The following is a 57,345-nucleotide window of genomic DNA, read 5'->3' as shown; positions in this document are numbered from 1 at the left end:
GCCGTCTCGTTCGCGAAGGCGACGGTGGCCAGCTGCCGGCCGTCGACGCTCCAGAGCGTGCCGGTGTGCGCGCCGGTGTTGGCCGCGCTCTTGAAGAAGCGCACGCCCTGGATGAAGCCGTCGGCGCTGGGGGTGAAGCGCAGGCCGAGGGTGGCCGGATCGACGTCGCCGGAGTCGGCGGTCTTCGGCACCTCGGCGCCGAACACGGTGGCGGTGCCGGTGATGGTGACGGCGCGGCTGGTGACGGCGCCGATGTTGGCGCTGTCGTCGACGGCGCGCACCCGGATCGAGCCGGTGCCCGCGCCGTGCTGCACGTAGCTGTACGACCAGGACGTCGTGCCGGTCGCCGGGTGCCAGGTGCTGCCGTCGGTCGAGACCTCGACGCCGGCGACCTTGCCCGCGGCGTCGGACGCGGTGCCCGAGACCGAGACCGTGCTGCCGTTGGCCTTGCTGGTGGCGCCGGAGGGGTTCGAGACCGCGACGGTCGGGCCCGCGGTGTCGGTGCTCTTCGTCGCGGCCACCAGGCCGCTCATCAGCGTGGTGGGCTGCACGCCCATGTCGGCGAAGAGGTTCACCTGCGCCTGCTGCATCCGCACGTCCGCGGCGGCACCGTTGCCGTCGTGCTGCTGGTCGAGGCCCCAGGTCCACTGCACGGAGCCGGCCGAGAAGACGAGCGCGCCGCTCGCCGCCTTGTACAGGGTGAGGTTGTGCCGGGTGGTGCCGGCCGCGACGGTGGTGCCGAAGTCCTGCAGGTACTCGGGGACGGCGCCGGTCGTCGTCGAGAGGCGGATCAGGCCGGGCGGCCGGGCGCCGTTGTCGACGTCCTCGTTGGACTCGTAGCCGATGGTGTGCGGGGCCAGCGCGGCGCTGCTCCCGGCGGCGAGGCCGGTCAGCGAGGTGTTGCGCCAGAGCCGCAGCTTCCCCTCCGCGGCACTGACCGTCACCGGCAGATCGGAGTAGTTCACCATGTAGAGCGTGCCCGCGAGGCTGTTCTCGGGCCGGCCGCCGCCGTTCGCCACCGAGGCGAAGCGCGGGTCGCGCCAGGTGCCGGTGGACTCGGGCGACGGGTCGGTCTTGGCGTTCGCCCAGGTCTCCTTGTAGGTGACGACGGTGCGGTAGTCCTGGCCGCCCGCGGTCGGCGAGGGCTCGTAGCGGGTGCGCCAGTAGTTCTCGTTGCCGGAGAGGAACTGCAGGTTCACGCCGGCGTCGCGCGCGGCGGTGACGTTCGCGCGCTGGGCGCCGGACCAGTACTCGTCGTGGCCGACGGAGAGGAAGCTGCGGTGCTGCTTCAGCGCCGAGCCGAAGCGGTCGGTGTCGACGCCGCTGAAGTAGCTGACGTCGTAGCCGTTGCGCTCGAGGAAGCGCACCAGCGGGAACTCGTTGGCGAAGTAGAAGTCGCGGCCCTGGTTGTCGCCGCGGGTGGTGACGGGGCGGTTGTAGCTGAGCTTGTAGGCGCGGCCGTTGGCGCCGCCGCTGTAGAAGTTCGAGCCGCCGTAGGTGTTGTAGGCCTGCCAGGTCGGGTCGGAGGTCTGGAAGAGCACGGCCGAGGTGCTGGCGGTGTCGCGCACGACGAAGGTGATCTGGCTCCGGCCGCCCGTGTCGGCGCGGGTGAGCAGGGCGACGTAGACGCCGGAGACGGCGGTGCTCGGCACGTCCCAGCCCGCCGAGACGGCCCAGGTGCCGCAGTCGTAGAGCTCGGTGGTGACGTCGGAGAGGCACTCGGGCTGCACCTGCGGGAGGGCCGCGCTCGGGGTGACCGAGGTGATCAGACGCGCGCCCTTCCCGGCGTACCAGCCGGTGCGGTAGACGTCGATGGAGTACGCCGCGGCGTCGGTGTCGATCTTGAAGTCGATCCGCTGGCCGACGTTCACGCTGATGTCGGTGGAGTAGCCCTGGATCGACGGGTCGCCGGCTCCGGTGATGTCCCAGACCGAGGGGTCTGTGCCGGGCTTGGCGTTCTCGCAGACGATCGCGTTCTGCCCGGGCGCGCACGCGGTGTCGGCGCTCGCGGTGGGCACGACGAGGCCGACCACGACGAGGGCTGCGGCGGCGGCGATCGCGAGGAGCGACGCGCGGAGGCGGCCCCGGCGGGTCGGCGGGAGGAGCCGCGGCGTCAGCGCGGTGCGCGGCGTCAGCGAGGTCCGCGGCGTCAGGGGGGTGCGCGGAGCGGGGGCGGGGTCCATCGGGGACGCCTTTCGGGGGTCGTTCCCGCGTCGGGTACGCGGGAGCCGGCGACGGGGCGCGTCCGGGGACGCGCCGAGCCCGGGTCCGCGAGGGTCCTGCAGCTCCCCCGCCAGGATCGGGGAAGAGGGGGACGCCGGGCGGGTGGACCGGGAATGCCGAGCAGAACGACGGTACCGGAAGCAGAACGCGCCAGGGGGTCGATTCGGCAACGATTCGTGGTAATGCGCTGTGCGGCCCCGGACTTCCGATGCCGACGTGACCGGGGCGGGGACGTTCCAGGCCGCTCGTCGCTGATCCGACGCCGGATCGTTACCGAGAGAGCGCTCTCTCACGACGTACTCTGGGCAGACGCAGCTGGGGGGCTACTCCCCCTCGTCGCTCCATCACTCAACGAGGAGGAACCATGCGGTCATCCCTGCACCGTCGTCTCACCCTTCCGGTCGCCGTACTCGCGGCCGCCGGGATCGCCCTCGCGGGCTGCTCCAGCAGCAGCGACCCCAACGACCCGAACGCCGGCGGCGGCGCGAGCTCCGGCGGCGCCGCGGGCGACGGCTCCGTCACCGTCTACGGCACGATCAACGGCGACGAGGCCACCCTGCTCGAGCAGTCCTGGGCGGACTGGGAGAAGGAGTCGGGGATCGACATCGAGTACACCGGCGACAAGGGCTTCGAGCAGCAGATCGGCATCAAGGTGCAGGGCGGTGACGTCCCGGATCTCGCGATCTTCCCGCAGCCGGGACTGCTCGCCGACACCGTCGCCTCGGGCAAGGTGAAGGAGCTGCCCGAGGGCGCCCTCGCCAACGTGAAGCAGAACTGGTCGGAGGACTGGCAGAAGTACGGCCAGGTCGACGGCACCCAGTACGGCGCGCCGCTGATGGCGAGCGTGAAGGGCTACGTCTGGTACTCGCCGGCGAAGTTCGCCGAGTGGGGCGTCTCGGTCCCGACGACCTGGGACGAGATGGAGGCGCTGGGGAAGACCATCGCCGAGAAGTCCGGCGGACCGTCCTGGTGCGCCGGCTTCGCCTCCGACGCCGCGTCGGGCTGGCCGGGCACCGACTGGATCGAGGACGCGGTGCTCCGCGAGTCCGGTCCGGACGTCTACGACTCGTGGGTCGCGGGCGACACCCCGTTCACCGATCCGCAGATCAAGTCGGCCTTCGACAAGGTCGGCTCGATCCTGCTCGACCCGACGCTCGTGAACGCGGGCTACGGCGACGTGTCGTCCATCAACTCGACGGCCTTCGGTGACGTGGCGCAGAACATGGCCAACGGCACCTGCGCGCTGACCCACCAGGCGTCCTTCTTCGAGGGCTTCCTCACCGGAGCCGACGCGACCGTGGCCGAGGACGGCGACGTCTGGGCGTTCCTCACCCCGCCGATCGACGCGGACGACGACCAGGCCGTCACCGGTGGCGGCGAGTTCGTCGCCGCATTCGCGGACGACGCGGACACCGCGAAGGTGCAGGAGTACCTGGCGAGCGCCGACTGGGCCAACAGCCGCGTGAAGCTCGGCGGCGTCATCTCGGCGAACACCGGCCTCGACCCGGCGAACGCGAGCAGCGACCTGCTGCGCAGCTCCATCTCGATCCTGCAGGACCCGGGCACCACGTTCCGCTTCGACGCCTCCGACCTGATGCCCAAGGCCGTCGGCTCCGACAGCTTCTTCAAGGGCATGGTCGACTGGATCGACGGCTCGAGCACCGACCAGGTCCTCGACACCATCCAGGCGGGTTACACCTCGTAGCGCGCGCGCCGATCGCGGGCGCGGAGAACATGCTGATCGAGTAGCCCGCGCAGCGGGCGTATCGAGATCCACCGTCTCCAGCAGGGCGGGTCTCGATACGCCGCCTCCGGCGGCTGCTCGACCAGCATGAACGGCGGCACAGCCCGCGGAGCGGTCCTCCGCATGCTGATCGGACGACCGTCAGCGGTCGGCGCCTCAGCGGCAGGTCAGCGCGGGGTGCGGCACGGTCTGCGTGTGCGCTCCTGCTCCGCCACCGGAGCGGCTGACCGCCACCGACACCTCGCCGGCGGGCAGCACCGCCAGGCGGGTGCTGAAGGCGTGGGTCGCCGCCTTGGTGGGCGCGACCGAGGCGAACGACTTCACGGTCGTCGCCCGGGTCATCGTCACGTCGACCGGCACGGTGTCCCGGTTGACCGACGTGACCGTCACGACGGCCTTGCCGGCGATGCAGCGCACCGCGGCCGTGCTGACGACGTCCAGCTTCGTCTCCTGCGCCGGCAGGACGAACGGAGCGAAGTCGATCCAGTCGACGTCCGGCGCGACGGCGTAGCCGGGCAGGACCCGGTCGTCGTTCGTGCTCGTCGTCGGGCCCTCGTCGATGAACAGCGTCGCGCGGGTGTTGCCGAAGGTCACCGGACCGGAGTCGGTCGCGAGGTCCAGCGGCAGGACCGCCTCCCAGAAGTTGCTCGAGGAGTAGGTGTACCGGAACGTGGTGCGGCCCACGAGGCCGGTGGTCCCGGCCTCCTCGGCCTGCAGCCCGAGGTCGACGACCTGCGGGTTGTAGTCGTGCGTCCCCTCGATGTCGTCGTTCGAGTAGTGCACGACGGCGTCGTAGGACCCGGCCCTGTCGAAGCCCGGGAGGCGGGGCACGGTGAGAGTGCCCTCGTTCGCGGGGCTCGCATCGGTGATGCCGAGGCCGGTCACGTAGCCGGTCCCGGATCCGTTCGTGAGCGCTCCGCCGAAGCCGGCGACCGCGGCCGTGCCGCCGAGGTCGACCGTGGAGAGATCCTCGGCCTGGACGCGGACGATGGACGCGTCACCGTCGACCGCGCGGGTGGTCGTGACCGAGCCGACCCGGACGCTGCCGGCGCTCGCGAGCTCGACCTCGCTGATGCCCTCGGGCAGGTGGACGCGGACCGTCGTCGTGCCCGGCGCGAAGGTCGCCGCTCGGCGGCCGTTCACGTCGACCGTCAGCGAGGTGCCGGCGGCACCCTCCCACGCCACGGCGAGGTCGTAGTAGCCGGACTCGAACGTCGACGGGTAGAGGTCGGCGCGCTCGCCGGCCTCGAGTGAGAGACGTCCGCCCGAGAGCGTCGCACCGTCGATCAGACGGAATCCGGTCGCCGGGTACTCGACGGACTCGGCGTTCACCGTGCTGCCGACCCGGACGAGCTCGAAGCGGTCGAGCGTCACTCCGCCGTCGGCTCCGGCGCCGGGCAGGAGGGTGGTCCCGTCCTTGCTGGTGCGCACGCCGACGGTGTGGCTGCCGGCGCTCAGGGCGACGTACACCTCGGCGCTGCCGCGGGCGACGGTGCGGACGTTGCTCGGCTTGATCGCGTTCGCGCCGTACTGCGCGAGCGTCGAGAACGCGCCGTCGACGAAGACCGCGTGCTGCGCGGCCCTGCCGGGAGTTGCTCCGAGGATCTGCAGGCGGTAGAGACCCGCCTGCGCCACCGTCACCGACCAGTCGGCGCGCGAGCCCACGGCGGCGAAGCCGGAGACGTCGCGGTCGCGGGAGGCGCGGTAGCCGTCGGGCGTGCGGGTGGCCGCGGGGGTGAGGCGGGTGGCCTCGGCCTCGATCACGTGGCGCTCGCCCTGGGCGGCGGCGGCCGCCTCCACGTCGCGGGTCGCGGCGGGAGTGACGACGATCTGGTAGGCGCTCGACGAGTTCGCGGAGGGGATCCGCAGCTCGACGCGGCCGTTCACGACGGACACCGCGTCATCGGCCAGGACGACCCGGGGGGTTCCCGCGATGCCGTCGGTGCCGCTGACGACAGCCTCGCGGACCTCGACGTCCACGGAGGAGCCGAACGTCGCGCTGTCGAGGCCGTTCAGCGTGAGAGCGCCGTCACGGCCGTCGGGGATCCCCGCGACGATCACCTGGGCGCGGTCCGCGTCCCGGTCGATCGCGGCGATCGCCTTCTCGCGGTTCGTGGTGACCGCGACCGTGCGCGAGCCGGTCAGGTCGCCGTACCACTTGAAGAGCCACCAGCCGCCGTTCGCGGCGTTGACCTTCGCCTGGTTGTCCGAGAGCGTGCCGGAGGCGGTCCAGTAGGCCGTCTGCGCGTCGATCTTGGCGGCCTCGAAGCCGGCGAACCAGCGCAGGAGGTTGGCGGGCGAGCTCATGTCGGTGCTCGCTCCCCACTCGGTGATGTTGATCGAGGGGATGTCGGCGGCGGCGATGCCCACCTCCGCGGCGTAGCGGCGGAAGTCGGACGCGCGGTCCGGCAGCCACTGGTAGCCGCGGAGCTCGTGCCAGACGTAGATGTCGGGCACCGTGCTCGTCGCCCGGGCCATGTTCAGGAACGACTTGATGTTGCCCTCACCGCGCCAGGCCGCGTCTCCGGGGCCCGCGATCTGCGGACGCTCGAGGCCGTGCTTCGCGTAGGTGTCGGTGATGACCTTCCAGGCGGCCGCCCAGTCGGTCGCTCCGCCGGGGGTGAAGCTGCCGGGCTGGTTGCCGACGTGCATGTAGCGGTTGTAGAGGTCGTCCGAGTTCAGCCACTGCAGGTCGACCTCGTTGAACGGGATGAAGACGTACTTCTCGGGGTTCTCGGCCTCACGGGCGACCTCGTCGACGACGATCTCGAGCACCTCGAGGTAGTCCCAGACGCCGTTGGGCGCGGCGGTGTACTCGTCGGTCAGGCGGCCGCTCGCGTCACGGACGTAGCTGCGGTCGTCGCCGGGGCGCTTGCCGCCGTTGTAGGGCCAGTCGGGGTAGTAGTCCTGCGTGTAGAGGTAGAGGTCCTCGCCGTACTTGTCGAAGAAGGTCTTCTCGACGGTGAAGGCGTCGCCGCCCGGGTGCTGCGTGCCGAACGGGGGCTTCTGCGACACGTTGGTCATCGCCGCGCCGTTGACGAGCGCCTGCGTGGGTGAGCCCTCGTCGCCGAGGCCGTAGAGGGTGCCGGAGGCTCCTCCGCGGAACTCGCCCGTGTCCTGCCCGAAGTCGACGGCGACGGGCTCGGTCGGCCGGGCCGTGACCGTGACGGTCGTGGTGAACGGGGTCGACCATCCGGCGACGGTGCCGTTCACGGTGAACGTCGCTCCGGCCGTGGCGTAGGCGGAGGCGGGGACGGCGTCCCAGGTGATCGCCGCGGTGGCGGGACCCGATTCACGGGTGACGTTCACGGTCGCGGGGAGGGTCGGCGCGACCTGCGCGGCGGTGGACGCGGTGAAGCTCTGGCGCTCGACCGAGACGATCGCGCCGGCGTCCTCGAGGTAGGCGTTCGAGACCTGCTCCGCCGTGAGCGCGCTGCGGTAGATCGCGAAGTCGTCGAACTCGCCGCCGAAGAACGCGGCGTACGGCCCCGCCCACGGCACGCGGCCGATCAGGCCCGAGCGAGTGCTGGAGGGCGAGGCGAGCTTCGCGAAGTCGAGCGCGACCGCCTCCGTCCGCACGAGCGAGCCGTTGATGTAGTACGAGACGGAGTCGGTCGTGGCGACCGTGGTGATCTGCGCCCACGTGTTCGTGGGCAGCGGGGTGGAGGACACCGCCTTGACCTCGGTGCCGGTGTTGGCGGCCGCCTTGGACTGACCGCCCTCGTTCGGCACGTGGTACAGCCCCCGGTTGTCGGCGGGGAGCGCGTCGCTGCCGATGATGTACGACCACGGCAGCTGGCCGGCGTTCTTCCCGTCCCACTTCACCCAGGTCGAGACCGTCATGGCGGAGGTGTCGGCGAAGAGCCCGGCAGGGATGTCGAGGTACGGCGCGGCGGCCTGCGACGAGCCCTGCGAGCCTCCGGGGAAGAGGCCGGAGGCACCGGAGCCGGCGACCGGGCCCGTCCCGCGGGGCAGCGACGTCGCGTTGCGGACGCGGGCGTCGAAGGCGGAGCCGAGGGAGCCCTGGTTGGCGACGGTGGTCGCCGAGGGGTTCTGGTCGAACGTGTAGAGGACGGCGGGGGCCGGCGGAGTGTCGACCGCTGCAGCGGGACCGGCGCCGACGAGTGTCGAGGTCGCCAGCACGGGAAGTGCGACGAGGGCGGCGATCGAGGCGGTGATCCGCCTCGAGAAGGAGTGGGGAGTGTGCATGGGTTCCTCAACGCTGAGAAGGGATCCGACATCGCCGTCGAGACGAGCGCGGAAGGAGTCGATCGCTGCACGATATCGATTTCACGCGGCGATCTCCAGACATTCCTGAAATCGATACCAAGTCCGGCGGCGTGAAGGCGGGCCCGGACAGATAACGCTTTCATCTCAGGCTTGCGCTTTCGTGAAATCGGTATCAGTATCTGTCCAGTCCCGAATCCGGGGCGACGCCCTTCCCACTCCACGACGACGAGGAGCCCCTGTGCCGAACGACCTGACCTGGGGAGACCCCGAGGCCCTGCAGCTGACGTTCGCCTGCGACGCCGATGCTCCGTTCCGGCTGGTGGCGCTGACGGCCCGCGGTGTCGCGCTCCGGGCGACGCACGCCGCTCCGTTCTTCGAGATCACCACCGTCGCCGCCGGTCACGCCCCGGCGAGCAGCCGGCTGACCCACTCGCAGCTCGGCACCGCACTGCGCTACGTCTCGCACCGCGCGAGCGTCGTCGACGGCCTCGACGTGCTGGAGGTCCTGGCCGAGGCGCCGGGACTGGTCGCGACCGCCGTGCTCCGGAGGGTGCCCGGCGTCGCCGCCGTCACCTCCGAGGTCGTCGTCCGGGCGGTCGAGCGGCAGGTGCTGCGCTCGGTCGCGTCGTGGAGCTGCGACCCGGGCGCCACCGCCGGCACCGGCACCGCGGGGCCGACCGGCAAGGAGTCCTTCGCCCGCTGGTCGCTGCTGCGCGGCCGCAACGACTGGCTCGGTGAGGGCCGCTGGAGCAGCACGCCGCTGCGCGAGGCCGGCCTGGTCACCCTCCGCGAGGACATCACCGGGCACGACCCGCGCGGCGCGGTCGGCGCGGTCTCGACCGGCAGCTGGTCGACGGGCGAGCAGCTCCCGGTCGCCGGCCTCCACGCCCCCGACGCCGCCCTCCTCTGGCAGATCGAGCACAACGGCGCCTGGCGATGGGAGGTCGGCGAGGACATCGACGGCGGCTCGATCGCCCTCTCCGGCCCGACCGACCTCGACCACGGCTGGCTCTGCGTGCTCGAGCCCGGCGAGGAGTTCCGCTCCGTCCCCGTCGCGGTCGCCGTCGGCGCCGACATGACAGCCGCCGCGGACGCGCTCACCCTCAGCCGCCGGGCCCGGCGCCGCGCGCACCCGGACAACGCGGCGATGCCCGTCGTCTTCAACGACTACATGAACACCCTCGACGGCGACCCGACCACCGAGAAGCTGCTGCCGCTCATCGACGCGGCGGCCGCGAGCGGGGCCGAGATCTTCTGCATCGACGCCGGCTGGTACGACGACAGCGGGGTCGCCGGCGGCTGGTGGAGCAGCGTCGGCGCCTGGCAGCCGTCCACGGTCCGCTTCCCGGACGGCCTCTGCGAGGTGATCGAGCGGATCCGCGCCCGCGGCCTGGTCCCGGGGCTGTGGCTCGAGCCCGAGGTCATCGGCGTGGACAGCCCCCTGGCCGGCGAGCTGCCGGACGACGCGTTCCTGCAGCGGGCCGGCGCGCGGATCGAGGAGCACGAGCGGTTCCACCTCGACCTGCGCCACCCCGCGGCGCGCGCGCACCTCGACGCGACGGTCGACCGGCTGATCGCCGACTTCGGCATCGGCTTCTTCAAGCTCGACTACAACATCGACGCCGGCCCCGGCACCGACCGCGACGCCGACTCGATCGGCGCGGGCCTGCTCGGCCACAACCGCGCCTACCTCGCCTGGCTCGACGGCGTGCTCGAGCGGCACCCGACCCTGGTGATCGAGAGCTGCTCTTCCGGCGCGATGCGGCAGGACTGGGCCGTGATGTCCCGCCTGCAGATGCAGTCGACCTCCGACCAGCAGGACTTCCGCCGCTACCCGCCGATCGCGGCCGCCGCGCCGATGATGCTCCTCCCGGAGCAGGCCGCCAGCTGGGCGTACCCGCAGGCCGACATGGACGACGAGGAGATCGCGTTCTGCCTGGTCACCGGGCTCCTCGGCCGGTTCTACCTGTCGGGCTACCTCAACCGGATGTCCGAGCCGCAGCTCGCCCTGGTCCACGAGGCCGTCGCCGCGGCGAAGCGGCTCCGCGGGCCGATCGCCTCCTCCTCGCCGCGCTGGCCGCTCGGGCTGCCGGGCTGGACGGACGACGCGGTCGCCCTGGCGCTGCGGACCGAGGACGAGCACCTGGTCTCGGTCTGGCGCCGCAGCGGCAGCAGCGACGTCGTGCTGCACGTTCCGGAGCTGCGCGGGCAGGACGTCGACGTCTCGGTCGTGTTCCCGGTCGCGCTGACGGCCTGGCCCGTCGAGTGGGAGCCCGGCACCGCCCGCCTCACCGTCCGGCCCACCGGCTCCGGTCCCTCCGCCCGCACCTTCCGCCTGTCCCTCCGCACCACCTGACCCCTGCCGGATCCACCCGTCCCGGCACACCCTCTCCCCTCACAGAAAGCTCGAGTATTTCGATGAAGAAGTCACTCCTCAGCGCAGCCGTCCTCACTGCCGCCTCCGCCCTGCTCCTCGCCGGCTGCAGCGACCCCGGGGCCGGCGGCGGCACCGCGGGCGGCGACGCCGCGCCCGCCTCCTGGCCCGCCCAGGACGCCGACCTGTCCGGCACCGACCTCACCATCTGGGCCGCGCAGAACTCCAACACCGTCCCGGAGTCGGTCATCGAGGGCTTCGAGGAGCTCACCGGCGCCAGCGTCGACGTCGAGACCATCCCGGACCCCTACGAGCAGGGCGTGCAGACCAAGGTCGCCACCGGCGACAAGCCCGACCTCGCCTTCTGGCAGCCCACCGCCTCGCAGCTCACCGCGCTGAACGCGTCGACCAACCTGCAGAGCCTCGACGGAGCGCCCTGGCTCGAGGACGTCGACCCCTCGCTGAAGGACATCACCGGCCTGCTCGACGACACCCGCTACGCCGCGCTGGTGACCACGCCCGCGGTCGAGGGCGTCTACTACAACAAGAAGGTCTTCGAGGCGAACGGCATCACGGAGACGCCGACCGACTGGGACTCGTTCGTCGAGCTCGGCCGGCAGCTGAAGGACAAGGGCGTCACCCCGTTCTTCGAGATGGGCGCCGACCGCTGGGCCACCCAGTGGTGGGTGCAGGTGCAGCTCGCCGACGCCGCGAAGGACGGCCTCTGGGACCGCGTGAACTCGGGCGAGGAGAAGTTCACCGACCCGACGATCCAGGGCACGATCGACACCTACAAGGGTCTGATCGACGAGGGCCTGTTCAACGAGGACATCAAGACCGCCACCTTCGAGGACCAGGGCGCGGCCCTGCTCGCCGGCGACGCCGCGATGGTCGTCCAGGTCAACTCCTTCTTCGGCCAGCTGCAGTCGCTGTCCGACACCGCGACGCTCAACGACACCATCGGCTTCTTCCCGATCTCGCCCTCGGGCAACGTCGGCACCTTCATCCCGGACCAGTCGAACGCGCTCGTCGCCTTCGCGACCGGAGACGAGAAGAAGGAGGCGGCCTCGCGCCAGCTCCTCTCCTACTGGCTCGGCGACGGCTACTCGGACTTCGTCACCGCGCAGGACACCATCTCGCTCCAGCCCTCGGTCACCACGCCCGACACCGTGCCCACCGCGCTCGTCTCGGTCAGCGACTCCGTCGGCGACTCGGTCGGCTCGATGCAGGCCCAGGCGATCGCGAACCCCGACCTGTACATCTACCTCGCCGACATGATCCAGGGCACCAAGACCCCGGAGCAGGTCGCGCAGGCCACGCAGGACCAGTTCGCGCAGCTCGCGAAGGCGCAGGGCGCCACCGGCTTCTAGCCGCTCGACACCGGGGCCCGGCCACGACGGCGGGCCCCGGACCCTCCCGCGCACGACCCCCTCTCTCGAAAGGCAGTGCCCCGCGTGTCCACCACCCGAGCCGCCGCGCCACCCCGGGTCCTCGCCCGCGCCGTGAAGACCGGCGGCATGCCGAGCGGGCGCCGCTCCGACCACCCGCTGGTCTTCCTCGTGCCGGCCCTGCTGGTCCTGATCGTCTTCTTCTTCGTGCCGACGGTGTTCAACTTCGTCTACGCCTTCACCGACTGGTCCAGCTTCAAGGCCGCCATCGGCTTCGTCGGCGTCGCGAACTTCGTCGACCTCTTCCAGAGCGGCACGCTGATCCAGGCGCTGCGGGTGACGCTGGTCTACGCGGTGCTCGTCGCGGTCTTCCAGAACGTCTTCGGCCTGATCCTCGCGCTGCTGCTGGAGAAGGACACCCGGGTCAACCGCTTCGCCCGGGTGATGTTCTTCATCCCGGTGATCATGTCCGCCCTCGCGGTCGGCTACGTGTTCCAGGCACTGCTGAAGCCCGACGGTGCGCTGAACGGGATCCTCTCCTTCGTCTCCGGGCAGCCGGTCTCGATCGCCTGGCTCGGGGACACCACCTGGACGATCGTCGTCGTCGCGCTGATCCACTCCTGGAAGTGGATGGGCCTGTCGATGCTGATCTACCTGGCCGGGCTCAAGACGATCTCCGGCGACGTGCTCGAGGCCGCGCGCCTGGACGGCTCCTCCTGGTGGCAGACCTTCCGCGACATCCGCTTCCCGCTGATCGCGCCGGCGCTGACCTTCAACGTCGCCACCGCGCTGCTCGGCTCGATGAACGGCTTCGACATCGTCCAGGCCACCACCGAGGGCGGCCCCGGCGGCACGACCGAGCTGCTCAACATCTTCATCTTCCGCACCTTCGGCCAGGGCCTGTTCGCCCAGGCGACCACGATGAGCCTGATCCTCTTCGTCACCGTCGCCGTCCTCGCCTTCCCCGTCATCCGCACCCTGCGCCGTCGAGAGGACGTCCTGTGAGCACCGTCATCGAGCGACCGGTCACCTCCACTCCCGCGGCACCGGAGTCGCGGGTCCGCCGCTCCCGCCGCCCGCTGCTGCAGCCGATCGCCGCCCTCGCGAGCGTCGCCCTGCTGCTCGGCGTGCCGTTCTGGCTGATCATCAGCACCGCGGGCAAGACCCAGGCGGAGGCGCTGAACCCGAACCTCGCCGCCCCCTCGCAATGGCAGCTCTTCGAGAACTTCGCGACGGTCTTCACCGACGGCCGCATGGTCCCCGCGTTCCTCGGCAGCGTCCTCGTGATGGTGCCCTCGGTGCTCGGCGTCCTCGTGCTGGGCTCGATGGCCGCCTGGATCCTCGGCCGCCGCACCGGTCGCGGGATGGCCGTCGTCTACGCGCTCGCCATCAGCGGCATCGTCCTGCCGCCGGCGGTGGTCACCGTGGTGCTGCTGCTGCGCCAGCTCGGGCTCGCCGGCACCGCCGTCGGCATGGTCGGCGTGTACATGGGGATGTACCTCTCGACCGTGATCTTCTTCGTCACCGGCTTCGTCCGCACCATCCCCGCGGAGCTGGAGGAGGCGGCCCGCGTCGACGGCGCGCGGCCGATCCGGGTGTTCTTCACGATCATCCTGCCGCTGCTGATGCCGGTGCTCGCGACCGCGACGATCCTGATCTGCCTCTACATCTGGAACGACGTCTTCTACGCGCTCTTCGTGGTCGGCGGCCGGCTCGACACCCTGCCGCTGAACCTCTACCAGGTCGCCAGCGCCGGGCTCTACCTGCAGAACTGGCACCTGATCTTCTCCTATATCATCCTCATGAGCCTGCCCCTGCTCCTGGTGTTCGTCTTCGCGCAGCGCAAGATCATCTCCGGCATCACGAGCGGCGCGGTGAAGTGACCACCGCCGGAGCCCGCGGCACCGAGCCGGTCGCCCTCGCTCCGTCGTGGCTCGCCGGGCACTTGCAGGACGGTCGAGGACGGAAGCGGGACGGCGTGACGCGCGACAAGTCGACGAGGGCCCCGGTCATCGCCGACGTCGCCCGCCTCGCCGGCGTCTCGGTGCCGACCGTGTCGCGGGTGCTGACCGGCGCCGCGCGGGTCGCTCCCGACAAGCGTGAGCGGGTGCTCGCGGCCATCGCCGAGCTCAACTACCGGCCCAGCGCCGTCGCCCGGAACCTCGTCACCCGGCGCTCGCGCACCATCGCCGTCGTCGCCGGCAACACCTCGCAGTACGGCTACGCCGAGGCGATCCGCGGCATCGAGGAGGAGGCGCGCGCCGGCGGCTGGACCGTCACCATCACCGTCGTCGAGTCGGCGGACCCGGAGCACGTCGAGCGGGCGCTCTCCTCGGTGCTCGACCAGAGCCCCGACGGCATCGTCGTCCTCAAATTCGATCCGCCCGGCGTGGCCGTGCTCGCGGCGATCCCGGAGACCGTGCCGGTCGTCGCGCTCTCGGGGGTCCGCGGGCGGCGGCCGCAGGCGGTGCTCGACGAGCTCCGCGCGGCCCAGGCGCTGACCGAGCACCTGCTCGAGCTGGGCCACGCGACGGTGCACCACATCCGCATCCCGCCGTCGCGGCGCGAGGACGGCCGCACGACCGGCTGGCGCCGCGCGCTGAAGGCCGCGGGAGTAGCCACGGCGCCGACCCCGCTCGAGGCGACCTGGGAGCCCGAGTCCGGGCGACTGCTCGCCGCTCGGCTGGTCGAGGACCCCAGCGTCACCGCCGTCTTCTGCGGCAACGACGAGATCGCGATGGGAGTGATCAAGGGCATCACCGAGGCCGGGCTGCGCGTCCCCGAGGACATCAGCGTCGTCGGCTTCGACGACCACCCGCTCGCCCGGATGTGGACGCCGGCCCTGACGACCGTCCGCCAGGACTTCGCCGGCCTCGGCCGCCGCGGCTTCGGCCTGCTCCTGCCCGCGATGGAGGGCCGCACGGGCGCCGCCTTCTCCTCCGAGCTCCCGGAGCTCGTCCTCCGCGAGAGCGCCGCGGCCCCGCGCCCGCGCGCCTGACCGCTGCCTGCTCAAGGAGAGGCACGCCTCTCGGAGGGGTGGGTCTCGATACGCCGCCTCCGGCGGCTACTCGACCAGCACGCATGGCGGCGCAGACCGTCCCCTCCCCCGTGATAGGGCCGCCCGAGTCCATGCTGATCGAGCAGCCCGCGCAGCGGGCCCCCGCATGCTGATCGAGTAGCCCGCCCCGCGGGCGTATCGAGATCCACCGTCCCCGGAGACGTCGCACGCCTTGCTCCTGCCGCAGCGTCATGTGGTCTGCTCGAAGCACGTCCCGACCCGACCCGGAAGGCCCGCCATGCTCTCGTTCCCGACCCCGCTCCGTGAGGTCCTGATCGGCGACGCCGCGGCGTTCGTCGGCATCACGCCCCGGACGATCCGGCACTACCACCAGATCGGCCTGCTCCCCGAGCGCGAGCGGGGCGGCGACGGGCGTCGCCGGTACGGGCACGCGGAGATCGTCCGGCTGCTCTGGATCCGCCGGACGGCCGACGCCGGGATCGCCCTCGACGACATCCGCGACGCCTTCGCCGGCGCCGAGCCGGTGGTCGCGGACGGCGCGGACGAGGTCGCGGACGTCCTCGCGCGGCTGGAGGACACCCTCGCCGCGCAGGAGGCCGAGCTGCAGCGGCAGCGGGCCTCGGTGCAGCGCATGCGCACGCTCGGCAGCCGGCTGGGCCTGCTCGACGACCTCGTGTCCGGCCGCCTCGAGGGCGCGCCCGAGGGCTCGCTGCGCCAGGACGACCTGGACACCCTGCTGGTGACCGAGCGGGTCTTCGGTCCCCTCGGTGCCGCGGTCCAGGCGGGCCGCTTCGCCGCCCTCGCCGCGCATCCCGACCTGCGCGCCGCGTCCGACCGCGTCGACGCCGCCGAGGAGGCCCTGGACGATTCGGTCGCCGTCGACGACCCCCGGGTGGCGCAGGTGGCGGCCGAGCGGCACGCCTTCGAGACCGAGCTGCTGCGCGTCTGCGTGGAGTCCGGTCAGCTGGAGGAGGACGACGCCCTCTTCGACGCCTGGGACCAGCGGCACCCGCCCGAGGACACCGAGACGCCCGCCCCCGCGGCCGATCCGCGCGCCCGAAGCGCGGCGGACGTCATCCGGAGCCTGCCCTACGACTTCTCCCCCGCCCGCGTGCGCTGCATGGAGCTGGCGGTGCAGCTCGGCGTGGAGGAGCCGCCGGCGTCCTGACCGCTCGGGTCAGCCCGCGCGGATGCGATCGGCGAGCTCCTGCGCGTCCTCGTCGCCCGGGAGGATCTGCACCGAGTCGCCCTCGATCGCCTGCATCACCGCCGCGGCCGAGACGACCACGTCGCCGGCGCGCAGCAGCAGGCGCGCGTCCGGGCCGGCGCCGGCCGCCTCCGCCGTCGCGTCCTGGAAGAGCGCGGCGCCGTCCTCGTCGAAGCGCACGTCGACGGTCCGGGCGTCGCCGGTGCCGGACACCTCGACCGAGGCGACTCCCGCCCGGGTGAACGCCGCCGGGTCGACGAGCACGTCCTGACCGCCGACCGCGACGCACTGCGGATCGACGCCGGCCTCGCAGACCGCGGACACGGCGAGGTCGAGCCCGCCGCCGGACCCCTCCGGCGCGGGCGGCGTGCAGCCGGCGAGCGCGAGCAGGAGGACCCCGGCGGCTCCTGCGGTGACGTGCGGACGGTTCACGATGCCCCCTTGGGTCTCGGAGCGCGCCACGATACCGAACGCTCGCGGGCACCGCACCCGCCGGCCCCATCGACCCCCTGCCGATCGAGCTGCCCCTTCATGCTGATCGAGTAGCCCGCGCAGCGGGCGTATCGAGATCCACCGTGCCCAGCACGCCGGGTCTCGATACGCCGCCGCCGGCGGCTACTCGACCAGCATGCGGCGGGCGCGCGAGTGGACCCGGAACGGGCTCCGGCCCAGCCGCAGGGCCCGACGCGCGTCCACCCGCGCGAGCCGGCCCCGCCGAGTGGACGCGGACAGGGGCCTGCTCGGGACTCGAGGCCCGTCGCGGATCCAGTCGAGGATTCGTGCTGATCGAGGAGGCCGCGGATCGGGCGCATCGGGTTCAGGAGGGTGGGTCTCGATACGCCGCCTGCGGGCGGCTACTCGACCAGCATGAGCGCGCCGCCGGCGGCAGTGGTCGGAACCCGCTCCACGAGCCCCCGCCGCCGGCGCACTCCGCTGATCGCGCACCCCGCGCACCCATGCTGATCGAGTAGCCCGCAGCGCGGGCGTATCGAGATCCCCGTGATCGGACAACGGATCTGCAGACCTGCCTGCTGATGACGCCGGGTCTCGATACGCCCCTGCGGGGCTACTCGACCAGCAGGGGTCCTCCCGCGAGTGGACCCGGAACGGCTCCCGGCTGAGGGCCGGACCCCGATACGCGTCCTCTCGCGCGCCTCAGCGCCTCCGACTGGACGCCTACCGGGGCCTGCTCGAGACTCGGCGCCCCACACGGGTCCGTTCGAGGAACCCTGCTGATCGAGCAGCCCGCGCAGCGGAAGCATCGAGGTTCCCGCAGCCGGCACGGCCGCGCCGCTCAGGGGATCAGGCGCCGGTCGCGGAGGTCCTGGAAGAGGCGCAGGAACATCGCCTCGGTGTCGACGTACTCGTAGAAGCCCGCGCGCCGCGACTTCGAGCTGTCGGCGATGACGTCGTAGTCCCAGCCGAAGACGAAGTCGCCGAACCGCCAGGACGACACGTCCTCGTAGGGCGTGGGGACGAGCCCGTGGCGCTCGATCATCGCCTGCCAGAGCTCGCCCTTGTCGGCCATCACCTCGTCGAGGCTCATCGGCAGTGGCGGAGCGACCTCGAGGTCGAAGAACGCGGCGATCCTCGGCCACATCGACGACCAGCGGAACAGATCGCCGTTGGTGATGTTGTAGGCCTGATCGCGGCTGCCCGGGTCGGTCGCCGCCCAGACCGTGGCCTTCGCGAGGAGGTCCGCGTCGGTCATCTCGATCAGGCTCGTGTAGGCGCCGGGCGCCCCGGGGAAGCGGAGCGGGATCCCGAGCTCCCGGCTCATCGACGCGTACACGGCGATCACCATCGCGAGGTTCATCGGGTTGCCGAGGCCGACGCCGGCGACCACCGACGGACGCAGCGCGGACCAGGACCACCGGGCGCCCACCCGCCGGAGCTCGAGGAAGCGCTGCTGATCGACGTTGAACTCCGGCGGCATGTGCGGCGGGTCGTCCTCCCGCGCGGGCGTGGCGAACGGCCCGAGGTGCGCGCCGTAGACCTTGTAGCCCTGCATGAGCGAGATGTGCTCGAGACCCGGGGCGATGGGCTCGACGGCGTCGACGACGTGGGTGAGCATCGCCAGGTTCGGTGCGACCAGCTCCGCCCAGGTCGGCCGGTCCTGGTAGGCCGCGTAGAAGACGTGGGTGACCGCCGCCTCCCCCGCCAGGGCCGCCGCCGTCGCCTCCCGGTCGAGCAGGTCGACCGCGATCTGCCGCACCCGGGCGGTGTCCGCACCGCCGCGCCGCGAGACGCCGACGACGTCCCAGCCGCCGACCTGCTCGAGGTGCCGGATCAGATTCCCCCCGATCACTCCTCGCGCTCCGATCACCAGTGCTGTCCTCGTCATGCGGTTCTCTCCTCACATCGCGTTTTCACGATGCCCTGTCTAGCAGACATCGGCAGATCGCGATATCGCGATAGACTGGCGGCATGACGGAGCTGAGCGACGAGGAACTGGTGACGGCCTTCAAGGCGCTCGGGCACCCGACCCGGCTGGCGATCCTCGGCTGGCTGAAGGAGCCCGCGTCCTTCCCCCCGCAGGACCGACCGGCCGAGGAGGTCGGCGTGTGCCTCAAGCACATCCAGGCCCGCGCCGAGGTGTCGCAGTCCACGGCGTCGCAGTTCATGGCGACCCTGCAGCGCGCCGGCCTGGTCACCTGCACCCGAATCGGCCCGTGGTCGCACTACCGGCGCAACGAGGAGACCCTCGCCGCCCTCGGCCTGGCCGTGCTCGACGGCGTTCAGACCCCCTGAGGACGCTCCGGCCGCGTCGCCAGGGCGGCGGCGGCCGCCACGCCGACGGTGTCGACCGGCTCCCGGCCGAGGAGTGCGGCCAGGTCGCCGCTCGGCTCCCCGAGGAAGCCGTGGCGCACCGCCGAGTGGATCGACATCAGCATCGCGGGCTGGAACGGCTTCAGTTCCGCTGCCCCGTACGACGCCCGGCGCTCCGCGAGATCGAGGTCGTCGAGCGGGACGCCCAGCCGGCCTGCGACGTCGGCCGCGGTGGTGCCCGGCCCCACCAGGTCGTAGCACCGACCCTCGTGCTCCCCCGGCGCCGCGGCCACTGTCGCGGCGACGTCCGCCAGGTCCTCGCGGGCGACGGCGGCCAGCGCTCCCTCGCCGAACGCCGAGACGAGCCGCGGCCCGGACCAGGTGAGCAGCGAGCCGAAGAGGTCGGCGTAGAGGCCGTTGCGGAGGACCGTCCAGCGGACGGCTCCGCGGGCGAGACGGCGCTCGGTCCAGCGGTGCGCGAGGGCGAAGGCGAGGTGGTCGCCGGCCGCGGTGACGCTCGTTTACACGACGTGCCCGACGCCGTCGCGCTCCGCCGCGGCGAGCGCCGCCTCGTGCCGCGCGACGACGACGTCGTCCTCCGCCTCCCCCGCCGACACGAGGACGAGGGTGTCCACGCCGGCGAAGGAGACGGTCGACAGATCGTCGAGGTCGATCCTCCGCAGGCCCGGCCGCTCCCGGCGGCTGCTGCCGATCGCGGGGACGCCGCGCCGGAGGAGGGTCTCGAGGACCGCGGAGCCGAGCTGCCCGGTCGCGCCGGTGACGAGGATCACGGTCTCACCTTTCGTGGTTCTTCGGGATGACTACGCTCTGATCGTGCTGCGCCCCGTCAGCCCCGACAAGGAGGCACTCTCGTGTCACTCACGCACACCGGAGTAACCGCGGACCTCGAGCCCTGCGGCCGGGAGGACCATCCCGACTGCGGCATCCGCGACGTCCTGACGCGGGTCGGCGACACCTGGTCGGTGCTCGTGATCGTCGAGCTCGCGAGCGGCGACCGGCGCTTCCGCGAGCTCCAGCGCGCGATCGACGGGATCTCGCAGCGCATGCTGACGCTGACCCTCCGCCGCCTCGAGCGCGACGGCCTGGTCGTGCGGACCGTCTTCCCGACGGTGCCGGCGCAGGTGTCCTACGCCCTCACCGCGTCCGGCAGCAGCCTCACCCATCTCGTGAAGGCCCTCGCCGACTGGTCGCTCGAGCAGCGGCCGGCGATCGCCGCGGCCCGCGACCGCTACGACGAGCGGAACCCGGGCCACGCCATCCGCTGACGCCCGGCCCGGGGAGGAGAATGGCCCGGTGGACATGCGGACCGTCGAGGTGCTGAAGGCGCTGGGCAACCCCACCCGCCTGCAGATCATGGAGTGGCTGCGGACGCCCGAGGCCTCCTTCAGCGAGTACGAGCCCATCGCCGACCGCGCGGAGTTCGGCGTGTGCGTCACCCATCTCGCCGCGAAGACCGGCCTCGCGCAGTCCACCATCTCCTCCTACATGGGGTCGCTGGAGCGCGCCGGCCTCGTGCGCTCGACGCGGGTGGGGAAGTACACGCACTACCGCCGGAACGCCGCGGACGTCGACGACCTCCTGCACCGCCTCGGGGACACTCTCTAGTGCTCGGAACGTAGCGACGTTTCGAGGATCGTCGATACGATGGCGGCATGAGCACCTCGTCGACGGCTGCCCCGGTGCGCCGCGCCCTCCTCGTCCACGCCCACCCGGAACCGGGCTCGTTCTCCTCCGCCCAGGCCGACGCGGTGGCCGAGCAGCTGCGCGCGGACGGGATCGAGGTGCGACGGATCGACCTCTACGCGGACGGCTGGGACCCCGTCCTGCACCGCGACCAGTTCGCGAGCGCGGCCGGACACTTCAAGCCGCAGGCCGAGCAGAGCGCCGCCGTCGCCGCGGGCACGCTCGGAGACCCGGTGCAGTCGCACCTCGACGCACTGCGGGAGGCTGACCTCCTGGTGCTCTCGTTCCCGCTCTGGTGGTTCTCGATGCCGGCGATCCTCAAGGGCTGGGTGGACCGGGTCTTCGTGATGGGCGCCGCGTTCGGCGGCGAGCACGGCGTCTTCGCCGAGGGCGGGCTGCGCGGACGGCGGGCCGTCCTGCTCCTGACCACCGGCGGCGGGGAGCCGGCGTTCGCGCCCGGCGCCGCCGACGGCTACGGCGAGCTGGACGTCTTCCTCTCGCACATCCACCGCGGCATGCTCGAGTTCGTCGGCTACGAGGTCCTGCCGCCCGTCGTCACCTACGCACCCGCCCGCCTCGACGCCGCCGAGCGCGCGGAGGCACTGCGGAGCGCCCGCGCCCGGATCGCGGACCCCTCCATGCTGATCGAGTAGCCCGCGCAGCGGGCGTATCGAGATCCACCGTCTCCAGCACGCCGGGTCTCGATACGCCGCCTCCGGCGCCTACTCGACCAGCAGGTGTCGACCCGCGAGTGGACTCGAATCGGGGCCCGACACAGAACCAGACCCCGATACGCGTCCCCTCGCGTGCCTCACCGCCTCCGACTGGACGCGCACCGGGGCCTGCTCGGGGCGCGAGGCCCCTCGCGGGTCCGTTCGAGGATTCATGCTGATCGCGCAGCCCGCCGCGCAGGCCCCACCCATGCTGATCGAGTAGCCCGCAGAGCGGGCGTATCGAGATCCACCAGCGTCAGAGGACGAGTCTGCAGACCGCCCTACTGACGACGGCGGGTCTCGATACGCCCCTGCGGGGCTACTCGACCAGCATGAGGCGGCGCAGCCGCGTCCTCTCCCTCACCACCGAGACGCGAAGCGGCTTCACCGCTCGATACGCGGCCGGAGGCGCCTACTCGACCACCATGCGGGGCCCGCTACTCGGCCGGCAGCAGCTCCGCCACCAGCGCCTGCACGCGGGCGCGGATGTCGTCGCGGATCGGGCGGACCTCCTCGAGGGGGCGGCCCTTGGGGTCGGCGAGGTCCCAGTCCTCGTAGCGCTTGCCGGGGAAGACCGGGCAGACGTCGCCGCAGCCCATCGTGATCACGACGTCCGAGGCCTGCACCTGCTCGGTCGTCATCAGCTGCGGTACGGCCTGCGAGATGTCGATGCCCTCCTCCGCCATCGCCGCGACCGCGACCGGGTTGATGCTCTCGCCCGGCTCGGAGCCGCCGGAGCGCACCTGCACGGCTCCGCCCGAGAGCTCGCGCAGGTAGCCGGCGGCCATCTGCGAGCGACCGGCGTTGTGGATGCAGACGAAGAGGACGGTGGGGGCGGTCATCCCGGGCTCCTGAGGGTGAGGGGCTGCCCGCGTCGATCGACACCGGCGCGACCGAATCTACCGACAGCGCCCGCAGCCTCCGCGTTCAACAGACCCCCGGCGGTGCGGCGCCGGCGGGTGACGGCGGACTCCGCCTGCTCGCCTTCGCAGAGCCGACGGCTCACGAAGGCAGGTCCGGCGCCGGGTAGGCGTCCCAGCCGCCATCACCTGCGTCATCGCTGGCCTCGGCGGCGAGTCTGCGGCGGATGTAGGCGCCGAGATAGGGAAGAGAGAACTGCACGTGTCCCCGACCCGCGGCATGGACGTAGCCGCTGTCGATGAGGCGCTTCTTGTAGACCTGGACGTACGCGTCGGAGACGTCCATGCGCTTCGCGATGTCGGCGATCTTCGTGCGGTCGTCGTCCTCGGCCATCGCGTCGAGGAACTTCTGGTCGACGTCGGAGAGGTCGCCGTAGACGCGGCTGATGACTCGACTCTCGACCGCCTTGATGGCCCTGTCGTGCGCGACGGTGGCGTCGGCGAGGCTGATCGTGGGTGCAGTGGAGCGGTTCCGCCAGGCGTAGTCGCCGGCCAGCTGCACCAGGTACGGATAGCCCTGCGAGAGGGAGACGAGCACGGCGAGCGCCTCCTCGTCGATCCTCCGTCCGCCGAGGCCAGCGGTCTCCGTGAAGACTCGGCTGGTCTCCGGCGCGGACAGCCGCTCGAATTCGACCTCCCGAGAACGCCGGAGGAAGGTGGTGTGCTCCTCGGCGAGGAGTGCGTCGAGGCCGACCTTCACCCCGGCGAAGACGACCATGATCTGCGCACCGTCCTGAAGCGCGTGCGAGACCTGCAGCGCGAATCGGCTCAGCTCCCGCAGGCGGACCTTGCCGGAGGAGACCTCGTCGATGGTGATGAGGATGCCGCCCTCCCCGCCCAGCGCGGAGGACAGAGCGACGAGGTCGTACCGCAGCTGCGGTTTCACGCTGCGGTGCCGTTCGACGTACTCGATCTCGGCGCTGAACTCCCATAGCCCGAGCGAGGTCAGTCGTGCGCGGCTGCCCGGGGTCATGTCGTTGATCAGGGCGGGGATCGTGGAGTCCATCACCCGGTCGAGGAGACCGGCACTGGCGTCCTCGCTGATCACCAGCCACCCGGCGGCGCGAGCGTCGTCCTGAAGGGTGGTCAGGAAGGAGGTCTTGCCGGCGCCGCGCAGCCCGGAGACCAGGACGGAGTGGTTCTCGCCGAAGTCCAGGGTGTCGAAGACGGCTCGGAGCTCCGTGAGCGCTTCCCCGTGGCCGCCGAAGACGGCAGGCTTCTTCCCGTAGCCCGGGGTGAACGGGCTGGGCGTTGTCTCCGCCATCGCGATCTCCGAATCTTATTTATTTTATTCTATTCGGCCTCGACGGTGAGAGTGAGGTGCTGGCGCGGCAGTCCGCGCAGACCAGCAGGAGACGGAGACGAAGCCTGCTCACGATGCGAGGCCTCTCACGATGCGCATCGAGCGGGCCGTTCATGCTGATCGAGCAGCCCGCGCAGGGGGCGTATCGAGATCCACCACCGCCCAGCACGCCGGGTCTCGATACGCCGCCCCGGGCGGCTACTCGACCAGCATGGGGCGGCGCACGCGCGGCCGGGGCCGCCCCTCGGGCGCCGCCGTGGACCAGCGCCTGCCCGCGCTTCTGGAGTCGCGGGCGCCCGCCCGCTCGACGCACACTGGGCGGGCCCCCTCCCGCGACGACCCCTCGGACGGATCACCGTGCTCACCGGACTCAGCGCCTTCCCGCTCACCCCGCTCCGCGACGACGCCGTCGACGGGCCGGCGTTCGCCGCCCTCGTCGAGCGCCTCGCGGCGGCCGGTGTCGACTCGATCGGGGCGCTCGGCTCGACCGGCTCCGCCGCCTACCTCGACCGCGAGGAGCGCCGCCGGGTGGCCGCGCTCGCGGTGCGGCATGCGGGCCAGGTGCCGCTCGTCCGGATCAGCGCGCTGCGGACCTCGCAGGTGCTCGCCCTCGCGGAGGACGCGCAGGAGGCGGGCGCCGCGGCGGTGCTCCTCGCCCCGGTCAGCTACCAGCCGCTGACCGACGACGACGTCCTCGGCCTCTACGAGGACGTCACCGCGCAGCTCTCCGTGCCGCTGGTCGTCTACGACAACCCCGGCACCACGCACGTCACGATGACCGACGAGCTGTACGGCGCGATCGCCCGGCTGCCCCGCGTCGCCTCGATCAAGATCCCCGGCGTCCCCGCCGATCCGGCCGCCGCGGCCGAGCGGGTGACCGCGATCCGTGCGCAGGTCCCCGCGGGCGTCACGATCGGCGTCTCCGGCGACGCGTCCGCCGCCCGCGGCCTGCTCGCCGGCTGCGACGCCTGGTACTCGGTGATCGGCGGCACGCTCCCCGGCCCCGCGCTGACGATCGCGCGCGCCGCGCAGTCCGGCGACCGCGCCGCCGCCGAGGCCGAGTCCGCCCGGCTGCAGCCGCTCTGGGACCTCTTCGCCGAGCACGGCGGCAGCTACCGGGTGATCGCCGCGATCGCCGAGCAGCTCGGCCTCGCCGCCCCGGACTGCCTGCCCCGCCCGATCCGCGGCCTCGACGCACCGGCGCGCGCCCGAGTCGCCGAGGTCGTCGCGGCCCTCGACCTCGGCACCCCCACCGGCTGAGCTCACGGCGCGTCCGCCGTCCCCGGCGCGTCCAGCACCAGCCGCCCGTCCAGCTCCAGCCGGTCGAGGAACGCGTCGTCGTGGCTGACGACGAGCAGTCCGCCGCGCCAGGCGCGCAGCACCTCGACCAGATGGTCGGCCGTCGCCAGGTCGAGGTCGTTCGTCGGCTCGTCGAGCACGAGCAGCTGCGGCACCGGTCGCGCGAGGACCACGCCGGCGAGCGCCACCCGGAAGCGCTCCCCGCCCGAGAGCGTCGACGCCGGCCGGTCGACGATCGCGCCGCGCAGCAGCAGCCGCGCGAGCGCGTCGCGCAGGGCCGGGATCGGCAGGTCCGGCGCGGCCCGGGCGACGTGCTCGAGCACGGTGCGGTCGTCGTCGAGCATGTCCTCGCGGTGCTGGGCGAGGTAGCCGATGCGGTCGGTGAGCGCCCGCGCGTCCGTGCCGGGCACCGGATGCGGGCGGTCCGGCTCCGCGCCGACGAGCCGCTCGAGCAGCAGCGTCTTCCCGGTGCCGTTGGCGCCGATCAGGCCGAGGCGCTCCGGCCCCTGGAGCACCGTGGTCCGGCCGCGGACGGTCAGCTCGGCGAGCCGCCGCGTCGCGGGCACGCCCGGGTCGGGCAGGTCGAGCCGCACCGCGTCGTCGTCGCGGCGTCGCCCGGACGCCTCGTCGACCCGGTCCTTCGCGCGCGCCTCGGCCTCGGCGTGACCCGAGCGGAGCCGGCCCGCGGTCCCCTCCGCGCGGCCGCGCCGGAAGTCGGCGGCGCCCTTCGGCATCGACCGCCCCGACTTCTCCCCCGCCTTCGCGCGCCGGGCGATCGTCGTCTGCGCCTCGATCCGCTGCCGCTTCTCGGCGCGCAGCACCTGCTCGGCGACGCGGACGTCGCGCTCGACGGCCGCGCGCTCGACGGCGAGCCGCTCCTCGAAGTCGGAGAACGTGCCCGCCGAGGTGCGCAGCTCGGCGTCGCGCAGCTCCGCGATCTCGTCGACGTGCTCGAGCAGCTCCCGGTCGTGGCTGACGACGACGAGGGTGCCGCGCCAGCCGTCGACGAGCGCGAGCAGCAGCTGCCGGGAGCGGCGGTCGAGGTCGTTCGTCGGCTCGTCGAGCACCGCGATCGGCCGGCCGCGCAGCGCCACCCCCGTCACGGCCGCGAGGACCGCCTGCCCGCCGGAGAGCATCGAGACGGGCCGGAGCAGATCGGCGGCGTCGAGGTCGAGTCCGGCAGTGCCCAGCGCGGCGACGGCCCGGGCCTCGACGTCCCAGTCGTCGGCGAGCGCCTCGAAGCGGTCCGCCCCGGCGTCGCCGGCCAGGATCGCGTGCAGCGCGTCGAGCCGGCCGCGGATTCCGAGCAGATCGGCGACGGTGTCGTCGGCGCCGCGCGGCAGGCGCTGCGGCAGCAGGTCGACCGCGCCGGTCGCGGTGACGGTCCCTCCCGTCGGCACGAGGTCGCCGGAGACGAGCCGCACGAGCGTGGACTTGCCGGCGCCGTTGGCTCCGACGAGGGCGGTGCGGCCGCGGCCGAAGGCGGCGGTCACGTGGTCGAGGACGATCGAGCCGTCCGGCCAGGCGAACGAGCAGTCGGTGAGGACGAGGGACGGAGGGGTCGGTGAAGAGAAGGGCACGGTGCTCCCGGTGGTCGCGTCGGCGCACGACGACCATCGCTCTCCGCCGGGGCGGGAGCGCGCGTCCGCCCGGTCAGCGGGCGGGAGCAGGGGTCGTCAGTGCGAGGGCAGCTGCTGCGTCGTGGACGCAGTACCGGTGCTGGTGCGCACGAGACCGTCTTTCCTGCGGGGAGCCCCCGTGTCCGCGAGCCGATCGGCCGGCCGGTGAGGTGGCCGCCCCGACGTCGCGGCTCGCGACGAGGTACGCGTCGACGGTACGCGCGGAGCGGGGGCGGCCGCAAGGGAGGGGCGTCTCTTCGCTACTGCACCAGTGCCAGCAGCGCGCGGATGTCCGCGGCGAGCAGGTCCGGCTCCTCGTGCGGCGCGAAGTGGCCACCGCGGGGCATCGGCGTGTACCGGACGACGTCGTAGCTGCGCTCCGCCCAGCTGCGCGGCGGGTGCGTGAGGTCGAAGGGGAAGACGGCGAGCGCGGTCGGCACCTCGACCCGGCCCACCCGCGCCGTCCGCCCGGTCGCGTACTCCCAGTAGGGCCGGAGCGACGTGGCGATCGAGTCGGTGAACCAGTAGAGCGAGGCGAGGGTGAGCAGGTAGTCGTCGTCGAAGCGGGTCGCGACGTCGCCGCCGCAGTCGCTCCAGGCCCGGTGCTTCTCGAGGATCCAGGCGAGCAGCCCGACCGGCGAGTCCGACAGCGCAGGCGCCAGGGTGAGCGGCCGGGTCTGCTGCTGGTGCTCGTAGGCGCCCTCGTCCGCGAACCAGGTGCGCTGCTCCGCGAGGTGCTCGCGCTCCTCGGCGGTGAGGGAGTCGTCCTCAACGTGCTGCGGCGAGGCGACGGCGAGCAGATGGATACCCGCCACCGCCTCCGGGTGGCTCTCGGCCAGCCGCGAGGTGATGCCCGTCCCCAGGTCGCCCCCGTGCGCGGCGTAGCGGGCGAAGCCGAGCTCCTCGGTCATCAGCCGGTGCCAGAGCTCGTGCGTCTGCTCGTCCAGCCCCGGCCGCTGCGGCGAGAAGGGGAAGCCCGGCAGCGCGGGGACGACGACGGTGACCGCGTCGGCCGGGTCGCCGCCGAACCGCGACGGCGAGGCGAGCCGCTCGGCGAGCGCCACCAGCTCGAGCGCGGAGCTGGGCCAGCCGTTGGTCAGGACGATCGGCAGGCGGCCGGGCGTCTCCGCCTCGAACGTCTCCGCCTCGAACGTCTCCGCCTCGAAGCGGAGGTAGGCCACGGGCGTCCCGTCGAGGTCGGCCTGCGCCCAGGGCAGCGCGCGCATCCGCCGCTCCTGCGCCGGCCAGTCGAACTCCTCCGCCCAGCGCCGGGCCAGCCGCCGCAGCTCGGCCTGGTCGGTCCCGGCCGACCAGCCCTCGACCGGCCACTCCGGCGACCAGCGGGTCCGGCGGACGCGCTCGCGGAGCTCGGCCCACTCCTCGGCGGTGACGGCGGGGACCGGGGATGCGGGGTGGGACGGGGTCATCGCTCGACCGTAGCGGCGGGGGCCGACATCAGAACAGGTCGGGACTCTCCTGCTCCCGCGCCGTCGCCGACTCGACGTCGGCGACCTCGTGGCGCAGCGACGCGGTGACGTCGCGGGCGCCGGCGACGGACTCGACCCGCACCGTCACGCGCTCGACGGGGACGACGGTCCGGGTGAGGGCGATGCGCTCCTCGTGCAGGATCACGACGATCGGCTCCTGCGGGGCCGCCGCGATCGCGTCGGGCAGCGCCGGCCCGTCGGCGATCGGCTCGCGGGTGACGCGCAGCTCCTCGCGGCGGAGCTCGACCGTGATCGTGCGCTGCTCGGTCACGACGACCCGGCTGACCCGGACGCGCTCGGTGGCGTGCCTGCGCGTGCCGACGAGGAGGCGCTCCTCGTGCAGGACCACCTCGGCGGTCGGCGCCGGCTCGGACGCGGTCGGCTCGGTCGGTGTCGGCTCGGTCGGTGTCGCGCTCATGCGGTCCCCTCGATCTGCTGCGGACGCGGCCGGCCCTGCTCGGAGCGAGCGGAGCCGGCCGCGGGTGATGCGGGTGGTGCGGTCGTGCGCCTAGCGGGGGCGGCGCGCGGTGGTCGCCGGGGCGGCCTGCTTCGCCTGGTCGGCGGCGCGCTTGGCCTGCTCGGTGACGGACGGAGCGTTCTGCGCCTCCTGCTGGATCTTCGGCGCCTCCTCCTCGGCCTTCGTGAGGATCGCCTCCCAGCGCTGCTGCATCGGCTTGATGAGGCCGCCGCCCGCGCCGACGATGATGACGCCCGCGATGATCGCGAGGACTGCGATGAGGATCGGCGTGGTGACCGTCGTCGCGACCTCGATCTGGTTCAGGGCCGCGGTGACCCCGAGGAAGAGGATGAACACCGCGACGATGTTGCCGAGGGCCTTGCCGTAGGAGAGACCGCCCAGGGTGTTCTGGATCAGGCCCTTGGCGCCCGCGGCGATCGCGGCGGCGAGGACGACGATGATGATCGCCACGATGATCTTCGGCAGGAAGCCGATGATGCCCTGCAGCAGGTCGCTGACCGGGTTGGGGCCGAAGACCCCGAAGGCGAACTGCAGGACGAAGAGCACGAGCGTGTAGTAGATGATCTTCGACACGATGTCGGAGGCGTCCAGCGTCGAGTTCGCGAGCGCCTTCTTGATGCCGCCGCGCTCGACGGCGCGGTCGAAGCCGACCTTGGTGAGCAGGCGCGAGAGGCCCTTCTCGATGAGCTTGGCGACGATCAGGCCGACGATGAGGATGAGCAGGAACAGCAGCGCGAGCGGGACGAACGCGATGACCGCGGCCAGTCCGTTCTGCAGAGCGGCGGGGAGATCCATGGGGGAGCCTTTCGGGCACGGTCCGGAGCAGGACGGGTGAGGGTGGTGCAGGGGGTCGTGCGGAGTGGAGCGGGTGCGGCGGCCGGTGGGCGGTGCTGCTCACCGGCCGCCGCGGGGATCGCTAGGAGCGCGCGTCGCGGTCGGCGACGGTCTCCTCGGCGGAGGTGCGGGTGCCGGTGCCGGTGGCCTCGGGCTCGACGAGCTCGATCTCCTCGTGCGAGACGTCGGCGTCGACGGTGCGCTGCTCGGTGACGGTCTCGGTGCCGAGCGACACGCGCTCGACGGGGACCGTCTCCTTCGCGGTGACCACGCGCTCCTCGGTGAGGATCACCTCGTGCTCCTCCTCGCTGAGGTCGGGACCGGCGAGCGCGTCGCCGGCGTTCGCGTCGGTGATCGGCTCGCGGGTGAGGGTGACCTCGTCGTGGCTGACCGGGACCGTCTTCGAGACCTGCTCGGTGACGATGTGCTTGCGCAGGCGGGCGCGGCCGGCCTCGACCCGCTCGGTGCCGACGCGCAGGCGCTCCTCGGAGCGGGTCATCGCGTCGTCGGTGTTCGGACCGGACGTGTCGTGGCCCTCGGTGCCGCGGTCGCGGTCGGCGGCGAGGTCGGCAGTGCGGTCGACGCCGCTGTCCGTGCCGGCGCCGCGGTCGGCGTCCTGGTCGTAGAGGGGCGCCTCGGTCGGCGCCGCGTCGGTGCCGCCGAGCCCGTAGTAGGAGTAGAGGGCCTGCTCCTCGTCGGCGGAGAGCTGGCCGTCGTCCTCGATGCGCGGGGCGTCCTTGACGAAGGCCTTCTCGTAGCCGACGCGGAGGACGCCGCCCTCGTAGCTCGCGTCCGCGAGGGGCGCGAACGACTCCGAGGAGCCGAAGAGGCCGGTGCGGACCGTGACCCAGGTCGGGGTCTGCGTGCTGTCCTCGACGTAGACCTGGCCGACGGTGCCGATCTTGGCGTCGTCGCTGCCGTGCACGTCGGCGCCGATCAGGCTGTCGATGCTGCTGCTGTCGATCATGGTGCTCTCTCTTCTCTCCCGGGACGGTGCCGCGGGGTCGCTGGTGCGGGGCGGAGGCGAAACGGGGCGCGGCCACCGGCGCAGCGGGTTCTGCGGGGTGGTGCGCGCTCCTCGGGGAGGCGGACCGGCGCGGGGATCGCAGGGAGCACGGTCCGGCAGCGGCACACTTACAGCGTAAGCCTGGTCGGAGCTTACGGTGTAAGGGTTGTTACGGTGGAGGTGCTTGCCTTCGCGGCACCGCACCTGGTATCCGGGCGGGCGGGCACTGCAGGAAGGCGCGGTGCATGACCGACAGCGAGAAGCCGAAGCGGAGCGGCTCCCCCGCCCGCAAGCTCAGCCGGGACCTCATCGTGGAGACCGCGCTCGCGATGATCGACCGCACCGGCCCCGAGGCGCTCTCCATGCGCACCCTCGCGCAGGAGCTGGGCGTCGAGGCGATGTCGCTCTACCGCTACGTGCACGGCAAGGAGGACCTCCTCGAGGGCGTCATCGCGCTGCTGATGCGCGAGCTCACCGTGCGGCTGGACGAGGCCGAGAGCCGGCACTGGCAGGAGTTCCTGCAGACGGCCGCCCACGAGGTCCGGCGCATCGCGACCGACCACCCGAGGGCCTTCCCGCTGGTCGCGACACGGCACCCCGCGGCTCCGTGGCTCCGCCCGCCGCTGCGCAGCATCGAGGCCGTGAACACCTTCCTCCGCTCGCTGACCGGCAGCGGGCTCACCGACGCGCAGGCCGTCGGCGCCTACCGCTCGTTCAGCAGCTTCCTGCTCGGCCAGCTGCTGCTGCAGGCCGTGGTGCAGGGCGCCGAGACCTCGCCGACCGACCTCCCGCTCGACGAGGGCGACGCGACGATCCCGCAGGGCGACGGGAACGTCTCCCTCGACGTCGCGCCCGAGGTCCGGCGGCTGCGCGGCCTGCTCAGCGAGGACCACAGCGACGAGGAGTTCGAGATCTCGCTCGAGGTGCTCCTCGACCGGCTCGACCGGGAGCTCTCGCAGTAGCCCTCGCTGCTCCGCGGGGTGCGGCGACCCCCAAAGCCCCGTTTGACGGTCCGCGGGACCGGGCGTGACGATGGCCGCATGTCCACTCTCGAGGAGCTGCGCGCCACCGCCCACCCGATCCGGCTCCGGCTGCTGTCCCTGGTGACCGGTGCCGCGGCGAGCGCCGCCGAGGCCGCGCGCGAGCTGGGCCTCTCGCAGGCGACCGCGAGCTACCACTTCCGCGTGCTCGAGCGGGCCGGGCTGGTGCGGGTGGTGGAGACGGTGCGGCTGCGCGGCGGTGAGGCGAAGCGCTACCGGCACGAGTCCTCCGGACGACCGTTCGACGTGACCGCGGCCGTCGACGCCGGGCCGGCGGAGGACCGGCAGCTGTACCTGGAGGCGCTGATCGAGGAGCTGCGGCGCCGATCCGCGGCCCGCGCCGACGGCCCGCAGCTGTCGACGGACGCCGAGCTCTGGGTCGATCCGGAGACCTGGCGGCGGGTCGTCCGGCACGTCGGCGAGGCGTCCGCGCTGCTGCACGCCGCGGCCCGGCCGCCCCGGAGCCCGGGCACGGTGCCGGTGTCGATGACGACCGCGCTGTTCCCGCTGCGGCGGCCGTGACTCCGCGCGGGACTCCCCGGCCCGGCCCCCTCGCGCACCGCCCGTTCCGGTGGCTCCTCGCTGCGCGGACGACCGCCGTGCTCGGCAACGCCGTCGCACCGATCGCCCTGGCCTTCGCGGTCCTCGATCTCACCGGCTCGGCGACCGACCTCGGCCTGGTCGTCGCCGCGCGCTCGCTCGCCAACGTCGCCGTGCTGCTGCTCGGCGGCGTCCTCGCCGATCGGCTGCCGCGCTCCGTGATCCTGGTCGGCACCTCCCTCGCCGCCGCCGGCACGCAGGCGGTCGTCGCCGCCCTGGTCATCAGCGGGACGGCGAGCATCCCCGCCCTCGTCGTGCTCGGCGTGCTGAACGGCGCCGTCGCGGCGGTGAGCCTGCCCGCCGCCTCGGCCCTGGTCCCGGAGACGGTCCCCGTGGGCGAGCTGCGGCCGGCGAACGCGCTGCTCCGCCTGGGCCTGAACGCCGGGACGATCGCGGGCGCGTCGGGCGGAGCCGGCGTCGTCGCCCTGGTCGGCCCGGGCTGGGGCCTCGCGATCGACGCGGCCGGCTTCGCACTCGCCGCGCTCCTCTACTCCGGACTGCGCCTGCCCGCGGCGAGCCGGTCCGGCGCCCCCGGCTCGGTGCTCGCCGACCTCCGCGAGGGCTGGCGGGAGTTCTCCGGCCGGCGCTGGGTCTGGATCGTCGTGGCCCAGTTCACGGTGCTGAACGCGGCCTTCGTCGGCGCGACCACGGTGCTCGGGCCGGTGATCGCCGACGGGTCCTTCGGCCGCGCGGCCTGGGGGCTGGTGATCGCCGCGCAGACCGTCGGCCTCGCGATCGGCGCCGTCATCGCGCTGCGCTGGCGGCCGCGGCGGGCGCTGGCCATCGGCGTCGCGCTGATGGCGGTCACGGCCGTCCCGGTCGCGGCCCTCGGACTCGTCCCCGCGCTCCCCGCGCTGATCGTCGCCTTCGCGCTCGGCGGCGTCGCGCTGGAGGTGTTCGCCATCGCCTGGGACCAGTCGCTGCAGACCCATGTGCCGCGCGAGGCACTCGCCCGGGTCTACTCGTACGACATGGTCGGTTCGTTCCTCGCCGTTCCGCTCGGCGAGGCGCTCGTCGGGCCGCTCGCCGACCTCGTCGGCACGCGGGCCGTCCTGCTGGGCTGCGCGGCGGTCATCGTCGCGGCATCGCTCGCTGCGGTCGCCAGCAGGAGCGTCCGCGGCGTGGGCAGCGCGCCGGCGGGCACAATGGCGGGCATGGACCCCGAGAACAGCCCGGCCGCGACCGAGACCAGCCCGACCGCCGACGCCCCGGCCGCGACCGGCCGCTACGCGCACGGCCACCACGAGAGCGTCCTCCGCTCGCACCGCTGGCGCACTGTCGAGAACTCCGCGGCGTACCTGCTGCCGCACCTCGCGCCCGGCGTCTCGATCCTCGACGTGGGCTGCGGCCCGGGGACGATCACCGTCGACCTCGCCGAGCGGGTCGCCCCCGGCCGGGTGCTCGGCGTGGACGCCTCGGCCGAGGTGATCGCGCAGGCGTCGGCCCTCGACTCCCCCGCGGAGTTCGCGGTCGCGGACGCCTACGCGCTGCCGTTCGCGGACGACTCCTTCGACGTCGTGCACGCCCACCAGGTCCTGCAGCACCTCACCCGTCCGGTCGACGCGCTGCGCGAGTGGGGCCGGGTCGGCCGCCTCGTCGCCGCGCGCGACGTCGACTACGCCGGCGTGCTGATCCACCCGTTCACTCCAGGCCTGCAGGCCTGGGCCGCGCTCTACCAGCGGGTGCACCGCGCCTCCGCCGGCGAGCCCGACGCGGGCCGGCGCCTGAAGGCCTGGGCGCGGGTGGCCGGCTTCGAGAGCGTCGAGGTCACCGCGTCGCTCTGGGTGTTCGAGAACGCCGAGGACCGCGCCTGGTGGGGCGGCATGTGGGCGGACCGGGCGGTCTCCTCCTCCTTCGCCACCGTCGCCCTCGAGCGCGGCTTCGCCACGCAGGCCGAGCTCGAGGCGATCAGCGCCGCCTGGCGCGCCTGGGCCAGCGACGAGGACGGCTGGCTCTCGATGCCCCACGGCGAGCTGCTCGCGCGCTGAGCGCGGCCGCGGCGGACCTCCGTCGCTCCTCGTGTGCTGACCCGGTGTGACGGTCGTTGCGCTCGCGGCGGACAGCGCTGCGGAGCGGAGCGGTGATCCGGTTCAGTAGGGGCATGCGCAGAGTCCTGATCCTGGGTGGCAGCGGATGGAAGGGGCGCCGTCTCGCGGAGCGGGCGATCGCGGCGGGGGACGAGGTCACCTGCGTGGCCCGCGGCGAGGCGGGAGCGGTTCCGGGCGGCGCGCGGCATCTGCGTGTCGACCGGCGCGACTCGGACGCCTACGACGGACTGCGCGGCGAGTGGGACGAGGTCGTCGAGCTCGCCCACGCACCCGAGCTCGTCGGGCCGGCCCTCGGGCGTCTCGCGCAGGCCGCCGCGCACTGGACGCTCGTCTCCTCCGTCTCCGTGTACGCCGATGTGGAGCGGATCGACGCCGATGAGTCCGCCGCCCTGGTCGAGCCGGTGGACCCGGAGTAGTACGCCGACGCGAAGGTCCTGGCCGAGCACGCCGCCGCCGACGTCCTCGGCGGCCGGCTGCTGATCGCGCGTCCCGGGCTGATCGCCGGGCCCGGCGACCCGAGCGACCGGCTGGGGTACTGGCCGGCCCGCTTGGCCCGCGGCGGCACGGTTCTGGCTCCCGAGACGGACGGCCGGTTCGCGCAGGCGATCGACGTCGACGACCTCGCCGACTGGCTGCACGCGGCGGGCTCGGCGGGAGTGACCGGAGCCGTCGACGCCGTCGGCCCAGCCGTGCCCCTGGGCGACCTCCTCGCCGCCGCCGCCGAGCTCGCCGCCTTCCGCGGCGACGTCGTGCACGCCGACGACGAGACCCTGCTCGCGCACGGCGTCGGCTACTGGGCCGGGCCGCGCTCGCTCCCGCTGTGGCTGCCCGCCGAGGCCGTCGGCTTCAGCCGGCGCAGCACCGCCTCGTACCTCCGCGCCGGCGGCCGCCACCGTCCGCCCGTGGAGACGCTCCGCCGCGTCCTCGACGACGAGCGCGCCCGCGGACTGGACCGGCCCCGCAGGTCCGGCCTGAAGCCTCAGGACGAGCGGGCCGTCCTCGACGCACTGCGCTGAGCGGTGCCCTCGGCGAGCCCGTCCGCTCGCCGCCGCCGCACAACATCAGCTGAGACGGGTGGGCCTCGCCCCACAGAGGAGGCCTCCCCTTCTCAGCTGATGTTCTGCGCGAGTCCGCCCCGCTCCGCCCCCTCGTTCGCCGACACCCGTCGGCGATGAGCCGCGGATCGGCGCCGATCGGGCGCCGCGAGCGCCTTCTGTTACGGCGAGCGTCGGCCGCCGTCGCGCCCGCCCGCCGCACCGCGCCATCATCATCAGCACACCGACGCGGACGCCGCCACCGAGCATCCCGCGCCCCCTCTCCCACACCGCACCGGGCGCTCTCCGGCGCGCCCGCGCACCCTCCCGGAAGGACCGACGCCATGATCCGCCTCGAGCAGCTCACCAAGGTCTACGGGCAGGGCGCCGACGCCGTGACCGTGCTCGACCGCCTCGACTTCTCGGTCGGCACCGGCGAGATCTTCGCCGTCGTCGGGCCGAGCGGCGCCGGCAAGAGCACGCTCGCCGCCTGCGTCAACCTGCTCGAGCGGCCCACCTCCGGCACCGTCGTCGTCAACGGCGACGCGCTCTCCCAGCTGTCCGAGGCGGAGCTGCGGGTCGCCCGCCGCCGCATCGGCACCGTCTTCCAGTCCGACGGCCTCTTCAGCCGCCGGACCGCGGAGCAGAACGTCGCCCTCCCGCTCGAATACCTGGGCGTCACCGCGGCCGAGACGAAGCGCCGCGTCGCCGAGCTGCTCGAGCGCGTCGGCCTCGGCGACCGCGCCCGCTACTACCCGCACCAGCTCTCCGGCGGCCAGCGCCAGCGGGTCGGCATCGCCCGCGCCCTCGCCCTGCGCCCCTCCGTCCTGCTCTCCGACGAGGCGACCTCCGGACTCGATCCCGCGTCGACCACCGCGATCACCACGCTCCTCAAGGAGCTGCGCGACGACCTCGGCCTGTCGATCCTCTTCATCACGCACGAGATGGAGACGGTCCGCCAGGTCGCGGACTCTGTCGCGCGCCTCGATCACGGCCGCATCGTGGAGTCGGGGCGCCTGGTCGACCTGCTGCGCGACGCGTCCTCGCCGCTCGGCCTCGCGCTCAACCCGGTGCGCCCCTCGGTGCTGCCCGGCGCGGGGCTCGACGAGTGGGTCGTCGGCTACGCCCGCGACGGAGTGCCGGCCGATTGGGTGACGCGGCTGTCCGACGCGGTCGGGCCGGTCGCGCTGCTCGGCGCGGCGATCGAGACGGTCGACGGACGCGCCGTCGGCCACGCGACGATCGGCCTCGGGCCGGTCGAGGAGCGCCGGCTCGCGCAGGCCGCCGACGCCCTCGGGCTGTCGGTGCGGCGGGGCGCCGTCCGGTCGGACGCCCTCGTCGAGGAGGCGGCGGCATGAGCGCGCTCATCTCCTCGGCGGCCCTCGGCCCGCTGCACCTCGACAACAAGGTCCCGCTCGCCGACATCCCCGTGCTCGTGCTCCCCGCGCTCGGCGAGACGCTGATCATGGTCGGCATCGTGATGCTGGTCGTCGTGCTCGTCGGCATCCCGCTCGGCGCCGCGGTGCACAACCTCGCTCCGGGCGGCCTGTTCGAGAACCGCGCCGCCCACCAGAGCCTCAGCTGGATCATCAGCATCGGCCGGTCGCTGCCGTTCCTCATCCTGATGGCCTCGATCATGCCGTTCACCCGGCTGCTCACCGGCACCAACATCGGCATCGCGGCGGCCGTCGTGCCGATGTCGATCGCCGGCATCGCCTTCTTCACCCGCATCGTCGAGAACGCGATGCGCAGCGTGCCGCTCGCGCTGACCCGGGTGGCCCGCGCCTCCGGAGCATCGCGGCTGCAGGTGATCCGCTCGGCGCAGCTCAGCGAGGCGGTGCCGCAGATCCTCGGCGGTCTGACGATCAACACCATCGCGATGATCGAGTACTCCGCCATCGCCGGCACGATCGGCGCGGGCGGCATCGGCTACGTCGCCGTCACCTACGGCTACCAGCGCTTCGATACCACCGTGATGCTCGCGACGATCGTCATCCTCGTCGCGACCGTCGCCGTCGTGCAGCTCACCGGCGACGCCCTGGTCCGCGCGACCACGCCGAGCGCCTCCCGGTCCCGGCGCGCCCCGCGCGTCGCGGTCACCGTCTAGCCGCATCTCCCCCCTGATCCCGCCCCGGGCCCTCCGCCCGGGCGTCCCTCCCGCGCGCCGCCGTCCGGCCGCGACCGCTCGAAAGGCACTGCCATGTCCACTGAGAACCACGGCCCCGAGAACCCCCGCTCCGAGACCGGCCCCGAGAAGTCCGGCCCCCAGAACGCCGGCCCCGAGGACCTCGGCTTCGAGCTGAAGAAGAAGCGCCGCTGGCCCTGGATCGCCGGAGCCGCCGTCGTCGTGGTCGGCGTCGGAGCGGTCGTCGCCGTGCCGCTGCTCTCGCCCGCCGTCTCGGCGAACGAGCAGGAGGGCGCGACCCTCTACGTCGCGACGGCCGAGGGCAACGCCTCGGAGCAGGCCCTCGTCGACTTCGTGGCGGAGGAGGTGGCGCCGCGCTACGGCATCACGGTCGCCTTCAAGGGCCTCTCGGACAGCAACACGATCAACCGCGCCGTCAGCGAGGGCGAGGTCGCCGCGACGGTCTACCAGCACGAGCTCTGGCTCGGCCAGGTGCTCGAGGCCAACCCCGACTTCGAGGAGGAGGCGGCGACCCCCGTCTTCCGCTGGGGCTTCGGCCTGTGGAGCGACAAGCACGGCGACGTCTCCGAGATCCCCGACGGCGGCACGATCTCGCTCTACTCCGACCCGGCCAACGAGGCCCAGGGCCTCTGGCTGCTGCAGTCGGCCGGCCTGATCACGCTGAAGGAGGGCACGGAGCCCGGCACCGCGACCCAGGACGACATCGCCTCGAACCCGAAGAACCTGCAGTTCACGCTGCTCGACTTCGCCGCCCAGTCCCGCGCCCTGCCCGACCTCGACGCGGCCGTCGGCTACACCGAGTACTACCTCGCCGCCGACATCCCGATCGAGAAGCAGATCTTCGCGCCCCAGGCCCCCGATGACTTCGCCGGCCAGCTGACCATCGGCTCGAAGTACAAGGACACCGCCAACATCGAGAAGCTCGTCGCCGCCTTCCAGGACCCGGCCGTGCAGGAGTTCCTCGCCACCGACGAGACGGTGAAGGGCATCCTGCTGCCGATCGAGGGCTGACCGGGCGGATGGGGCGGCGGCGGTTCCGCCCGTCGTCCGCCTCCGGCACGCGAAACCACCTCCGGCACGCGGAACCACCTCCGGCACGCGGAACCACCTCCGGCACGCGGAACCACTTCGGGCACGCCGGAACCGGCTGATCCCACGAGCCCGAGCTCATTCCGCGTGCCGAAGGTCACCGCGGCAGCCGGCCCCACCACCTCCGGCACGCGAAATCACCCCCGGCACGCCCGAAACCACAGATCCCGCGAGCCCGAGCCGAAACCACGAGCCGAAAGTCGACTCGACGGCCACTCCGGCACGTCCGGCACGTGAATCCACCTTCGGCACGCCAGAACAGGCTGATCCTGCGAGCCCGAGCTCGTTCCGCGAGCCGGAGGTCGCCCCGAGCGCCCGAGCCCCACCCCCGGCACGCGGAACCACCCCCGGCACGCCGGAACCGGCGGATTCCGCGAGCCCGAGCCGGTTCCACGAGCCGGAGGCGACTCCGGAAGGCCGGCACACGCCCGATACCGCCGCCGAGGGAACACGGAGGCCGCCGCCCGCGTTGGCTCTCTCATGACCGTTCCCCTCTCGATCCTCGACCTCGCCCCCATCGCTCCCGGAGAGACCGCGCGCGACAGCTTCGCCGCCTCCGTCGCTCTGGCGCAGCAGGCCGAGCGGAGCGGGTACCGGCGGGTCTGGTACGCCGAGCACCACAACATGGCCTCGATCGCGTCGAGCGCCACCTCCGTGCTGATCGCGCACGTCGCCTCGCAGACCTCGACCATCCGCCTCGGCTCCGGCGGCGTCATGCTGCCCAACCACTCCCCGCTGACCATCGCGGAGCAGTTCGGCACCCTCGAGACCCTGCACCCGGGCCGCATCGACCTCGGCCTCGGCCGCGCCCCCGGCAGCGACCAGGCCACCTTCCGCGCCCTGCGCCGCGAGCACGACTCCTCCGAGCGCTTCCCGCAGGACGTCCTCGAGCTGCAGGGCTTCCTCGCCGGCGAGTCCCGCATCCCCGGCGTCAGCGCGACGCCCGGCGCCGGCACCCGCGTCCCCCTCTACATCCTCGGCTCGTCGCTCTTCGGCGCCCAGCTGGCCGCCGCCCTCGGTCTGCCGTACGCCTTCGCCTCGCACTTCGCGCCGGATGCGCTGCACCAGGCCGTCGCCGAGTACCGCCGCGGCTTCCGCCCCTCGGAGCAGCTCGACGCCCCCTACGTGATCGCCGGAGTGAACGCCATCGCCGCCGACAGCGAGGAGGACGCGCAGGAGCAGTTCGCGCAGATGAAGCGCGCGCGCCTGATGATGCTGCTGCGCCAGAGCGGCCAGATCCCCGTCGACCAGCAGTTCTCCGAGGAGGAGCTCGACCACCTGCTGACCGCCCCCGTCGGCGCGCACGTCGCGAGCATGACCCACTACACCGGCGTCGGCACCGGCGAGCAGGTCGCGGACTACGTGGCCGAGTTCGCGCGCTCGGCGGAGGCCGACGAGGTCATCGTCGCCCACGCCTCGCTCGCGACGCCCGCCCGCCTGCGCTCGGTCGCGCTGCTGGCGGCGCACTCGCTCGTCGCCGCGTAGCCCGCGGAGGGCCTGCCGACCCGCGTCCGATCTGCAGGCGATCCTGCCGACGACGCGCTGACGCCCACTCGGCAGCCGCTCCCGGTACAAGATCACCTGCACAACGGACCCCAGCGCGCACGGCGGGCGGGACCCGGTCCGATCTGCAGGTGATCGCGCCCAGAACGTGCTGAAGCCCACTCGGCGCGCGCTCCCCGTGCCGGATCGCCTGCACAACGGACCGCCACCCACCCGACGAGCGGCCCCTGGGTCCGATCTGCAGGTGATCGCGCCCAGAACGTGCTGACGTCCACCCGGCAGGCGCTCCCGGTACGAGATCACCTGCACAACGGACCACAGCGCGCACGGCGGGCGGGACCCGGTCCGATCTGCAGGTGATCGCGCGCAGAACGTGCTGAAGCCCACCCGGCGCGCGCGCCCCGTGCCGGATCGCCTGCACAACGGACGGCACCCCGCACAGCGGACCAGCGGCCGTCGAATCGGCGCCACGCGGAATGACAGCGCCCCGCCGGAGGTTGCACGGGTGGGCTCCGACACGCCCGATGGAGGCTCCCCGTGCAGATCGTGGACTGGCTGTTCGACGCGCAGATCGTCATCGGCGACCAGACGGTGCTCTGGCGCGAGGTCATCGGCAACGTCTTCGGCCTGCTGAGCGCCCTCGGCGGGATGCGGCGCAAGGTCTGGGCCTGGCCGGTCGGCCTCGTCGGCAACGCGCTGCTCTTCACCGTCTTCATGGGCGCGCTGTTCGACACCCCGAACCCCGTGAACCTGCTCGGCCAGGCCGGCCGCCAGATCATGTTCATCATCGTCAGCATCTACGGCTGGTACCGCTGGACGCACCGCCCCAGCGATGCGACAACGCTGATCTCGCCGCGCTGGGCCTCCTGGCGCACCCGCGGACTGCTGGTGCTCGGCATGGTCGGCGGCACCGCGATCCTCACCCCGGTGTTCCGCGCGCTCGGCTCCTACGAGCCCGTGTGGAGCGACGCCTGGATCTTCGTCGGCTCGCTGCTCGCCACCTACGGCATGGCCAAGGGCTGGGTCGAGTTCTGGCTGATCTGGGTCGCCGTCGACATCGTCGGCGTCCCGCTGCTCTTCTCGGCCGGCTACTACGCCTCCGGCCTGATGTACGTCTTCTACGGTGCCTTCACCCTGCTCGGCTTCTTCGTCTGGATGAAGGAGGGGCGCCGCCCGTCGGCCGCCCCGGTCACCGTCGGCTGACCCGCCGCCGCGCCGCGTCGACCCGTCAAGAACGGTCGCCCGAATCGCGCGGACATCGCCGTTCCCGACGGATCGATGGCGCCGGACGTCGCGGATCCGGGACGGAGGGAGTTGGATCGACGGATGAGGACGACGATGACTCCCCCGACCGCCTTCGTCCTCGCCGCGCTCTGGGCGGCCCTCGCCGCCTGGGGCCTGGCGAGCGGAAGCACCCCGTTCCTGATCGGCGGCCTCGTCATGGCCGCCGCCTTCGCCGCGCTCGGCGTCGTGCTGCGCCGCCGCGTGCGCCGCTGAGCGCGTCGCTCCCCCTGGCCCGCCGCTTGGTGGCGTCCCCCTTGCTGGTCGAGTAGCCCCGCAGGGGCGTATCGAGACCCACCGTCGTCAGCAGAGCCGGTCTGCAGACTCACCTGCTGACGCTGGCGGATCTCGATACGCCCGCTCCGCGGGCTACTCGATCAGCATGAGAGGGACCCGCTCAGCGGGCTGCTCCATCGGCAGGAGAAGGCGCGACCGCGCGCAGCCATGCTGGTCGAGTAGCCCCGGGACGGGGCGTATCGAGACCCACGTCGTTCGGAGGGTGGATCTCGACACGCCCGCTCCGCGGACTACTCGATCAGCATGCGGGCCCCGCTCCGCGGGCTGCTCGATCAGCAGCAGGGCGCGAGCGCCGCGTCAGTGCCCGCGGGCGATCCACGCCTCGCGGTCGGGCTTCTCCATGCCGATCGTGGTCGTGGGGCCGTGCCCCGTGCGGACGACCGTGTCGTCCGGCAGGGTCAGCAGCCGGTCGGTGATCGAGTCGATGATCGTCGGGAAGGAGCTGTAGGAGCGGCCGGTCGCGCCCGGTCCGCCCTGGAAGAGCGTGTCCCCGGTGAAGACGGTGCCCAGCTCGTCCGCGACGAAGCAGACGGCGCCGGGCGTGTGGCCGGGCGTGTGCCGCACCTCGAGCTCGGTGCCGCCGACGGTGATCACCTGGCCGTCCTCGAGCGCACCGCTCGGCGCGGAGTCGGGGTAGAACGCGTCCCAGAGCACGCGGTCCCCCTCGTGCAGCAGCACCGGCACGTCGACGGCCGACAGCAGCGCGGCGACCGCGTCGATGTGGTCGGTGTGCGCGTGGGTGAGCAGCACCGCGCGAAGCGTGCGGTCGCCGACGGCCGCGAGGATCGCCTCCGCGTCGTGCGCCGCGTCGATGACGACGCACTCGGAGTCGTCGCCGACGATCCAGACGTTGTTGTCCACGTCCCAGGTGCCGCCGTCGAGGGCGAAGGTGCCGCTGGTGACGAGGTGGTCGATGCGGGCGGCCATCAGAGCACCACCACCGAGCGGAGCACGTCGCCGCCGGCCATCGTGGTGAAGGCCTGCTCGATGTCGCGGATGCCGATCCGCTCGGTGACGAACTCGTCGAGCGGCAGGCGGCCCTGCAGATACAGGTCGGTGAGCATCGGGAAGTCGCGCTCGGGCAGGCAGTCGCCGTACCAGCTCGACTTCAGCGAGCCACCGCGCCCGAAGACGTCGAGCAGCGGTATCTCGAGCGTCATCTCGGGCGTCGGCACGCCGACGAGCACGACGGTGCCGGCCAGGTCGCGGGCGTAGAACGCCTGGCGCCAGGTCTCGGGGCGGCCGACCGCGTCGATCACGACGTCGGCGCCGAAGCCGTCGGTCAGCGCCTGCACGGCGGCGACCACGCCGGCCTCGTCGAGTCCGCTCGAGTCGATCGCGTGGGTGGCGCCGAGCTCCTCGGCCTTGATCAGCTTCTTCGGGTCGCGGTCGATCGCGATGATCGTGCTCGCGCCGGCCAGCTTCGCGCCGACGACCGCCGCGGTGCCGACTCCGCCGCAGCCGATGACGGCCACGGAGTCGCCGCGGGTGACGTTGCCGGTGTTCATCGCGGCGCCGAGGCCCGCCATGATGCCGCAGCCCAGCAGGCCGACGGCGGCGGGGTCGGCGGCCGGGTCGACCTTCGTGCACTGCTTGGCGTGCACGAGCGTCTTCTCGGCGAAGGCGCCGATGCCCAGCGCCGGGCTGAGCTCGGTGCCGTCCGTGAGGGTCATCTTCTGCGAGGCGTTGAAGGTGTTGAAGCAGTACCAGGGCTCCGCGCGGACGCAGGCGCGGCACTCGCCGCAGACGGCGCGCCAGTTGAGCACGACGAAGTCGCCGACCGCGACGTGGGTGACGCCCTCGCCGATCGCGCTGACCCGGCCCGCGGCCTCGTGGCCGAGCAGGAACGGGAAGTCGTCGCTGATCCCGCCCTCGCGGTAGTGGTAGTCGGTGTGGCAGACACCGCAGGTCTCGATGTCGACGACGGCCTCGCCGGGTCCGGGATCGGGGACGACGATGTCGACGAGCTCGACGGGAGCCCCCTTCGACCGGGCGATGACGCCGCTCACAGTGGTGGGCATGGGGGCTCCTTCGGGCGGGGGCGGGTGGTGCGGGGAACCGTTCCACAGTACCGAGCGGCGCCTGCGCGGGGGCCGTCGGCGGGGTGGGGGCGGACGCGCGGAGCCGGCGCCGACGTCCCACCTCCAGAAGTTGTCGTACTCGACCGCCGAGGACGACAACTCCTGCGCAGTGGATCGTGCTGATATCATTAGTAATCGATGTAAGGGTTGACGAGGCCGCGCGGAGGGCTCAGGGTGACCGTGCGGGCGCTCACCGACGAGGGTCCGCGGAGAGGACCACCATGACTCGACGAGGAGTCACCACCCGCGCATCCCGCGCCCGCCGCGGCCCGCTGCGCCGCACCCTCCTGGCCGCCGCGCTCGGGGCCGCGCTGCTCGCACCGCTGGTCACGCCGTCGCCCGACGCGGCGCAGGCGTTCCCGGCGAAGTCGAAGGCCGCCGTCCTGCAGTACCTGCAGTCGATCACCGGGACGAGCATCGTCTCGGGCCAGCACAACAAGGAGCCCGCGAGCTCCCCCGCCCAGTACACGCAGCAGGTGAAGGACATCACCGGGCAGTACCCGGGGCTGTGGGGCGGCGACCTGTTCTTCACCGCCGCCGACGCCGCGAACCGCCAGCGCGTCGTCGACCAGGCGAAGACGGAGTGGGCCAACGGCTCGCTGGTGACCCTCGCCTGGCACGCGTGCCCGCCGACCGGGCCGAGCACCTGCGCGTTCGACGGCGGCGTGAAGAGCCGCATCACGGACGCGCAGTTCCAGCAGATCGTCACCGGCGGCACGGCGCTCAACACGACCTGGAAGCAGCGGATGAGCGAGGTCGTGCCGTACCTGCGGCAGCTGAAGGACGCCGGCGTGCCCGTGCTCTTCCGGCCGTTCCACGAGATGAACGAGACCTGGAACTGGTGGGGCGGCCGCTCCGGCGCGAACGGCGGCGCGAAGATCTACCAGCAGATGCGCGACTACTTCGACTCGCAGGGCCTGACCAACCTGATCTGGGTCTGGAACGTGCAGGACAACCCCGCGGGCGGCTGGGCGGGCTACTACCCGGGCGCGAACTACGTCGACGTCGTGTCGCTGGACGTCTGGTACAAGGGCTTCCCGAGCTCCGGCGACTACCAGCAGCTGCAGTCGATCGCCGGCTCCAAGCCGATCGCGATCGCCGAGATGGGGAAGGTGCCGGACGCGTCGCTGCTGCAGAGCCAGACGCGCTGGTCGTACTTCATGATCTGGTCGGAGCAGCTGCGCGGCAGCAACACGAACGCCGCCATCCAGAGCGCCTACTTCCACCCCCGCGTCCTCAACCAGGGCGAGCTCACGCTCCCCTGACCCTGCGGACTCGGCGATCCGTCACGAACGGCTGCCTCCCGCGCAGTGAGGGAGCCGTTCGTGACGGATCGCTCGTGCGGGACCGGGAGTAGGGTCCTGCGCATGAGTGCTCCGGACGAGAGCGGGCCGTTCTTCCACGGGACGAAGGCGGATCTGCGGGTCGGCGACCTGCTGGTGGCGGGGCGGCGGTCCAACTACCGGCCCGAGATCGTGATGAACCACGTGTACTTCACGGCGCTGCCGGACGGCGCGGGGCTCGCGGCGGAGCTCGCGCCCGGCGACGCGGAGCCGCGCGTCTATGAGGTGGAGCCGACCGGGTCGTTCGAGGACGACCCGAACGTCACGAACAAGAAGTTCCCCGGGAATCCGACGCGCTCGTACCGCAGCGTCGAGCCGCTCCGCGTCGTCCGCGAGGTGCACGACTGGACGCGGCTGACTCCGGAGGCGCTGCGGGCGTGGCGGACGCGCCTCGCCGAGCTCCGCGACGACCCGCGCTCCGAGATCCTGAACTGAGCGGCCCGTGCTCCGCGGTCGCCAGGGACCGCGGCGCAGGCCGACCGGGCGGGGGCGCTCATGCTGGTCGAGTAGCCGGCCGGAGGCCGGCGTATCGAGACCCACCCCCGTCAGCAGGTGGGTCTGCAGACCGTCCTTCTGACAACGGTGGATCTCGATACGCCCGCTCCGCGTGCTACTCGATCAGCATGAGGGGCCCGCGGTGCGGGCTCCGCAGTCAGGAAGCACCCCCGGCGCCGGCCGACCGATCGGGCGGGCGTTCATGCTGGTCGAGTAGCCGGCCGGAGGCCGGCGTATCGAGACCCACCCCCGTCAGCAGGTGGGTCTGCAGACCCTGGTCCTGGCGACGGTGGATCTCGATACGCCCGGTCCGCGGGCTACTCGATCAGCATGTGGGCCCCGCTTCGCGGGCTACTCGATCAGCATGTGGGCCCCGCTCCGCGGGCTACTCGATCAGCATGAGGGGCCCGCGATGCGGGCTGCTCGATCAGCATGGAAGGCCCCGCCGCGCGGGCTGCTCGGTCAGCAGGTCGGCGCGGCAGCTCCGCGGCTGCTCGATCAGCAGGGGCGCGGGCCGTCAGGACGCCGCCGTCATGCGGGCGTAGCGGCCGCCGGCGGCCAGCAGCTCCTCGTGGGTGCCCTGCTCGAGGACGCGGCCGGCGTCGAGGACGACGATGCGGTCGGCCGAGCGGACGGTGCTCAGGCGGTGCGCGACGATCAGGGTCGTCCGGCCGGCGCGCAGCCGCTCGAGGGCGCCGCGCACCTCGGCCTCGGCGCGCGGGTCGAGGGCGGCGGTCGCCTCGTCGAGGATCAGCAGCCGCGGGTCGCGGATCAGCGCGCGGGCGATGGCGAGCCGCTGGCGCTGGCCGCCGGAGAGCTGCGCGCCGCGCTCGCCGACGGTCGTGTCCCAGCCGTCCGGGAGCTCCAGGACGAAGCCGGCGTTCGCCGCCCGCAGCGCCGCCTCGAGCCGGTCGTCGCCCGACTCCCCGGGGGCGGGCTCCGCGGCGCCGTAGAGGATGTTGTCGCGGATGCTCCCGCGGAACAGCACGGACTCCTGCGGCACCACCGAGACGAAGCGCCGCACCGTGCGCATGTCGAGGGTCGCGATGTCGCGGCCGTCGAGCAGGACCCGGCCCGCCGAGGGGCGCAGGAAGCCCAGCGCGAGCCGGGTCAGCGTCGACTTCCCCGAGCCGGAGGCGCCGACGAGCGCCACCGTCTCGCCCGCGGCGACGCGCAGGCTCACGTCCGACAGCACCGGCCGCTCGCCGTAGGAGAAGGAGACGTCCTCGAAGGCGAGGCTCCCCTCCAGCGCGTCGACGACGGCGCGGCCCTCGTTCCACTCCACGTCCGGGTCGGTGAGGACGCCGGTGATCGAGCGCTGCGAGGCGAGGCCGCGGGTGATCAGGGGCGCGGTCTGGAAGGCGCCGGTGATCGCCCCGGTCAGCAGGGCGAAGTACGAGCTGAGCAGCACCACCTCGCCGACGGTGATCGGGAGGGCGCCGGTCGCGCTCGCCCACGCCGCGGCGAAGAGCGAGCCCAGGGTGATCACCTGGTAGCTGCTCCAGGACAGCGCGCCGAAGCGCCCGTTCAGCCGGTCGAGCCGGGTGCCCGCCCGCTCGACCCGGTGCGCGGCCTCGACGACCCGCCGCACGGAGACCTGCTCCAGTCCGTGCGCACGGGTGACCTCCTGGAGCGAGGACATCTCGCCGACGGCCGAGGACATGGTCTCGACGTCGAGGCGGAAGGTCTCGTTGCTCGCGGCGGTGCGCGAGCGCAGCCAGAGGATCAACCCGGCGGCGAGCGGCAGGGTCAGCGCCAGCACGGGCAGGAACTGGGGCACCCGCACCGCCGTCGCGACGCCGGCGCCGACGAGGATCACCAGCGCGTTGAGCAGCGGGCCGAACGCCTGCTGCAGCATCAGCTCCAGGTTCTCCACGTCGCGCACGATCTTGGTCTGGACCACCGACGCGCTGCCGCGGGAGTGGTAGCCGAACGACAGCAGCTGCAGCCGCACCGCCAGCGCCTCGCGCAGCCGGGCGCCCATCGAGCGCACGGAGGAGGAGAACAGCCGCACGAAGACGCCGTTCGCGGCGATGTTGACGGCGATCGTCGCTGCGCCCGCGGCGGCGGGAGCGAGGAGCGCCTCGGGCGGGTCGCCGGCGACGAGGGCGTCGACGACGGCCGCGGTCACGAGCGGGAGGATCCACAGCGGGCTGTCCTTGACCGCGAACGCGAGCGCGGCGACGACCAGGCGGCCGCGCGAGGGGCGGAGGGCCGAGCGGAGCGGGTGCTCGGGGTCGATCGCGGGGGCGGCGGTCACCGGGAGCCGGGCCGGGAGTGCGTGCGGGGGTATCTCGAGACGCCGGCTGCGCCGGCTGCTCGATCAGCATGGAGCTCGCCGGCGGGCCCTGCATGCTGGTCGAGTAGGCCGCCGGAGGCGGGCGTATCGAGACCCTCGCCCCCGCCCGGCGCCGACCCGTCGAGACCCACCCGCTCAGCGGAGCCGCCGAGCAGGCCCGGCAGGTGCACGAGGGCCGCCGCGCCGATCAGCGGGCCGGCGCCGCCGAGGCCGGAGGCGCGGATCGACAGCCCGCGGGCGTAGTCGAAGACCGCGCGCTCGCACGCCGCCTCGCGCACGAGGTCGAGGTACGACGCCGTCACCGCCGAGAAGCCGCCGCCGACGGCGAAGTCGCGGACGTCGAGCAGCGTCGCCACGTCGGCGATCGCCGTGCCGACCGCCGCCGCCGAGCGCGCCACCGCGGCGAGCGCCACCGGGTCGCCGGCCGCGGCCGCCCGCCCCAGCTCCTCGCCGGTCGTCCCCGCGAAGCCGCGGCGCCGCGCCCAGGCGACGCTGCTCGGTCCGGAGGCGATGCTCTCCAGCGTGCCGTCGCTCCCCTCCTCCGGGTCCTCGTCGCCGACGTGGATCTGCCCGATGTGCCCGGCGTTGCCGGAGCGGCCCGCGACCGCGCGGCCGTCGAGCACGATCCCGCCGCCGACTCCCGTCGACACCACCAGGCTCACCGAGGACGCGGCGCCGCGGTTGGCGCCCACCCAGTGCTCGGCGAGCGCGATGCAGGTGCCGTCGAGCCGCAGCGCGACCGGCCGGCCGGGCAGCAGCCGCTCGACGACCGCGCGCAGGGCGAACCCGTGCAGCAGCGGCAGGTTCTTCGGCCGGATGCGCCCCTCGGCGAGGTCGAGCGGGCCGGCGGAGCCGATCCCCGCGCCGACGACCGAGCCCGCACCCGCAGCGGCGAGCGCCTCCACGACGCACCCCTCCACGGCCGCGCCGAACTCCGCCGGGGTCAGCGCCGGCCCGGTCGGCCGCCGGCTGCGCGAGCCCGGCACGAGCACTCCGTCGGCGCGCACGAGCGCCGCCTCGATCTTGGTGCCGCCGACGTCGACGGCGATCGCGAGCTGCGGGGTCATCTCTTCCTCCGGAAGGGTGTGGGCGACACGGGTCGTGGCCGACGCGGGTCGCGAACGGCGCGGAGGAGCCGACCGGAAGGCGTGCGCCGGTCCCGGTCGGCTCCGTCGATCGCCGCGGAGAGTCGCCGCGGAGAGCGGCTCGTCAGCCCCAGTCGGCGACGAGCTGGTTGGCGGTGCGCAGCACGCTCGGCGAGACGAGCGCGGCAGGATCGAGCCCGGCACCGCTCACCCGGAACGTCACCGACTCCCCCGGCAGCAGCGTGATCAGCTGGTCGTCGACGACCGCGGCCGGGTCGACCTTGTCGACGAGCAGCGTCAGGTCGCGCACGAGGTTCTCCGCGGTGACCACCACCTCCGCTCCGCCGTCGACGGCGCGCACCGAGGTCGTCAGCCGCGCCGGCTCGAGCGCCGACTCCCGGTACTCCGCGAAGAACCAGAACGCGCGCTCCCCCGCGAGCTCCGCGACGAGCAGCTCACCCGCCGCGTCCTCCGCCGCTCCCACTCCGACCGGCACGGTGACGACGGACCGTGCGTCCAGCGACACCCCCTGCCGCTCCTCCGCGAGCACCGTCCCGTCGAAGCGCAGCCGCCGCACGACGACCTCGCCCGCCCACTCCTGAGCACTGTCGTTCACCGCGACGACCGCGAGCCCCTCGCCGCGCAGCTGCACGGTCAGCAGCCGATCCGCGTAGACGTGCTTGAGCGCGTAGAGCAGCGGCTTCGCCGTCCCGTCGCCGTCGACCGCGGCCCAGGAGGTGACCGGCCAGCAGTCGTTCAGCTGCCAGACCACCGAGCCCATGCAGCGCGGGCTCTCGGAGCGCTGGTGCTCGATCGCCAGCGTGACGGCCAGCGCCTGGTTGAGCGACATCGCCCAGTGCCAGTCCTCGGTGTCGTCGGGCAGCGGGAGGTGCGCGACCAGTCCGTCGGTCAGCTTGTCGTTGCCGTCGGTCGCCTTCTGGTGGTGGATCATCCCGGGCGACTCGGGGGTCAGCGGCGAGTCCGAGATCGAGCGCTGGATCGTCGACCAGGAGGCCGGGCCCTGCCAGCCGAACTCCGCGACGAAGCGGGCGTGCACGTCGCGGTAGGCGGGGTAGTCGACCCGGTTCCACAGCTCCCAGAGGTGCACGGAGCCGTGGTCGACGTCGTTCGCGAAGATCGCGGTGTCGCCGGACCAGGGGCTGCCCGGCGTGTACGAGCGCTCGGGGTCGAGCTCGGCGACCAGGCGCGGCAGCAGGTCGAGGTAGTAGCCCAGGCCCCAGGTACGGCCCTGGAGGCGCTTCTCCCAGCCCCACTCCTCGTAGCCCCAGATGTTCTCGTTGTTGCCGTTCCAGAGCGCAAGGCTCGGGTGCGGCATGATCCGCGTCACGTTGTCGCGCACCTCCGCCTCGACCTCGCTCCACAGCGGCTCCTCCTCGGCGTAGGAGGCGCAGGCGAAGAGGAAGTCCTGCCAGACGAGGATGCCGCGCTCGTCGCAGAGCTCGTAGAAGTCGTCCGACTCGAAGTAGCCGCCGCCCCAGATCCGCAGCAGGTTCATGTTCGCGAACTCGGCCTGGTCCATCCGGTGGGCGAGGCGGGCGCGGTCGACGCGGGTGATGAAGGCGTCGTCGGGGATCCAGTTGGCGCCGCGGATCCAGACCGGCTCGCCGTTGACGACGAAGCGGAACGAGGTGCCCTCCTCGTCGCGGTCCAGCTGCACCTCGATCGTGCGGAAGCCGATCCGCAGCGTCCGGCCGTCGACGACGGCGCCGCCGACGCGCGCCTCGACGTCGAGCAGCGACAGCGGCTGCTCGCCGAAGCCGCGCGGCCACCACAGGGCCGCATCCTCCACGGAGAGCTCGAGCACCGCCCAGCGCTCGCCGGCCGGCACGGTGACGGAGGCGGTCACGCCGTCGACGCTCGCCGTCAGCTCCACCTCGTCCTCCGTCGTCCGCTCGAGGTCCACGTGCACGGCGACCCGGCCGGTCGTCCCGTCGACCGTCACGACCGGCCGGACCGCGGCGAGCCGCGCCTCGCTCCAGGCGTGCAGCGAGACCGGCTTCCACATCCCGACCGAGGCGGCGTCGAGCCCCCAGTCCCAGCCGAAGTTGCAGGCGGCCTTCCGCAGCGCGTTGAAGGGGTGCGAGTAGGTGTGCGGGCGGTAGCCGATCTCGAGGCTGGCCCGGTCGGCCTCCGCGATCGGCGAGGCGAAGCGGACGACGAGCGTGTTGTCGCCCTCCACCAGCAGCCCGTCGACGGCGAAGCGGTACGTGCGGTGCTGGTTGCGGGTGCTCGCGACGACGGACCCGTTCAGCGTGATCGTCGCGACCGTGTCCAGGCCCTCGAAGACCAGCTCGTGCCGGTCGTGCCCGTCGGGCGACCAGGCGAAGACGGACGCGTACTCCCAGTCGGTCTCGCCGATCCAGGTGACCTTCTTCTCGTTCTGGTCGAGGTACGGGTCCGGGATCAGGCCGGCGGCGAGGAGGTCGGTGTGCACGAGTCCGGGGACGGTCGCCGGGACCGTCGCGCCCGCGATCTCCGCGGGGATCGGGCCGCGGAGCGCGCGCACGCTCCAGCCGTCGTGCAGGGGGCGGAGGGTGGCCGAGAGGCGCTCGGTGCTGGTGTGGGTCACTTGGTGGCTCCTGAGGTCAGTCCGTTGTAGATGAAGCGCTGGAGGAAGAGGAAGGCGATGAGCGTCGGGACGATGACGAGGATCGTGCCGGCGGCGATGACCTCCCACTGTGCTCCGAAGGGGCCCATGAAGCGGAAGAGCGAGGTCGAGATGACCCCGAGATCCTGCGAGGGCATGTAGAGGAAGGGGATGTAGAACTCGTTGTAGACCGCGATCCCCTTGATGATCACGACCGTGGCGATCGCCGGCTTCAGCAGCGGCAGCACGATCCGCCAGTAGACGGTGAAGCGGCTGGCGCCGTCGAGCATCGCCGCCTCGTCGAGCGAGACCGGGATCGACTGCATGAACTGCAGGAAGATGTAGATCGCGACGATGTCGGTGCCGGTGAAGAGCAGGATCGCCGACCAGCGGGTGTTGAAGAGGTCGAGGGCGTTGATGACCTGGAAGGTCGCCACCTGGGTCGTCACCGACGGCACGAGGGTCGCCAGCAGGAACAGCCCCGTCACGAGCCGGCGCCCGCGGAAGCGGAAGCGGTCGATCGCGTAGGCGGCCATGGTGCCGATCAGGATCGTGCCCGCCACCGACACCAGCAGGATGATGCCGGTGTTGAGGAACCCGGTCACCATCCCGCCCTGGCTGAAGGCGATCGCGAAGTTCTCGAGGTTGAACCAGTTGCTCGGCGGGTCGAGCGGACCGGTGCTGCGGTACTCCGTCGACGTCTTGAACGCGAGCATGAAGATCGTGACGATCGGCACGAGCGCGAACAGGCAGGCCACGATCAGCGACGTGTACTTGCCGATCGCGCCGAGCATCGAGCCGCGCCGGGGCCGGCGGGAGCCGCGCGGGGCGGGAGTCACGGGCAGGCCGGTGACGGCCTCCGTGCGGGGCTGCGTGGTGGTCATTCCTGGCCCGCCTTCTCGTCGGGGAACACGCGGCGCTGCACCGCGGTGATGATCAGCACGATCGCGAGCAGGACGACGGCCATCGCCGAGGCGAGGCCGACCTTCGAGTAGCGGAACGCGGTGTCGACGGTCTGGATCACGAAGGTCTCGGACCCGTTGGCGCCGCCGGTCATGATGTACGGCATCTCGAACGCCGACAGGGCGCCCGCGATCGCGAGGATGAAGGACAACCCGAGGATCCGGCGGATGCTGGGCACGATGATGTAGCGGAACTTGTCGAACGACGTCGCGCCGTCGATGTCCGCGGCCTCGTACTGCTCCTCCGGCACCGACTGGATCGCGCCGAGGAACAGCACGAAGTTCAGCCCCATGTAGCGCCAGACCGAGGTCGCGGCCAGCGAGACGTTGACGACGGACGGGTCGCCGAGCCACTGCGGGGTGTCCTGCACGCCGAAGGCGCCGAGCACCGCGTCGAGGGTGCCGTCGGGGCGGAAGAAGTAGAGGAACATCAGCCCGATCGCGACCCCGTTGATCAGGTACGGGAAGAAGATGACGCCCTTGAAGAAGTTGCGGAACCGGGTCTGGAAGCTGAGCAGCGTCGCGAAGAACAGCGCGAGCCCGAGCTGCGCGACCGCGCCGGCCAGGTAGAAGAGGCTGACGAAGAAGACCTGGAAGATCTCGGGCCGGGTGAAGATCTCGACGTAGTTCTCGAGGCCGACGAACGTCTTGTCCGGGTCGAGGCCGTCCCAGTCGGTGACGCTGTACCAGAACATGTTCGCGACCGGGATGTAGGTCAGGACGACGAGGAACGCCAGCGGCACGGCGAGGAACAGCCAGGGCGTGCTGCGGCGCCCGGTCAGCCGCTGGCGGCGGCCGGAGGGCCTGTCGCCGCGACGGCCGCCGCCGGCCCGCTTGCTCGCTCCGACCTCGAGGGGCGGAGCGTCGGTGATCGCCATGTCGATCCTTTCGGCATCCCGGGGAATGCGGTCGTGAGGGGGTGGGGAGGGGGGCGACCCGCGAGTGGCGGGTCGCCCCCGAGGGGGGCTGCTACTCCGCGACGTCCGCGCGGGCCGCGGCCCAGCGCGCGTTGAGGTCGTCGAAGAGCGACTGCTTGTCGCCGTCGCCGGCGCCGCGGGCCGCGTCGATCAGCTTCTGGCGGTAGGAGTTGCCGAAGAGGTCGATCTCGGCCTCGTTGGCGATGTCGTTGATGACGGCCTCCTTGCCGACCGGGTCCGGAGCGAGCTCCAGGTAGGTCACGCCGAGCGCGTCGAAGTCGGCGAGGGTGTCGGGCGCCGGATCCGAGATGACCGGGCTGATCGCGCCCTGGCTTGTGGCGAAGCCGGAGTCCTCGGTGAACCAGTCGATCCAGGCCCGGGCGGTCGCCTTGTTGTCGGAGTTCTTGTTGATCGCGAGGAACTTGTCCGAGGCGGTCACCGAGGTGAACGCGCCGTCCTGGGTCCACGGCATCGGCCAGAAGCCGATGGTGTCGCGCGGCTTGCCGGCCTTCTCGGCGGCGTCCTGCATCTGCGAGACGGCCCAGGAGCCGAGGACCATCGAGCCGATCTCGCCCTGGGCGAGGAGGTCCTTCGACTCCTCCCAGTTCGTGGTGGTCGGGTCGTCCTCGCTGAGGCCGGCGGCGACCGTGTCGTAGAGCAGACCGTCGATGTTGTACTGGTCGTTGCCCTCGGTCCAGGGCGCGTCGTCGGCGATCATCTCGGTGCGGACGTCCTCGCCCTGCACCGTGCCGAGGTTGCCCTCGATGGTCGCGAGCGGCCAGCCGTCCTTGTAGTTCGTGTAATAGGGAGTGACGCCGGTCGCCTTGATCGCCTCGAGGTCGGCCAGGTACTCCTCCTCCGTCTGCGGCGGGTCGGTGACACCGGCCGCGGTCCAGACGTCGCGATTGAAGACGTATCCCATCGCGGAGCCGAAGGTCGAGATGCCGTAGGCGGTGCCGTCGAACGAGCCCTCGTTGGTGAAGCGGTACTTCTCGGAGAGCTCGTCGGTCGAGCCGAGCGGCTCGAAGTAGTTCGCGTAGTCGTCCTTGGTGACGTTCGAGCTCGGGATGAGCAGCACGTCGCCGTAGTCCTTCGAGTTCAGGCGGATCTTGGTGTCGCCCTCGTAGTCGGTGAGCGCCTCGAACTTCACGGTGGTGCCGGGGTACTGCTTCTCGAAGGTCGAGGCGTAGTCGGCGAACGTGGTGTCGACCAGGTCGGTGCGGTTGGTCAGCACGGTGATCTCGCCGGCGGGCTCGCCGGAGTCGTTGCTCGCGCCGGCGGAGCAGCCGGACAGCACGAGCGAGGCCGATGCGGCGACGGCGGCGAGGCCGATCAGCGTGCTGCGGCGGGCGGGCGCCGGGCGGCGGGTGGTGGGTCGGTGCACAGGAGTTCTCCTCGGTGGGCCGTCGCCGCCTTCGGCGACGGGAGGTGGTGGTGGGAACGGAGGGGTGGTGTGGGGGTGGTGCCGGCTGCGGCTCGCGGCTAGTGGCGGCCGAGCCACCACTGCCAGAGGCTCGGCAGGTACTTCTTCACCAGCGACTCGAGCCACGAGGGCACGGCGGGCGCGGGGGTCGGAGTGGGCGACGGGGTCGCGGTGGGCGGGGTGGTGGGCGTGGCCGTGGGAGTCGCGGTGGGCGTCGCGGTCGGCGTCGCGGTGGGGGTGGCCGTCGGCGTCGCGGTCGGCGTCGGCGTCGCGGTGGGCGGAGCGGTCGGAGTGGGCGTCGGCGTCGGCATGGTCGTCTCCGCCACGACGGTCTCGACGTCGTCGAGCACCAGCGAGCCCGCGCCCGAGCCGTTCACGTACAGCGCGTACTGCGTGACCGAGGTGAGGTCGAGGTCGGCCTGCGGCGCCCAGGCGGGCGGCGCGAAGTCCTCGAACGGGATCTCGATCCGCTGCACGCCGTCGGCGGACGGGGTGACCGTCGCCTCCCAGTACGCGCCGTTCGCGACGAACTGCACCGCGAGCGGCACCGCCCGGTCGGCGTCGACCGTGAGCGACAGGCCGGAGTAGCCCCACCAGTTCTGCGCGGCGTCGAAGGTCCGCACCGTGCCGGCGTAACCGGCCGTGCCGGTGTCGTAGTCGAAGCGGGCGGCGCTCGTGTCGTTCGCGGGGCTCGGTACCAGCGTCGGCGTGATGGAACCGCCGCCGGTGTTCCGGACGTAGGCGGCCTGCAGCGCGGCGTCGTCGGCGTAGCCGTCGAAGTCCTCGACCACGACCGGCTCGGTCGGCAGCGCCGCCGTGCTGAAGGTGCGCGTCGCCGACGCCGTGGCGCCGAGCCCGTTCACCGCGGTGACCTGCCAGTAGTACGTCGTCTCCGGGTCGAGCTCGACCGGGGGCCGGTAGCTCGTGGCCGAGAGCCCGGTGGCGGAGACCAGCGGGTCCGCGAGGTCGCTCGAGCTGGAGAGGACGAAGCGGTAGTAGGCGGCGTCCGCGGCCGGCTCCCAGGAGAAGGTCGGCGTGGCGGTGACGTCCGCCGTGCCGTCGGCGGGCGCCCCGAGCGCGGGGGCCGCCGGCAGGCCGAACGGCGCGGCGTTCGGCGAGTACAGGCTCACCGCGCCGATCTGCGGCGTCCAGACCTCGCCCGCGCCCTGCGGCCAGGAGATCCGGAGCCGGTTCACGCCGGTCAGGTCGCGGACCGAGTAGGTGTACTCGCGCCAGTTCCCGGTGCCGCCGCGCGTCTCGACGGCGAGCGGCGTCCAGGTCGTGCCGTCCGCCGATCCCTCGACCGTGAGCGGGACGACCGGCTGGTCGGGCCAGTACCAGGCGGTGATGTCGGCGCCGCTGATGTCGTCGAAGGCGTACTCGAGGCTCGCCGGGTCGGCGCTGTCGCGCTTGACCCGGGAGGCGTCGCCGCCGAAGAGCGCGGGATTGCCGGTGTCGAACGAGAGGCTGCCGGTGTGGGCCGCCGTCCGGGAGAAGTCGTCCAGCGGGTCGACGAGCGCGACCTGGGCGGCGGCGCTCGTGATCGTCGCCCGCTGCAGCACGCCGGTGCTCCAGCTCACCCGCACCCGGTCGCCGGAGAGGCCGGTCGCGGCGACGACGCTCGCGCCGTCGCGCTCGGTGGTCGTGGTGGCGGCGTCGGTCCAGGTCTGCCCGTCGCTGCTCGTCGCCACGGTGATCGCGGACGGGTCCGAGACGACGAACTCCGCCGCGCCGATCCCGTCGCGCTGCCAGGTGACGCTCGCGGCGCCGGTCGCGCTGACGACGCCGCCCGCGGGGGTCGGCGCGATCTCCGCGTTCTCGTGGCCGGCGGTCAGCAGCCAGCTCTGCAGCGGGTCGACCAGCACGGCACCGCCGGCGGCGGCGGCGACCGCGTCGGAGGCGGGACCGCGCTGGTCGTCGTCGCCCACCGGGACGACGCGGTAGCGCACGCCGGCCGGAGAGTCGTAATCCGTGACGGGCGAGGCCGAGGCCGAGACGGCTCCGTCCGTCACGTCGCTCCAGTCGCCGCCGGTCGAGCGCTGCACCAGGTAGCCGGTGGCTCCCGCGGTGCCGCGCCAGGAGACCTCGTTGATCCCGTAGTCCTGCTCGATCGCGGTGATCAGCGGGGCGCCGAGCTCGAGCTCGCCGGGCGTGCTGCCCGTGGCGGTGCCGTACTGCTCGATCGCGTCGACGCTCTCCTGCTCGCGCGGGGTCTCGCCCGGGTAGTGCAGGGTGAAGCCGTCGTCGTGCGGCACGAAGCCGCCGCGGTCGTTGTTGCCGAACAGCGACCAGAAGAAGGTGCCCGAGACGTTCGGGTCGGCCGCGGCCGCGCCGAGGAGGTCCTCGCTCGCGGCCGTCGAGGCGTACTCGCCGGCGATGTAGACCTTGTCCGCGCCGGCGACCGTCGCGGCGTCGGCCGAGACCCGCTCGGCGGTCGGCGGGTAGTAGTGCACGTCGACGATGTCGAGGTCGGGCGCCGCGAGGGTGTCCGGGTCGATGTCGAAGCGGCGGCCGGCGGCGACGAGCTGCTCGGGCGCCTGCTCCTTGATGTACGCGACCTGCACGTTGATCCAGTCGAGGGTCATCCCCTCGAGCTCGTTGCCCAGCTCCCAGGCCATGATCGTCGGGTCGTCGACGAAGCGCGTGCCGGTGATCGTGTTGGTGTGGCCGAGGATCACGTCGACGTAGTCCTGGTACGCGGCGATCGCAGCCGGGTCGGAGTAGAAGTCGTCCGACTCCAGCCCGAGCGGGGTCGTGAAGTCGCGGTGACCGCCGTG

47 protein-coding genes and 1 pseudogene (2 of these 48 only partly in view) are annotated in these 57,345 nt (G+C 72.7%); 26 read left to right on the top strand and 22 right to left on the bottom strand.

Annotated features, from left to right (window positions below):
* Positions 1–2,183, bottom strand: partial view of a DUF4082 domain-containing protein gene (locus tag C1I64_RS16750; RefSeq protein ID WP_127887982.1) — the 5' portion only. The gene continues 1,576 nt to the left of window position 1, outside the view; 2,183 of the gene's 3,759 nt are visible here — the first part of the coding sequence; its start codon is at positions 2,181–2,183; its stop codon lies beyond the left edge, outside the window.
* A gap of 404 nt (positions 2,184–2,587) precedes the next feature.
* On the opposite strand from C1I64_RS16750, the gene C1I64_RS16745 reads away from it, so the two are divergent.
* Positions 2,588–3,928 (top strand): ABC transporter substrate-binding protein, encoded by a 1,341-nt coding sequence (locus tag C1I64_RS16745; RefSeq protein WP_127887981.1) that lies wholly within the window; start codon positions 2,588–2,590, stop codon positions 3,926–3,928.
* A gap of 195 nt (positions 3,929–4,123) precedes the next feature.
* Here C1I64_RS16745 and C1I64_RS16740 read toward each other — a convergent pair whose 3' ends face one another.
* A complete protein-coding gene (locus tag C1I64_RS16740) occupies positions 4,124–8,176 on the bottom strand; it encodes a LamG-like jellyroll fold domain-containing protein (RefSeq protein ID WP_127887980.1) in 4,053 nt (1,350 codons plus the stop codon).
* 259 nt (positions 8,177–8,435) lie between these two features.
* Here C1I64_RS16740 and C1I64_RS16735 point away from each other — a divergent pair, with 259 nt between their 5' ends.
* From C1I64_RS16735 to C1I64_RS16710, 6 genes are all read left to right on the top strand, one after another.
* Entirely contained in the window at positions 8,436–10,553 is a 2,118-nt protein-coding gene (locus C1I64_RS16735; RefSeq protein ID WP_127887979.1) for a glycoside hydrolase family 36 protein, read from the top strand.
* Positions 10,554–10,615: 62 nt separating this feature from the next.
* Positions 10,616–11,941 (top strand): ABC transporter substrate-binding protein, encoded by a 1,326-nt coding sequence (locus tag C1I64_RS16730; RefSeq protein WP_127887978.1) that lies wholly within the window; start codon positions 10,616–10,618, stop codon positions 11,939–11,941.
* 84 nt (positions 11,942–12,025) lie between these two features.
* Positions 12,026–12,964 carry a carbohydrate ABC transporter permease gene (locus C1I64_RS16725; protein ID WP_243599493.1) on the top strand — a complete coding sequence of 313 codons (939 nt, stop codon included), beginning with the start codon at positions 12,026–12,028 and terminating at the stop codon, positions 12,962–12,964.
* The gene (locus tag C1I64_RS16720; RefSeq protein WP_244209511.1) at positions 12,961–13,842 is read left to right on the top strand and encodes a carbohydrate ABC transporter permease; all 882 of its coding nucleotides are present in this window, start codon (positions 12,961–12,963) and stop codon (positions 13,840–13,842) included. Before C1I64_RS16725 ends, C1I64_RS16720 begins: the two co-directional genes overlap by 4 nt.
* 95 nt (positions 13,843–13,937) lie before the next feature.
* Positions 13,938–14,957: a LacI family DNA-binding transcriptional regulator gene (locus tag C1I64_RS16715; protein WP_127887977.1), complete on the top strand. Its 1,020-nt coding sequence runs from the start codon at positions 13,938–13,940 to the stop codon at positions 14,955–14,957.
* Between the two features lie 298 nt (positions 14,958–15,255).
* Positions 15,256–16,146, top strand: coding sequence for a helix-turn-helix domain-containing protein (locus C1I64_RS16710; protein WP_127887976.1), 891 nt, complete (start codon positions 15,256–15,258; stop codon positions 16,144–16,146).
* A gap of 9 nt (positions 16,147–16,155) precedes the next feature.
* Here C1I64_RS16710 and C1I64_RS16705 read toward each other — a convergent pair whose 3' ends face one another.
* Positions 16,156–16,617: a SecDF P1 head subdomain-containing protein gene (locus C1I64_RS16705; protein ID WP_127887975.1), complete on the bottom strand. Its 462-nt coding sequence runs from the start codon at positions 16,615–16,617 to the stop codon at positions 16,156–16,158.
* A gap of 862 nt (positions 16,618–17,479) precedes the next feature.
* Positions 17,480–18,529 carry an SDR family oxidoreductase gene (locus tag C1I64_RS16700; RefSeq protein WP_127887974.1) on the bottom strand — a complete coding sequence of 350 codons (1,050 nt, stop codon included), beginning with the start codon at positions 18,527–18,529 and terminating at the stop codon, positions 17,480–17,482.
* A gap of 83 nt (positions 18,530–18,612) precedes the next feature.
* On the opposite strand from C1I64_RS16700, the gene C1I64_RS16695 reads away from it, so the two are divergent.
* Positions 18,613–18,936 carry an ArsR/SmtB family transcription factor gene (locus tag C1I64_RS16695; RefSeq protein WP_127887973.1) on the top strand — a complete coding sequence of 108 codons (324 nt, stop codon included), beginning with the start codon at positions 18,613–18,615 and terminating at the stop codon, positions 18,934–18,936.
* Here C1I64_RS16695 and C1I64_RS20395 read toward each other — a convergent pair.
* Together C1I64_RS20395 and C1I64_RS20390 are read right to left on the bottom strand one after the other, a co-directional pair.
* Positions 18,924–19,202, bottom strand: a complete 279-nt coding sequence (locus C1I64_RS20395) for a hypothetical protein (protein WP_208645152.1) — start codon at positions 19,200–19,202, stop codon at positions 18,924–18,926. The genes C1I64_RS16695 and C1I64_RS20395 overlap by 13 nt on opposite strands.
* A gap of 273 nt (positions 19,203–19,475) precedes the next feature.
* Positions 19,476–19,745 carry an NAD-dependent epimerase/dehydratase family protein gene (locus C1I64_RS20390; protein ID WP_208645151.1) on the bottom strand — a complete coding sequence of 90 codons (270 nt, stop codon included), beginning with the start codon at positions 19,743–19,745 and terminating at the stop codon, positions 19,476–19,478.
* 81 nt (positions 19,746–19,826) lie between these two features.
* Between C1I64_RS20390 and C1I64_RS16685 the strand changes: the two genes are divergently transcribed.
* Genes C1I64_RS16685 through C1I64_RS16675 form a run of 3 tightly spaced genes read left to right on the top strand, consistent with a single transcriptional unit; the run spans position 19,827 to position 21,311 of the window.
* Entirely contained in the window at positions 19,827–20,240 is a 414-nt protein-coding gene (locus C1I64_RS16685; RefSeq protein ID WP_127887972.1) for a winged helix-turn-helix transcriptional regulator, read from the top strand.
* A gap of 34 nt (positions 20,241–20,274) precedes the next feature.
* A complete protein-coding gene (locus tag C1I64_RS16680; RefSeq protein WP_127888616.1) occupies positions 20,275–20,580 on the top strand; it encodes an ArsR/SmtB family transcription factor in 306 nt (101 codons plus the stop codon).
* A 47-nt stretch (positions 20,581–20,627) separates the two neighbouring features.
* A complete protein-coding gene (locus C1I64_RS16675) occupies positions 20,628–21,311 on the top strand; it encodes an NAD(P)H-dependent oxidoreductase (RefSeq protein WP_127887971.1) in 684 nt (227 codons plus the stop codon).
* A gap of 497 nt (positions 21,312–21,808) precedes the next feature.
* On the opposite strand, the gene C1I64_RS16670 is transcribed toward C1I64_RS16675, so the two are convergent.
* Entirely contained in the window at positions 21,809–22,213 is a 405-nt protein-coding gene (locus C1I64_RS16670) for an arsenate reductase ArsC (RefSeq protein WP_123447337.1), read from the bottom strand.
* Positions 22,214–22,373: 160 nt separating this feature from the next.
* A complete protein-coding gene (locus C1I64_RS16665) occupies positions 22,374–23,555 on the bottom strand; it encodes an ATP-binding protein (RefSeq protein ID WP_127887970.1) in 1,182 nt (393 codons plus the stop codon).
* A 396-nt stretch (positions 23,556–23,951) separates the two neighbouring features.
* Here C1I64_RS16665 and C1I64_RS16660 point away from each other — a divergent pair, with 396 nt between their 5' ends.
* Positions 23,952–24,854 (top strand): dihydrodipicolinate synthase family protein, encoded by a 903-nt coding sequence (locus C1I64_RS16660; RefSeq protein ID WP_127887969.1) that lies wholly within the window; start codon positions 23,952–23,954, stop codon positions 24,852–24,854.
* Positions 24,855–24,856: 2 nt separating this feature from the next.
* Here C1I64_RS16660 and C1I64_RS16655 read toward each other — a convergent pair whose 3' ends face one another.
* The 5 genes from C1I64_RS16655 to C1I64_RS16635 form a co-directional block, all read right to left on the bottom strand.
* Positions 24,857–26,473: an ATP-binding cassette domain-containing protein gene (locus C1I64_RS16655; RefSeq protein ID WP_127887968.1), complete on the bottom strand. Its 1,617-nt coding sequence runs from the start codon at positions 26,471–26,473 to the stop codon at positions 24,857–24,859.
* Between the two features lie 299 nt (positions 26,474–26,772).
* A complete protein-coding gene (locus C1I64_RS16650) occupies positions 26,773–27,939 on the bottom strand; it encodes an epoxide hydrolase family protein (RefSeq protein WP_127887967.1) in 1,167 nt (388 codons plus the stop codon).
* Positions 27,940–27,967: 28 nt separating this feature from the next.
* Positions 27,968–28,417: a YsnF/AvaK domain-containing protein gene (locus tag C1I64_RS16645; protein WP_127887966.1), complete on the bottom strand. Its 450-nt coding sequence runs from the start codon at positions 28,415–28,417 to the stop codon at positions 27,968–27,970.
* 90 nt (positions 28,418–28,507) lie between these two features.
* Positions 28,508–29,272: a mechanosensitive ion channel family protein gene (locus C1I64_RS16640; RefSeq protein WP_123447332.1), complete on the bottom strand. Its 765-nt coding sequence runs from the start codon at positions 29,270–29,272 to the stop codon at positions 28,508–28,510.
* Between the two features lie 121 nt (positions 29,273–29,393).
* Complete coding sequence (locus C1I64_RS16635) at positions 29,394–30,278, bottom strand: DUF2382 domain-containing protein (RefSeq protein WP_127887965.1); 885 nt, start codon at positions 30,276–30,278, stop codon at positions 29,394–29,396.
* Positions 30,279–30,562: 284 nt separating this feature from the next.
* Here C1I64_RS16635 and C1I64_RS16630 point away from each other — a divergent pair, with 284 nt between their 5' ends.
* The 12 genes and pseudogenes from C1I64_RS16630 (at position 30,563) to C1I64_RS20215 (ending at position 41,274) form a co-directional block, all read left to right on the top strand.
* On the top strand, positions 30,563–31,279 hold the full coding sequence (locus C1I64_RS16630; protein ID WP_123706181.1) for a TetR/AcrR family transcriptional regulator C-terminal domain-containing protein: 717 nt from the start codon (positions 30,563–30,565) through the stop codon (positions 31,277–31,279).
* Positions 31,280–31,357: 78 nt separating this feature from the next.
* Complete coding sequence (locus tag C1I64_RS16625) at positions 31,358–31,879, top strand: winged helix-turn-helix domain-containing protein (protein ID WP_127887964.1); 522 nt, start codon at positions 31,358–31,360, stop codon at positions 31,877–31,879.
* Positions 31,876–33,051: pseudogene (locus tag C1I64_RS20290) on the top strand (MFS transporter); the annotation flags it as partial. The gene C1I64_RS16625 and the pseudogene C1I64_RS20290, both read left to right, overlap by 4 nt.
* Positions 33,052–33,111: 60 nt before the next feature.
* Complete coding sequence (locus C1I64_RS20285; protein WP_167492514.1) at positions 33,112–33,945, top strand: methyltransferase domain-containing protein; 834 nt, start codon at positions 33,112–33,114, stop codon at positions 33,943–33,945.
* A gap of 113 nt (positions 33,946–34,058) precedes the next feature.
* Entirely contained in the window at positions 34,059–34,421 is a 363-nt protein-coding gene (locus C1I64_RS20845; RefSeq protein WP_341867838.1) for an NAD-dependent epimerase/dehydratase family protein, read from the top strand.
* 132 nt (positions 34,422–34,553) lie between these two features.
* Positions 34,554–35,021 (top strand): hypothetical protein, encoded by a 468-nt coding sequence (locus C1I64_RS20840; protein ID WP_341867837.1) that lies wholly within the window; start codon positions 34,554–34,556, stop codon positions 35,019–35,021.
* A gap of 362 nt (positions 35,022–35,383) precedes the next feature.
* Positions 35,384–36,397: a methionine ABC transporter ATP-binding protein gene (locus tag C1I64_RS16610; protein ID WP_127887962.1), complete on the top strand. Its 1,014-nt coding sequence runs from the start codon at positions 35,384–35,386 to the stop codon at positions 36,395–36,397.
* Positions 36,394–37,146 carry a methionine ABC transporter permease gene (locus C1I64_RS16605; protein ID WP_127887961.1) on the top strand — a complete coding sequence of 251 codons (753 nt, stop codon included), beginning with the start codon at positions 36,394–36,396 and terminating at the stop codon, positions 37,144–37,146. The genes C1I64_RS16610 and C1I64_RS16605 overlap by 4 nt, the downstream gene beginning before the upstream one ends.
* A 93-nt stretch (positions 37,147–37,239) precedes the next feature.
* Positions 37,240–38,196: a MetQ/NlpA family ABC transporter substrate-binding protein gene (locus C1I64_RS16600; RefSeq protein ID WP_127887960.1), complete on the top strand. Its 957-nt coding sequence runs from the start codon at positions 37,240–37,242 to the stop codon at positions 38,194–38,196.
* 558 nt (positions 38,197–38,754) lie between these two features.
* On the top strand, positions 38,755–39,759 hold the full coding sequence (locus C1I64_RS16595; protein WP_123706173.1) for an LLM class flavin-dependent oxidoreductase: 1,005 nt from the start codon (positions 38,755–38,757) through the stop codon (positions 39,757–39,759).
* 555 nt (positions 39,760–40,314) lie between these two features.
* On the top strand, positions 40,315–40,980 hold the full coding sequence (gene pnuC, locus C1I64_RS16590) for a nicotinamide riboside transporter PnuC (RefSeq protein WP_127887959.1): 666 nt from the start codon (positions 40,315–40,317) through the stop codon (positions 40,978–40,980).
* A 135-nt stretch (positions 40,981–41,115) separates the two neighbouring features.
* A complete protein-coding gene (locus C1I64_RS20215; protein ID WP_164874574.1) occupies positions 41,116–41,274 on the top strand; it encodes a hypothetical protein in 159 nt (52 codons plus the stop codon).
* Between the two features lie 378 nt (positions 41,275–41,652).
* Here C1I64_RS20215 and C1I64_RS16585 read toward each other — a convergent pair whose 3' ends face one another.
* Both C1I64_RS16585 and C1I64_RS16580 read right to left on the bottom strand, forming a co-directional pair.
* Entirely contained in the window at positions 41,653–42,282 is a 630-nt protein-coding gene (locus C1I64_RS16585) for an MBL fold metallo-hydrolase (protein WP_127887958.1), read from the bottom strand.
* Complete coding sequence (locus tag C1I64_RS16580; RefSeq protein WP_127887957.1) at positions 42,282–43,376, bottom strand: S-(hydroxymethyl)mycothiol dehydrogenase; 1,095 nt, start codon at positions 43,374–43,376, stop codon at positions 42,282–42,284. The genes C1I64_RS16585 and C1I64_RS16580 overlap by 1 nt, the downstream gene beginning before the upstream one ends.
* A gap of 281 nt (positions 43,377–43,657) precedes the next feature.
* Between C1I64_RS16580 and C1I64_RS16575 the strand changes: the two genes are divergently transcribed.
* Complete coding sequence (locus C1I64_RS16575; protein ID WP_127887956.1) at positions 43,658–44,701, top strand: glycosyl hydrolase; 1,044 nt, start codon at positions 43,658–43,660, stop codon at positions 44,699–44,701.
* A 102-nt stretch (positions 44,702–44,803) separates the two neighbouring features.
* Positions 44,804–45,214: an NAD(+)--rifampin ADP-ribosyltransferase gene (arr, locus tag C1I64_RS16570; RefSeq protein ID WP_127887955.1), complete on the top strand. Its 411-nt coding sequence runs from the start codon at positions 44,804–44,806 to the stop codon at positions 45,212–45,214.
* 577 nt (positions 45,215–45,791) lie between these two features.
* Here the strand turns inward: arr and C1I64_RS16565 are convergent.
* The 7 genes from C1I64_RS16565 to C1I64_RS16535 all read right to left on the bottom strand — a co-directional run.
* Positions 45,792–47,534: an ABC transporter ATP-binding protein gene (locus C1I64_RS16565; protein ID WP_127887954.1), complete on the bottom strand. Its 1,743-nt coding sequence runs from the start codon at positions 47,532–47,534 to the stop codon at positions 45,792–45,794.
* Positions 47,531–48,640: an ROK family protein gene (locus C1I64_RS16560; RefSeq protein WP_127887953.1), complete on the bottom strand. Its 1,110-nt coding sequence runs from the start codon at positions 48,638–48,640 to the stop codon at positions 47,531–47,533. Before C1I64_RS16560 ends, C1I64_RS16565 begins: the two co-directional genes overlap by 4 nt.
* 142 nt (positions 48,641–48,782) lie before the next feature.
* Positions 48,783–51,248 (bottom strand): glycoside hydrolase family 2 protein, encoded by a 2,466-nt coding sequence (locus tag C1I64_RS16555; protein WP_127887952.1) that lies wholly within the window; start codon positions 51,246–51,248, stop codon positions 48,783–48,785.
* The gene (locus tag C1I64_RS16550) at positions 51,245–52,150 is read right to left on the bottom strand and encodes a carbohydrate ABC transporter permease (protein WP_127887951.1); all 906 of its coding nucleotides are present in this window, start codon (positions 52,148–52,150) and stop codon (positions 51,245–51,247) included. The genes C1I64_RS16555 and C1I64_RS16550 overlap by 4 nt, the downstream gene beginning before the upstream one ends.
* On the bottom strand, positions 52,147–53,106 hold the full coding sequence (locus C1I64_RS16545) for a carbohydrate ABC transporter permease (RefSeq protein WP_123731482.1): 960 nt from the start codon (positions 53,104–53,106) through the stop codon (positions 52,147–52,149). The genes C1I64_RS16550 and C1I64_RS16545 overlap by 4 nt, the downstream gene beginning before the upstream one ends.
* 91 nt (positions 53,107–53,197) lie before the next feature.
* Entirely contained in the window at positions 53,198–54,529 is a 1,332-nt protein-coding gene (locus tag C1I64_RS16540; protein WP_127887950.1) for an ABC transporter substrate-binding protein, read from the bottom strand.
* 98 nt (positions 54,530–54,627) lie between these two features.
* A protein-coding gene (locus C1I64_RS16535) for a carbohydrate binding domain-containing protein (RefSeq protein ID WP_127887949.1) crosses the window boundary here: on the bottom strand, positions 54,628–57,345 show its 3' portion. The gene runs 525 nt beyond the window's last position; 2,718 of the gene's 3,243 nt are visible here — the last part of the coding sequence; the start codon falls outside the window, past its right edge; it ends in the stop codon at positions 54,628–54,630.

Source organism: Rathayibacter festucae DSM 15932 (assembly GCF_004011135.1).
Lineage (GTDB): Bacteria > Actinomycetota > Actinomycetes > Actinomycetales > Microbacteriaceae > Rathayibacter > Rathayibacter festucae.
Note: the sequence above shows the minus strand (reverse complement) of the source record. Positions and strands in the feature narration are given on the sequence as shown.

What these genes read in the sequence shown, in the direction of transcription:
- C1I64_RS16600 (WP_127887960.1), top strand. Translation starts at nt 37,240, where the DNA reads ATGTCCACTGAGAACCACGGCCCCGAGAACCCCCGCTCCGAGACCGGC.
- C1I64_RS16695 (WP_127887973.1), top strand. Translation starts at nt 18,613, where the DNA reads ATGACGGAGCTGAGCGACGAGGAACTGGTGACGGCCTTCAAGGCGCTC.
- C1I64_RS16545 (WP_123731482.1), bottom strand. Translation starts at nt 53,106, where the DNA reads ATGGCGATCACCGACGCTCCGCCCCTCGAGGTCGGAGCGAGCAAGCGG.
- C1I64_RS16585 (WP_127887958.1), bottom strand. Translation starts at nt 42,282, where the DNA reads ATGGCCGCCCGCATCGACCACCTCGTCACCAGCGGCACCTTCGCCCTC.
- C1I64_RS16650 (WP_127887967.1), bottom strand. Translation starts at nt 27,939, where the DNA reads ATGACCCCGTCCCACCCCGCATCCCCGGTCCCCGCCGTCACCGCCGAG.
- arr (WP_127887955.1), top strand. Translation starts at nt 44,804, where the DNA reads ATGAGTGCTCCGGACGAGAGCGGGCCGTTCTTCCACGGGACGAAGGCG.
- C1I64_RS16665 (WP_127887970.1), bottom strand. Translation starts at nt 23,555, where the DNA reads ATGGCGGAGACAACGCCCAGCCCGTTCACCCCGGGCTACGGGAAGAAG.
- C1I64_RS20845 (WP_341867838.1), top strand. Translation starts at nt 34,059, where the DNA reads ATGCGCAGAGTCCTGATCCTGGGTGGCAGCGGATGGAAGGGGCGCCGT.
- C1I64_RS16700 (WP_127887974.1), bottom strand. Translation starts at nt 18,529, where the DNA reads ATGACGAGGACAGCACTGGTGATCGGAGCGCGAGGAGTGATCGGGGGG.
- C1I64_RS16670 (WP_123447337.1), bottom strand. Translation starts at nt 22,213, where the DNA reads ATGACCGCCCCCACCGTCCTCTTCGTCTGCATCCACAACGCCGGTCGC.
- C1I64_RS16635 (WP_127887965.1), bottom strand. Translation starts at nt 30,278, where the DNA reads ATGATCGACAGCAGCAGCATCGACAGCCTGATCGGCGCCGACGTGCAC.
- C1I64_RS16630 (WP_123706181.1), top strand. Translation starts at nt 30,563, where the DNA reads ATGACCGACAGCGAGAAGCCGAAGCGGAGCGGCTCCCCCGCCCGCAAG.
- C1I64_RS16610 (WP_127887962.1), top strand. Translation starts at nt 35,384, where the DNA reads ATGATCCGCCTCGAGCAGCTCACCAAGGTCTACGGGCAGGGCGCCGAC.
- C1I64_RS16595 (WP_123706173.1), top strand. Translation starts at nt 38,755, where the DNA reads ATGACCGTTCCCCTCTCGATCCTCGACCTCGCCCCCATCGCTCCCGGA.
- C1I64_RS16575 (WP_127887956.1), top strand. Translation starts at nt 43,658, where the DNA reads ATGACTCGACGAGGAGTCACCACCCGCGCATCCCGCGCCCGCCGCGGC.
- C1I64_RS20215 (WP_164874574.1), top strand. Translation starts at nt 41,116, where the DNA reads ATGACTCCCCCGACCGCCTTCGTCCTCGCCGCGCTCTGGGCGGCCCTC.
- C1I64_RS16580 (WP_127887957.1), bottom strand. Translation starts at nt 43,376, where the DNA reads ATGCCCACCACTGTGAGCGGCGTCATCGCCCGGTCGAAGGGGGCTCCC.
- C1I64_RS16645 (WP_127887966.1), bottom strand. Translation starts at nt 28,417, where the DNA reads ATGAGCGCGACACCGACCGAGCCGACACCGACCGAGCCGACCGCGTCC.
- C1I64_RS16605 (WP_127887961.1), top strand. Translation starts at nt 36,394, where the DNA reads ATGAGCGCGCTCATCTCCTCGGCGGCCCTCGGCCCGCTGCACCTCGAC.
- C1I64_RS16640 (WP_123447332.1), bottom strand. Translation starts at nt 29,272, where the DNA reads ATGGATCTCCCCGCCGCTCTGCAGAACGGACTGGCCGCGGTCATCGCG.
- C1I64_RS20285 (WP_167492514.1), top strand. Translation starts at nt 33,112, where the DNA reads ATGGACCCCGAGAACAGCCCGGCCGCGACCGAGACCAGCCCGACCGCC.
- C1I64_RS16560 (WP_127887953.1), bottom strand. Translation starts at nt 48,640, where the DNA reads ATGACCCCGCAGCTCGCGATCGCCGTCGACGTCGGCGGCACCAAGATC.
- C1I64_RS16730 (WP_127887978.1), top strand. Translation starts at nt 10,616, where the DNA reads ATGAAGAAGTCACTCCTCAGCGCAGCCGTCCTCACTGCCGCCTCCGCC.
- C1I64_RS16710 (WP_127887976.1), top strand. Translation starts at nt 15,256, where the DNA reads ATGCTCTCGTTCCCGACCCCGCTCCGTGAGGTCCTGATCGGCGACGCC.
- C1I64_RS16740 (WP_127887980.1), bottom strand. Translation starts at nt 8,176, where the DNA reads ATGCACACTCCCCACTCCTTCTCGAGGCGGATCACCGCCTCGATCGCC.
- C1I64_RS16745 (WP_127887981.1), top strand. Translation starts at nt 2,588, where the DNA reads ATGCGGTCATCCCTGCACCGTCGTCTCACCCTTCCGGTCGCCGTACTC.
- C1I64_RS16675 (WP_127887971.1), top strand. Translation starts at nt 20,628, where the DNA reads ATGAGCACCTCGTCGACGGCTGCCCCGGTGCGCCGCGCCCTCCTCGTC.
- C1I64_RS16550 (WP_127887951.1), bottom strand. Translation starts at nt 52,150, where the DNA reads ATGACCACCACGCAGCCCCGCACGGAGGCCGTCACCGGCCTGCCCGTG.
- C1I64_RS16680 (WP_127888616.1), top strand. Translation starts at nt 20,275, where the DNA reads ATGCGGACCGTCGAGGTGCTGAAGGCGCTGGGCAACCCCACCCGCCTG.
- C1I64_RS16625 (WP_127887964.1), top strand. Translation starts at nt 31,358, where the DNA reads ATGTCCACTCTCGAGGAGCTGCGCGCCACCGCCCACCCGATCCGGCTC.